Raw genomic sequence first — 48,911 nt, 5'->3', positions numbered from 1 at the left:
GCAAGTGCCGTGCCGGGGCGCTGGAACAAGGGTAGACCGGAATGCAAGCGCCCCGCCCCAGAGCGGGGCGTTTGCATTCCGGTCTACCCTTGTTCCAGCGCCCCGGCACGGCACTTGCAGTACAGCCCGCATGATTTTCTGACTTTCAGGTCAGAAAAATATTGACCGAAAAGTCAACGGACTCTAAATTCGCGGCCATACGAGCCCTCGTAAACAACAATAAAGTGCCTGGAGGTCTTCCTTGATCCAGTTTCTACTCAACCGGGAGCTGCGCACCGAACATGCGCTCGACCCCAACGTCACGGTGCTGAACTACTTGCGTGAGCACCTGGGCAAGACAGGAACCAAGGAGGGCTGCGCCTCCGGTGATTGCGGCGCCTGCACCGTGGTGGTGGGCGAGGTGGTCGACGACCGCATCCGCTACCGCACCCTCAATGCCTGCCTGACGTTCGTCTCCTCGCTGCACGGCAAGCAGCTCATCACCGTCGAAGACCTCAAGCACAAGGGCCAGCTGCACAGCGTCCAGCAGGCCATGGTGGACTGCCATGGCTCCCAGTGCGGCTTCTGCACACCCGGCTTCGTCATGTCGCTGTTCGCCCTGCAGAAGAGCCGGGCCGCCTCCGGCAGCACCGGCTACGACAAGGCACAGACCCTGGAAGCCCTGGCCGGCAACCTGTGCCGCTGCACCGGCTACCGCCCGATCCTCGATGCCGCCGAGCAGGCCTGCTGCCAGGCGCAGCCCGACCAGTTCGACGCCGCCGAAGCCGAGACCCTCGCCCAGCTCAAGGCGATTGCCCCGCGCGACACCGCCGAGCTGAACAGCGGCGACAAGCGCTGCCTTGTGCCGCTGACCATCGGCGACCTGGCCGAGCTCTACGTCTCCAACCCGCAGGCCCGCCTGCTGGCCGGCGGCACCGACCTGGCCCTGGAAGTCACCCAGTTCCACCGCGAGCTGCCGGTGATGATCTACGTCGGCCACATCGACGCCATGAAGCGCATCGAGACGGATGCCGACTTCATCGAGATCGGCGCCGCCACCCCGCTGTCCGACTGCTACGAGACCCTGTCCCGCGAGTACCCGGATTTCGGCGAACTGCTGCACCGCTTCGCCTCCCTGCAGATCCGCAACCAGGGCACCCTCGGCGGCAATATCGGCAACGCCTCGCCCATCGGCGACGCGCCGCCGCTGCTGATCGCCCTCGGCGCCGAGATCGTCCTGCGCAAGGGCAACCAGACCCGGACCCTGCCGCTGGACGAATACTTCCTGGACTACAAGGTCACCGCCCGCCAGGAGTCCGAATTCATCGAGAAGGTGCGCGTGCCCCGCGCCCGCAAGAACCAGGTGTTCCGCGCCTACAAGGTCTCCAAGCGCCTGGACGACGACATCTCTGCCGTCTGCGCCGCCTTCAACCTGGTGATCGAGGACGGCGTGGTGCGCCGCGCCCGCGTCGCCTTCGGCGGCATGGCCGGCATCCCCAAGCGCGCCAGCGCCTGCGAACAGGCCCTGGTCGGCTCCGCCTGGTACCCGGGCACCGTCGAGCGCGCCTGTGAAGCCCTGGCCCAGGACTTCAGCCCCCTCACCGACTTCCGCGCCAGCAAGGAATACCGCCTGCTGGCGGCCCAGAACCTGCTGCGCAAGTGCTTCCTCGAACAGCAATCCCCAGCCGTCGAAACCCGGGTGACCGCCTATGTCTAAGCACCATTTCAAGACCCAGGAAGAACTGGCGGCGCTGTTCCGTGCCGACATCACCACCGGCGTCGGCAAGAGCGTCAAGCACGAGAGCGCGCCCAAGCACGTCACCGGCGAAGCGGTGTACGTCGACGACCGCCTGGAGTTCCCCAACCAGCTGCACGTCTATGCCCGCATGAGCGACCGCGCCCACGCACGCATCGTCCACATCGACACCCGCCCCTGCTACGCAATCCCCGGCGTGGCCATCGCCATCACCGCCGAGGACGTGCCCGGGCAACTGGACATCGGCCCGGTGGTGGCCGGTGACCCGCTGCTGGCGGACGGCAAGGTGGAATACGTCGGCCAGGTGGTGCTCGCCGTGGCTGCCGACAGCCTGGAAACCGCACGCAAGGCCGCCATGGCCGCCCTCATCGAGTACGAGGACCTGGAGCCCGTGCTCGACGTGGTCGATGCCTACCGGAAGAAGCACTACGTGCTCGACCCGCACCAGCACAAGCGCGGCGACTCCGCCACCGCCCTGGCCGCTTCGAAGCACCGCCTGCAGGGCCACCTGCACATCGGCGGGCAGGAGCACTTCTACCTGGAGACCCAGATCTCCTCGGTGATGCCCAGCGAAGACGGCGGCATGATCGTCTACACCTCCACCCAGAACCCCACCGAAGTGCAGAAGCTGGTGGCCGAGGTGCTGGGCGTGCCGATGAACAAGATCGTCATCGACATGCGCCGCATGGGCGGCGGCTTCGGCGGCAAGGAAACCCAGGCCGCCGGTCCGGCCTGCCTCTGCGCGGTGATCGCCCACCTCACCGGCCGCCCCACCAAGATGCGCCTGCCGCGCATGGAGGACATGAGCATCACCGGCAAGCGCCACCCCTTCTACGTCGAGTACGACATCGGCTTCGACGACCAGGGCCTGCTCACCGGCATCGAACTGCAGCTGGCGGGTAACTGCGGCTACTCGCCGGACCTCTCCGGCTCCATCGTCGACCGCGCGATGTTCCACTCGGACAACGCCTACTTCCTCGAACACGCCACCATCAACGGCCTGCGCTGCAAGACCAACACCGCCTCCAACACCGCCTACCGCGGCTTCGGCGGCCCCCAGGGGATGGTCGCCATCGAAGAGATCATGGACGTCATCGCCCACCACCTGGGCAAGGACCCGCTGGCGGTGCGCAAGCTCAACTACTACGGCAAGGACGAGCGCAACGTCACCCACTACTACCAGACCGTCGAGCACAACCTGCTCGCCGAGATGACCGCCGAGCTGGAAGCCAGCGCCGAGTACGCCCAGCGCCGCGACGCCATCCGCGCCTTCAACGCCCAGAGCCCGGTGCTGAAGAAAGGCCTGGCGATGACGCCGGTGAAGTTCGGCATCAGCTTCACCGCCACCTTCCTCAACCAGGCCGGCGCGCTGATCCACGTCTACACCGACGGCAGCATCCACCTGAACCACGGCGGCACCGAGATGGGCCAGGGCCTCAACACCAAGGTCGCCCAGGTGGTGGCCGAAGTGTTCCAGGTGGACATCTCGCGCATCCAGATCACCGCCACCAACACCGACAAGGTGCCCAACACCTCGCCGACGGCCGCCTCCAGCGGCACCGACCTGAACGGCAAGGCCGCGCAGAACGCCGCCGAGACCATCAAGGGTCGCCTGGTGGACTTCCTCGTCGGGCACTTCAAGGTCACCCCCGAGGACGTGGAGTTCAAGAACAGCCAGGTGCGCGTGCGCGACCAGTACCTCGCCTTCGAAGAGGTCATCCAGCTGGCCTACTTCAACCAGGTCTCGCTCTCCAGCACCGGCTTCTACCGCACGCCGAAGATCTACTACGACCGCGACAAGGCCGCCGGCCGCCCCTTCTACTACTTCGCCTACGGCATGGCCTGCTGCGAAGTGCTGGTGGACACCCTCACCGGCGAGTACAAGATGCTGCGCACCGACATCCTCCACGACGTCGGCGCCTCGCTGAACCCGGCCATCGACATCGGCCAGGTGGAAGGCGCCTTCGTCCAGGGCATGGGCTGGCTGACCACCGAAGAGCTGGTGTGGAACGCCAAGGGCAAGCTGATGACCAGCGGCCCGGCCAGCTACAAGATCCCGGCCATCGCCGACATGCCCATCGACCTGCGGGTGAAGCTGGTGGAGAACCGCAAGAACCCCGAGCAGACGGTGTTCCACTCCAAAGCCGTGGGCGAGCCGCCCTTCATGCTCGGCATCGCCGCCTGGTGCGCCATCAAGGACGCCGTGGCCAGCATCGCCGACTACAGGGCCCACCCGCAGATCGACGCACCGGCCACCCCCGAGCGCGTGCTCTGGGGCGTCGAGCAGATGAAGGCGCTGCAACGCAAGGCCGAGGCCCCCAGCAACGCCCACGTGGAGCCTGCCTGAGGGCAGTCGGGAGGCGACCGATGAACCCACGTCCGACCCTGCACGACACCCCGGCCCGGCCGGCAGCCGCCACCGACACGCCTCGCCCCGGCGAGCGTGACGACTGGCGCCTGTCCCGCTCGCGCCGCCCGCTGCGCAACTGGAGGCTGAGCCGATGAGCTGGATCAACGCCCTTGCCGAGCTGCAGCAGCGCGGCGAACCCAGCGTGCTGGTGACCATCATCGAAGAGCGGGGCTCCACGCCCCGCAACGCCGGCTCGAAGATGGTGGTCACCGCCGAGCGCATCTACGAAACCATCGGCGGCGGCCACCTGGAGTTCAAGGCCATGGCCATCGCCCGGGAAATGCTCGCGAGCGGCAGCCGCGACACCCGCCTGGAGCGCTTCAGCCTGGGCGCCAGCCTCGGCCAGTGCTGCGGCGGCGCCACCGTGCTGCTGTTCGAGCCGATGGACCAGCCCCAGGCGCAGATCGCCCTGTTCGGCGCCGGCCATGTCGGCCGCGCCCTGGCCCCACTGCTCGCCAGCCTGCCGTGCAAGGTGCACTGGATCGACTCGCGGGAAAGCGAATTCCCCGAGCAGGTGCCCACCGGGGTGGAGAAGGTGGTGAACGACGAGGTGGTCGACGAAGTCGACGCCCTGCCCTCCGGCAGCTACTTCATCGTCATGACCCACAACCACCAGCTGGACCTGGAGCTGACTGCCGCGATCCTCAAGCGCAACGACTTCGCCTACTTCGGCCTCATCGGCTCGCGCACCAAGCGGGTCAAGTTCGAGCACCGCCTGCGCGAGCGCGGCTTCGCCAGCGAAACCGTGCAGCGCATGCGCTGTCCCATGGGGCTGGCCGAGGTCAAGGGCAAGCTGCCGGTGGAGATTGCCATCTCCATCGCCGGTGAGATCATCGCCACCTACAACGCCACCTTCGGACAGAAGGACAATGGCCAGGACGTGAAGAAGGGAGAAACGGTCGCCCGGCTGGTGCCCAGCTCCCGCCGCGAACAGGCCTGACCAGACCACACAACGGAAAGCGGGCGGCCACCCCGGCGCCCGCTTTTCCACGCCCGCGCGAAACGCGGGCCCTCAAGTACCGCATTGACCGACGAGACTGCCATGACCCGCTTGACCGCCTACCGCTCCGCCCTCCTCCACAGCATCGCCGACCCCGCCGAGGTGGGCGTCGAGGCCTCCTATGAATACTTCGAGGACGGCATCCTGCTGGTGGAGGATGGCCGCATCGCCCGCATCGGCCACGCCCGCGACCTGCTGTCAGAGCTCGACGGCGTGGAGATCCGCGAATACCCCAACGCGCTGATCACTCCCGGCTTCATCGATACCCACATCCACTACCCGCAGACCGGCATGATCGCCTCCTACGGCGAGCAGCTGCTGGACTGGCTGAACACCTACACCTTCCCCACCGAGCGCGCCTTCGCCGACCTGGCCCACGCCCGCGAAGTGGCCGACCTGTTCCTCGGCGAGCTGCTGCGCAACGGCACCACCACCGCCCTGGTGTTCGGTACCGTGCACGCCACCTCCGTTGACGCCTTCTTCGAAGCCGCCCAGGCGCTGGACCTGCGCATGATCGCCGGCAAGGTGCTGATGGACCGCAACGCCCCGGACTACCTCACCGACACTGCCGAATCCGGCTATGCCGACAGCAAGGCGCTGATCGAGCGCTGGCACGGCAAGGGCCGCCTGCACTACGCAGTGACCCCGCGCTTCGCCCCCACCAGCACCCCCGAGCAACTGGAGCTGGCCGGCAAGCTCTACGGCGAATACCCCGGCCTGTACATGCACACCCACCTCTCCGAGAACAAGGCGGAGATCGAATGGGTCAAGTCGCTGTTCCCCGAGCGCAAGGGCTACCTGGACGTCTACGACCACTACCGGCTGATCGGCGAGCGCTCGGTGTTCGCCCACGGCGTGCACCTGTGCGACGAGGAGTGCCAGCGCCTGGCCGAGACCGGCTCTGCCGTGGCCTTCTGCCCCACCTCCAACCTGTTCCTCGGCAGCGGCCTGTTCGACCTGCAGAAGCTGGAGCAGCATGGCGTGCGCGTGGGCCTGGGCACGGACGTCGGCGCCGGCACCAGCTTCTCCCAGCTGCAGTCGCTGAACGAGGCCTACAAGGTCATGCAGCTGCAGGGCAAGAAGCTCGACCCGTTCAAGTCCCTCTACCTCGCCACCCTGGGCGGCGCCCGCGCGCTGTACCTGGACGACCACATCGGCAACTTCCAGGCCGGCAAGGACGCCGACTTCGTCGTCCTCGACTACCAGGCCACCCCGCTCATGGCCTACCGCATGCAGCAGGCCCGCAGCCTGGCGGAGAAGCTGTTCGCGCTGACCATCCTCGGCGACGACCGCACCGTGAAGGAAACCTTCGCCGCCGGCCGCTCGGTGCACCAGCGCGCCTGAGGTTTCGCACACGCAGAAACGCAACGGGGGGCCAAATGGCCCCCCGTTGCGTTGCAGCAGTGCGGATCAGTCTTCGCGGTAGCGACGCAGCTTCAGCGACTTGCCCGCCACGCGGGTGTCCTTCAGCTTGCCCAGCAGGCGATCCAGGCCCTCTTCGGGCAGCTCGATCAGGCTGAAGGTCTCGCGGATCTGGATACGACCGATGGCTTCGCGCGCCAGGCCACCCTCGTTGAGGATGGCGCCCAGCAGGTTCTTCGCGGCGATGCCGTCGCGGGTCCCCAGGGCGGTGCGGCAACGCACGCGGCCTTCGCCGACCGGCAGCGGCGCACGACGCTCGCGGTATTCACCGCGCTCGCCACGCTCACCGTCACGCTCACGGCGCTCGCGGGGCTGGGGAGCACCCGGCACCAGCGGCTGCTCGCGCTCCACGTCCGCCAGGTTCAGCGACTGGCCGTTGGTGGCCTTGCGCAGCAGCGCAGCGGCCAGGGCACGCGGGCTGCAGCCGATGTCGGCGATCAGGCGGTCGAGCAGTTCACCATGGCTGGCCTCGGCGTCGGCCACCAGGGGGGCCAGGCTGTTGGTCAGCTTCCGGATCCGTGCATCCAGTACCTGGGGCGCGGTGGGCAGGCGGACTTCGGCAACCTTCTGGTTGGTCACGCGCTCGATCACCTGCAGCATGCGGCGCTCGCGCGGGGTGACCAGCAGCAGGGCACGGCCCTCACGACCGGCACGGCCGGTACGGCCGATACGGTGCACGTAGGACTCGGGGTCGTACGGCATGTCCACGTTCACCACGTGGGTGATGCGCGGTACGTCGATGCCGCGGGCAGCGACGTCGGTGGCGACGACGATGTCCAGGCGACCGTCCTTGAGGGACTCGATCACGCGCTCACGCTGGTTCTGGGCGATGTCGCCGTTCAGCGCAGCGGCCTTGTAGCCCTTGGCTTCCAAGGCGGAGGCGAGGTCCAGGGTGGCCTGCTTGGTGCGCACGAAGGCGATCAGCGCATCGAACTCCTCGACTTCCAGCAGGCGCAGCACGGCACCGACCTTCTGGTCGGCGTGGACCATCAGGTGGGCCTGCTCGATGCGGGCCACGGTCTGGGTCTTGGCAGCGATCTTGACGTGCTGCGGCTCTTTCAGGTGACGCTCGGCGATCGAACGGATCGACGGCGGCAGGGTGGCGGAGAACAGCACGCTCTGACGGCTTTCCGGCAGGGCCTCGAAGATCACTTCGAGGTCTTCCATGAAGCCGAGCTTGAGCATCTCGTCCGCTTCGTCCAGCACCATCTGCTGCACGGTGGCGAGCATCTTCTCGTCACGGCGCAGGTGGTCGCACAGGCGGCCGGGGGTGGCCACGATCACCTGGGCGCCCTGGCGCAGGGCCTTGAGCTGCGGGCCCATGGGCGCGCCGCCGTAGACGGCCACGACGTTCAGGCCGGGCATCTGCTTGGCGTAGGTTTCGAAAGCGGTGGCGACTTGCAGTGCGAGCTCGCGGGTCGGTGCCAGGATCAGCGCCTGCGGCTCACGTTTGGCCGGATCGATACGGGAAAGGATCGGCAGCGCGAAGGCTGCAGTCTTGCCGGTACCGGTCTGGGCCTGGCCGATCATGTCGTGCCCGGCGAGGATCACCGGAATCGACTGGGCCTGGATGGGGGAAGGCTCTTCGTAGCCCACTGCAGCGATGGCAGCGAGAACATTGGGGTGAAGGCCGAGCGCGGCGAATCCGCCGATATCCTGGGTCATGGGTATGCCTCATGTGCATCCGCAAAGACCCAAACCCAAAGCTGCATATGCCGAAAGACCTTGTGGGTCACCCTGGCAGCCTGGGAGAGAATTTGCGAGTTGCTTATTGGTTGGAGTGTTACGTCTAGGGTAGTCCGCGATGCGGACGGTGCAGCTGAAGGCGAATGCCCCGAAAGATGCAGTTCCTGAACGGGGCCCGGTTTAGGGCCGGCGCGCATCATACAGTAAAAGCTGACAAGCGCGCAGCGTTTTTCTCACGCAAAGCGCCAGACGGCTCTGGTCGCATGGACAACGCCACACGCAGCGGCTATATCCTCCGAGCCCCCGCCCCTTCCCTCCGAGGACCGCCTCCATGTCCCACGCCCAAACCGGCCGCGTGACCCGCGAACAGCGCGGCCACATCCTGCTGCTCGGCCTCGACCGCCCCGCCAAGCGCAACGCCTTCGACCAGGCGATGCTCGACGACCTGGTGCTGGCCTTGGGGGACTACGAGCGGGACGACGAAGCGCGCTGCGCGCTGGTGTTCGCACACGGCGAGCACTTCACCGCCGGCCTCGACCTGGCCAACGTGGCCGAGACCTTCCGCAACGGCTGGCAACTGCCCGAGGGCGCCGTCGACCCCTGGGGCACCTTCGGCGGCCCGCGCCTGAGCAAGCCGCTGCTGGTGGCCGTGCAGGGCTACTGCTTCACCATCGGCATCGAACTGATGCTCGCCGCCGACATCAACCTCTGCGCCAGCAACACCCGCTTCGCCCAGATGGAAGTCCAGCGCGGCATCTTCCCCTTCGCCGGTGCCACCCTGCGCCTGCCCCAGGTGGCGGGCTGGGGCAACGCCATGCGCTGGCTGCTCACCGGCGACGAATTCGACGCCCACGAAGCCCTGCGCCTGGGCCTGGTGCAGGAGGTGCTGGCCAGCGAAGAGCTGATGCCCCGCGCCCTCTGGCTGGCCGAGCGGATCGCCGCCCAGGCACCACTGGGCATCCGCGCCACCCTCGCCTCCGCACGGCAGGTGGTGAACGAGGGCGAACTCGCCGCCGCCCGTGCCCTGCCGGCAGTCGCCCAGCGCCTGCTGGCCTCGGAGGACGCCCAGGAAGGCCTGCAGGCCATGCTGGAGCGCCGCCCCGGTGCCTTCAAGGGACGCTGAGGCCATCGCACCGCTGCTGATCCTGCTGCCGGGCCTGGACGGCAGCGGCCTGCTGTTCGAACCGTTGAGCAAAGCCCTTGCCGGGCGCCTGGACTGCCAGGTGCTCGGCTACCCGACGGTGGCGCCCCAGGACTACGACAGCCTCGTCGAATGGGCAGAACACCAACTGCCGAAAGACCGGCCCTTCATCCTGCTCGGGGAGTCCTTCTCCGGCCCCGTCGCTTTGAAGCTGGCCCTGCGCCGCCCACCCGGCCTGAGGGCTCTGGTGCTGGCCTGCAGCTTCGCCCATCGCCCTCGCCCGGGCATCGTGCTTCTTGAACCGCTGATCCGCCGGATGCCCCTCGACGCCGTGCCGGGCTGGCTGCTGCGCTTCGCCCTGCTGGGCACCGACGCGCCCGCGTCAACCCTGGCGGCCCTGCGCCACAGCCTGTCCCTGGCACCGCCGGCCTGTCTCGCCTCGCGCCTGCGCGCCGTCGCCACGGTGGACCTGCGTGCGCGCCTGGGCGAGCTGCAGGTTCCGCTGCTGTACCTGCAGGCCCGGCAGGACCGGTTGGTGCCGGCACGGGCCGCACGGGCAGTGGCCCAGCGCACCCGAGCCTTCAGCCTGGTCCGCCTGGACGGCCCCCATGCGCTGCTGCAGGCCCACCCCCAGGCCTCGGCGGAAGCCATCGTGGCGTTCTCCCGGCTGCACCTGGGTGTGAACTGATCGCTGGGAAGAGATGACCGCCGTCACCCTGCACCCTCCCGGAGCTTTTCTATACTCGCTGCACCACCTTGGACTGGACTGCCACGTGCCCGCCAAAGCGATCTGGATCATCGCCCTGCTCTGCCTCGCATTCGGCCTCCAGGCACAACCACGCCAGGTGGACCTGTACCTGCCCGATGCACCACCGCTGACCCTGGTCCAGGACGCCAAGGGCCACGGCATCGTCGGCGACGCCGCTCTCCTCGCGCTCAAGCGCGCCGGCTACCGGGTGCGCATCCGCGTCGAGCCCTGGGCCCGGGCGCAGAAAACCGTCATGGACGGCCACGACCTGCTGATCATTCCCCTCTCCCGTACCCCCGAGCGCGAAGCCCATTACACCTGGGTGGCCCCGGTCATGGCGCTGGACCGGGTGTTCTTCAGCCTCGACGAGCCGGTGAAGAGCTTCGAGGAAGCGCGCCAGCGCTACCGGCAGATCGGTGTGGGGCTGGGCACCGCCCAGAGCGACATCCTCCACCGCGAAGGCTTCGCAGACGAACAGATCCGCCACCTGGTGCTGGGCGACAAGCCCGCCCAGCTGTTGCTGATGGGGCGCATCGACGCCTGGTTCACCGGCGTGACCGAAGGGCTCTACATCTGGCCCCAGGTCACCGACCGCAAGCTGCACATGAGCCCACCCCTGGCCACCACCGACCTCTACATCGCCTGCTCGCGCCAGTGCGACCCGCAGCTGACCGACGCCGTCGCCCACGCCATGCAGGCCCTGCGCGACGAAGGCCGGGTGCAGCGCATCCAGAAGCACTACCTGCCAGGGGTGCAGTGAACGGGAGCGTCCTGCCCGCGCGCAGGTGTCAGAAGTGCTTGCCCGGATCTTCCGGCGGCGTTTCCTCGGGCAGCTCCTCCAGCTTCAGCTCCAGGCCCCAGCTGGCTGCGTCCTGGGTACGGGTCGCGGCCGGTGGCGGGGTGGGTGCGGCGGCGGGAGCGGGCGTCGGTGCGGGAGCCGGGCCGTCGCGGTAGAGCTTCAGCTTGAGGCGCAGGTTGTTGGCGGAGTCGGCGTTCTTGATCGCCTCGTCCTCGCTGATGGCACCTTCCACCACCAGGTCGAACAGCGCCTGGTCGAAGGTCTGCATGCCCAGGGCCTTGGACTTCTCCATGATCTCCTTGATGGAGCTGAAGTCACCGCGCTTGATCAGGTCGCTGATGGTGGAAGTGCCCAGCAGCACCTCCACCGCCGCGCGACGCTTGCCGTCGGAAGTGCGCACCAGGCGCTGGGAGACGAAGGCCTTGAGGTTGTTGCCCAGGTCGTTGAGCAGCTGCGGCCGGCGTTCCTCGGGGAAGAAGTTGATGATGCGGTCCAGCGCCTGGTTGGCGTTGTTCGCGTGCAGGGTGGAAATGGCCAGGTGACCGGTGTCAGCGAAAGCCAGGGCGTGCTCCATGGTCTCGCGGTCGCGGATCTCACCGATGAGGATCACGTCCGGCGCCTGGCGCAGGGTGTTCTTCAGGGCGGCGTGGAAGCTGCGGGTGTCCACCCCCACCTCGCGCTGGTTGATGATGGATTTCTTGTGCCGGTGCACGTACTCCACCGGGTCCTCGATGGTGATGATGTGCCCGCCGCTGTTGCGGTTGCGGTAGTCGATCAGCGCCGCCAGGGAGGTGGACTTGCCGGAGCCGGTGCCGCCGACGAAGAGCACCAGGCCGCGCTTCTCCATCACCACCTTGAGCAGCACCTCGGGCAGCTTGAGGTCCTCGAAGCGGGGGATGTCCAGCTTGATGTTGCGCGCAACGATGGAGACCTCGTTGCGCTGCTTGAAGATGTTGATGCGGAAGCGCCCCACGTTGGGCACCGAGATCGCCAGGTTCATCTCCAGCTCACGGTCGAATTCGACGCGCTGCTCCGGGTCCATGATCGACTCGGCGATACGCGCCACGTCCCCCGGCTTGAGCGGGTCGGCGCTCAGCGGCTTGAGCACGCCGTTGAACTTGGCGCAGGGCGGCGCGCCGGTGGACAGGTAGAGATCCGAGCCATCCTGGGAGGCAAGGACCTTCAGCATCGAAGGGAGATCCATGGGGCGTGTATCCGTGGGGCGGGACAAGGTAACGGTAGGCGAATTTCGCCAGTGGGCACGGCATGTGCCGTGAAGGCGACGAACTGTATGGCCCGGCCCGTGGCTGGCACAATGAACGGCTCCACAAACCAAGAGGAAATCCCATGGCCAAGGCCCTTGCCCGCCACATCCTGGTCAAGACCGAGGCGGAAGCCGAACAGATCAAGCAGCGCCTGGCCAAGGGCGAGGACTTCGCCGTGCTGGCGAAGAAGCACTCCATCTGCCCGTCCGGCAAGCGCGGCGGCGACCTGGGCGAAGTGCGCCCCGGACAGATGGTGCGGGTGATCGACCAGGTGATCTTCAAAAAGCCGGTGCGCACCATCCACGGCCCGGTGAAGAGCCAGTTCGGCTATCACCTGGTGCAGGTGTTCTTCAGGGACTGAAACAGTCCTACGCGCACCGTCGAGGCATTCCCCCTCCTCCATCGGCCAGCCCCTCCGGAAGCACCGATGGCCTTCCGCTACCGTGGGCGGCTTTCGAATCTGATAGAGGAAGCCGACCATGTGGTTTGCCAGGAAGAAGCCGGCCGCGCCGCCCGTATCGCTGGGAGAGCTCGAGTTGCGGGCCATCCGCAACGCCATGGCGATGATCGAGTTCAGCCCGGACGGCACCATCCTCGATGCCAACGCCGCGTTCCTCGGCGTCGTGGACTACCAGCTGGACAACGTACTGGGGCGCAACCACAGCCTGTTCTGCACCCCGGAACTGGTGCGCAGCCCGGCCTACGAGGAGTTCTGGCGCCGCCTGCGGGCCGGCGAGCACTTCAGCGACCGCTTCATGCGCCTGACCCGCAGCGGTCGCCAGGTATGGCTGGAGGCCACCTACATGCCGGTGCTGGATGAAGCCGGCCAGACCATCCGCATCCTCAAGGTCGCCACCGACATCACCCGCCAACTGGAAGCCGAGCACGTCCACGAGAGCTACGTGAACGCCATCAACCACGCCATGGCGGCCATCGAATTCGACCTCGAAGGCAGGGTGGTGGGCGCCAACGCCAACTTCCTCGGCCTGATGGGCTACAGCCTCGACGAGGTGCAGGGCAAGCACCACAGCCTGTTCTGCTGCCCCGACGAAGCCAGCGGCAGCGACTACCAGCACTTCTGGGACCGCCTGCGCCACGGCGAGTACATCTCCGACCGTTTCCGCCGGCTCACCCGCTCCGGCAGCACCATCTGGCTGCGCGCCACCTACAGCCCGCTGTACGACTCCACCGGACGTCCCTACGGCGTGGTCAAATTCGCCACCGACATCACCCCCCAGATGCTGCGGCGCGACACCGAAGCCGCCGCCGCGCAGCTGGCCCAGGACATCGCCCGGGAAACCGACATCACCGCCGACCGGGGCACCCGCACCGTCGCCGAGACGGTCCAGGTGGTCACCGAGATCGCCGACGACCTGGCCGCCGTGGCCGGGCAGATCGAAGGCCTCAACCAGCAGTCGGAGCAGATCACCAACATCGTCCAGGTGATCCGCTCCATTGCCGACCAGACCAACCTGCTGGCGCTCAACGCCGCCATCGAGGCCGCTCGCGCCGGCGACCAGGGGCGCGGCTTCGCGGTGGTGGCCGACGAGGTCCGCCAACTGGCCTTCCGCACCAGCCAGGCCACGGTGGAGATCAAGGCCGTGGTGCAGCAGAACCAGAGCCTGGCGCACGATGCCGTGACCGGCATGGCCACCACCCAGAGCCGCGCACAGCGCGGCGTCGAACTGGCCAACCAGGCCGGCACGGTGATCAACGAGATCCGCTCCGAGGCCCAGCGGGTGGTGGATGCCGTGGCGCAGATCGCCCTTTCCTACACCGACTGACAGCCACCTGCGGAGCCCCTCCGGACGGCGCCCGTCACCCCGGGGGGACTCCGATTGTTCGTACAGCAGCCGTACAGCCAATCTCATCTACGCTTGGCTTCGAGCCTGGACGGCTCCAACGGCACCACAGGGAGCGTATCGACCCCCATGCAGACCTCACCGACCATGCGCTGGCAGCGACTCGCGATCCCCGTCCTTCTTCTCCTGTTGCTCCTGCGTCTCATCGCCGCCTGGGCACTCCCCCTCACCGACAAGACCGAAGCCCGCTACGGCGAGATCGCCCGCAAGATGTGGGAGACCGGCGACTGGGTCACCCTGTGGCACGACTACGGCGTGCCCTTCTGGGCCAAACCGCCGCTGTCCACCTGGCTCTCCGCCGGCAGCATGGACCTGCTCGGCGCCACGGAGCTGGCGGCACGGCTGCCCTCGCTGCTGCTGGCCGTGGCCACCCTGCTGCTGGCGTGCAGCCTGATCCGCCAGCGCAGCGGCCGTGACGCCGCCCTCGCGTGCGCGCTGATCCTCGGCAGCGGGCTGCTGTTCCTCGGCACTGCCGGCACGGTGATGACCGATTCCGCCCTGCTGTTCTGCGTCACCTTCAGCCTGGTGGCCGTCTGGCGTGCCGTGGTCCTCGGCAGCCGGGCCTGGGGCTACCTGCTGTTCATCGGGCTGGGGCTCGGCCTGCTGGCCAAGGGCCCGATCGCCGGCGTGCTGGTGGGCATGCCGGTGTTCTTCTGGGTGCTGCTGGGCAACCGCTGGCGTGCCCTCTGGCAGCGCCTGCCCTGGCTCACCGGCATCCCCCTGATGCTGGCCATCGCACTTCCCTGGTACCTGCTGGCGGAACACCGCACCCCGGGCTTCCTGAACTACTTCATCGTCGGCGAGCACCTCAGCCGCTTCCTCGATGCCGGCTGGAAGGGCGACAAGTACGGCTTCGCCCATGCCACCCCGCGCGGCATGATCTGGCCCTACACCTTCGCTGCCCTGCTGCCCTGGTCGCTGGTCATGCTGGCCTGGCTGGCGCGCCACGGTCGCCAGTTGCCCCGCCTGGTGCGCGACGAGGACGGCTGGGTGCTCTACCTGGCGTTCTGGACGCTGATGACGCCGCTGTTCTTCACCCTCTCCGGCAACATCATCTTCCCCTACCCCATGCCCATGCTGCCGGGCTGCGCCCTGCTGTTCGCCGAGCTCTGGCTGCGGGCCCGGCGCAACCCCGACAGCGGCAGCGCCCTGCCCCTGATCGCCGCCATCGGCGCCCTGCTGCTGGCCGGTGTGCTGGCAGTCACTCATTTCCAGGGGGACCGCTACCTGCGTACCCAGAAGGACGTGATCGCTGCCTGGCGTACCCAGCATCCGTCGCCGGCCAGCGCGCTGGTGTACTGGAGCGACAGCCGCGCCTTCTCCGCCGAGTTCTATTCCCACGGCCGCGCCCGCACCACCGCGGACCCGGAGCAGCTGCGCGACTGGCTGAGCGGCCGCCCCGGCAGCTTCATCGTCTGCCAGGACAAGGACCTGCGCCTGCTGCCGGCGGACATCCGCGCCCGCTTCGAACCCGTGGCGCAGGTGCGCAACGTCGGCAACACCTTCCTGCTGCTGGGCGAAGCCGCCCCCATCCTGGACGCCGAGGACCATCGCCATGACTGATTACCAGGTCCCGCCCTACCTGCTGTCCCTGCGTGCCCAGGAGCGGCCGGCCGATCCGCTGGTCAGCTGCATCCTGCCGGCCTACAACGAGGCGGCCAACATCGTGCCGATGCTGCAGACCCTGCACGCCCTGCTCGACGCCGCCGGCTACCGCCACGAACTGGTGGTGGTGGACGACGGCAGCCGCGACGACACCGTGCAGCAGGTACTCGGCCAGCTGGATGCCCTGCCCGTGACGCTGATCCAGCTGTCGCGCAACTTCGGCAAGGAGATCGCCCTGAGTGCCGGCATCGACCAGGCCCGGGGCGACGTGGCGGTGCTGATCGACTGCGACTTCCAGCACCCGCCGGAGCGCGTCCCGGACTTCCTCAAGCAATGGCGCCAGGGCTACGACATGGTCTACAGCGTGCGCGAACACCGCCGTGGCGAGCCCTGGATCAAGCGCCTGTGCACCCACGCCTTCTACCGCCTGACCAACAGCGGCTGCCGGCACAAGATGCCTCCGGACACCCAGGACTTCCGCGTGCTCGACCGCTGCGTGCTGGAGGCCCTGCGCCAGATGCCCGAGCGCAACCGCTTCATGAAGGGCCTGTACCACTGGGTCGGCTTCACCCAGCGGCCGATGATCACCCGCGTGGACGAACGCCGCGCCGGCCACAGCAGCTTCAACTACCGGCGCCTGCTGGACCTGGGCATCACCGGGCTCACCGCCTTCTCCAACCTGCCCCTGCGCATCTGGACCCTGGTGGGCTGCACGATCTCCCTGCTCGCCATCGGCTACGCCTTCTGGGAGCTGATCCACACCCTGCTGTTCGGTAACCCGCTGCGGGGCTGGCCGACCCTGGCCGTGGCGGTGTGCTTCCTCGGCGGGGTCCAGCTGCTGTCCATCGGCATCCTCGGCGAATACGTCGGGCGCATCTTCGACGAGGTCAAGCAGCGCCCCAACTACCTGATCAGCCGCATCAGCAGCCGCGACCGGGAACCCCGCCCTTGAGCCGCGAGCTGTTCTGGTTCGGCGTGGTCGGCATCAGTGCCCTGCTGGTGCACTTCGCCAGCGTGGCTTGGGTGCTGGTGCCCCTGGGGCTGGCGCCGCTGCTGGCCAACGTGCTGGGCTTCCTGCTGGCCTTCCAGGTCAGCTACTGGGGCCACCGGGTGCAGACCTTCCGCGCCACTGGCGTGCCCCATCGCCAGGCCCTGCCACGCTTCTTCGCCGTCGCCTGCCTGAGCTTCGCGGTCAACGAAGGGCTCTACGCCCTGCTGCTGCAGCACACGGCCCTCGGCTACCGCCCGGCCCTGCTGCTGGTCCTGGTCCTGGTGGCCGGGATGACCTTCGTGCTCGGCAAGCTCTGGGCCTTCCGCCTGCCGGGGAGTGCCGGATGAACAGCCACGCCCGCCCACCCCGCCGGCTGACCCTGTGCGCCGACGACTTCGCCCAGACCGACGCCACCAGCGGCGCCATCCTCGCGCTGCTGGGCGCTGGGCGCCTGTCGGCCACCAGCGTGATGAGCCAGTCGCCGCTGTGGCCCGAGCACGCCCGAGCACTCAAGGCCTTCGACGGTCAGGCGGACATCGGCCTGCACTTCAACCTGACCCATCCGTTCGAGCACGGAACCCGTCCACTGCCCTACTGGCTGCTGCTGAGCCAGCTCCGCGCCTTGCCCCGTGCACGGCTGCAGGACCTGGCGCTGGCGCAGATCGACCGCTTCACCGAGCACTTCGGCCGCCTGCCGGACTTCATCGACGGGCACCAGCACGTGCACGCCTTCCCGGTGATCCGCGAGGCGCTGCTGACGGCCATCGAACAGCGCTGGGAAACCATCGCACCGCCCTACCTGCGCGCGCCGGACCGGCTCGCCCACCCCGGCGACAGCGGGCTCAAGGCGCGGGTGCTGGCCAACGCCTGCCGGGGTTTCCAGCAGCGGGCCAAGGCCCAGGGGCTGCGCACGCCGCCCTGGTTCGCCGGCCTCTATGCCCTGACGCCGGAGGCCGACTTCCCAGGGCTCATGCAGGCCTGGCTGGACGCCTGCCCCGACCGTGGCCTGCTGATGTGCCACCCCGGCCACGGCCCGCGCGCCGCTGATGACCCGATTGCAGACGCCCGGGAACGGGAATACGCCTTCCTCGCCAGCGACGCCTTCATGGAGGCCTGCGCTCAGCGGGACATCCTCCTCACGCGCTTCGGCTGATCCAGCCGCTCAGCGCTGGATGCGCATCCCCCCGCCGACGGCCTCGACCCGTACCCCGTGACTCTGCGCCAGCATGGCCAGCGCCAGGGGCAGGTCGTCGACGGGGAAGGTGCCGGACACCCGCAGGCTCGCCACGGCGGGTGACCAGGCCAGGGGCCGGTCGCTGTAGCGCATAAGCTCCTGCGCCCATTGCGCCAGCGGCATGTCTTCCGCCACCAGCAGCCCCTTGCGCCAGGCCAGGGCGGACTCGCGCGCGGCCTCGACAGCACCGAACCGCTCACGGCTGAAACGCACCTGCTGCCCGGCCTGCAGGACCGCTTCGTGCGGCACGGCACCCGGGTGGTCGAGGGTCACCCTCACCGCCCCCTGGTAGACGGCGAGCAGGGTCGCGTCCGGGAAGGTGCGAACGCTGAAGCGCGTGCCCAACGCCTGCATCAGCCCCTGCCCGGTGCGTACCCGCAGCGGCCGGGGCGGCACCTGCCGATCCACCGTCGTGGTCACGTACAGCTCGCCGCGCTGCAGGTGCAGCAGGCGCTGGTCGGCGCTGAAGCGCACCTGCAGGGCCGTGTCGCTGTTCAGCGCCACCTGGGTGCCGTCCTCCAGCCACAGCTCGCGGCGCTCACCCCGGGCCGTGAGGTAGTCGACGCCCGCCCGGCTGCGCTGCCACAGCCACCACCCCAGCGGCGCCGAGCAGGTGGCCAGCAGCAGGCTGCGCAGCACCGTGCGGCGGCTGCTGCCAAGCGGGCGATCCAGGGCCTGCCGGGCCAGGCCCGGCGGCAGCGTGCCCAGGCAATCCAGCAGCCGCTGGGCACGCTGCCAGGCGCGCGCGTGCTCGGGACCGGCGTGCTGCCAGCGCACCAGCTCGGCCTGTTCGGCGGGTGTCAGCGGCCGTTCCTGCATCAGCAGCAGCCAGGACGCGGCCTGTTCCAGCACGGTGGCAGCGATGGGGTCGCCAGGGGGGCGCAGGTCAGGCATCGGGCATCCGACTCAGGCAGACCAGGTAGCCCTGGTGGATGTACTTCTTCACGGTGGGCAGGGCGATGTTCAGGGCCTCGGCGATGGCCTTCTGCTTCATGCCGTCCAGGGTCGCCATGAGGAACGCCTGGCGCACGGGTGGGCGCAGGGTATCGAGCAGCGCGTCCACCTCATGCAGCGTCTCGAGGATGACGCTCTGCTGCTCCGGCGAAGGGTGCTCCGGCTCCGGCAGCTGCGACAGCGCCTCCAGCCAGGCCTGCTCCAGGGAATGGCGCCGCCGCCAGCTGACCAGCACGCACTGGGCGATGCGGGTCAGGTAGGCGCGGGGCTGCTGGATGGCCCCGCCCTGCCGGGCATCGCGGCTCACCAGCACCCGCAGGAACACGTCCTGGGCCAGGTCATCGGCGACACCCCGGCCCCAGGAGCGCAACCGGTAGCTCAGCCAGTTGCGCAGCCAGCCGTGGTGCTCGGTGTACAGCGTGGTCACGGGGCAGCGCTCGGCGGGCAGGATCGGGGATTCGGGGGAAGTCATCGCGGGGGATCGGCACGGCAGGTCGCAAATGAAAACAATTATCACTAAAATCCGAGCCGCCACAAGCACGGATGAAAACAAGAACGATCCGCATATACCTTTTCCAATCTCGTGCGACAGAGGGAGTGACAGCCCGCAGCGAGTGGCGGGCCACACACCCTACGAGCGAGAGAACCATGCCTGCAGTCCACCGGCACCCCGCCGCTTCGCCCATGCCCATCCGCCTCTCTCCGATCAGCCTGGCCGTCGGCTGCGCGTTGATCGGCTGCCTGCTGGCCGGTATCACCGCCCCGTCCGTGCAGGCCACCGAGACGACCGCGCCCCACGACCAGCCGGACAGCGCCCACGACTACGACATCCCGCGCGGGCCGCTGGGTGCCGCGCTGGGCCTGTTTGCCAGCCAGTCCGGGCTGCTGCTGTCCTACGATGCCGACCTGACGCGGGGCCGCACCGCCCCCGCACTCAAGGGGCGTTACAGCGTGGCGGACGCCGCGCGGCGCCTGCTGGCCGGCACGGAGCTGGACCTGCTGCCCGGAGCCGCCGGCACCTATGTCCTGCTGCCCCGGAGCACGCCGCCCGAGGCCGGGCTCGAACTGAACCCGACGATGGTCGGCGCCACCGCCCTGCTCGACGACCCGCAGGAGGCCTATCGCGCGCCACGTTCCTCCGTGCACCTGACGCGGGAGGACCTGGACCGCTTCGGCACCGTCTCGGTGGGCGACATGCTCAAGGGCGTGGCCGGCGTACAGGTGGGCGACAGCCGCAACGGCGGCGCGCTGGACGTCAACATCCGCGGCATCCAGGGGCAGAGCCGCATCGCAGTGCGGGTGGACGGCTCGGAGCAGGCGCTGGATGTCTACCGCGGCTACGGCGGTACCCAGCAGCGCAGCTACATCGACCCGGACCTGCTCAGCAGCGTGACCGTGAACAAGGGCCCCAGCCTGCGCTCCGGGGCCATCGGCGGCGCAGTGGAGATGACCACCCTCGGCGTCGACGACATCCTCGTCGACGGCCAGGACGTGGGCCTGCGCGTGACCGGCAACCTCTGGAACAACGGCGTAGAGCCCGCCAGCCGGGACGCCCACTCGCGGACCGAGGACCTCAGCGCCGTCCCCCGCACACAGCGCGGCAACCTGTTCAACTCGGCGGCCGAATCCGGCAGCGCGGCCTTCGCCTTCCACCACGAGCGGGTGGACCTGGTGGCCGCCTACGCCCACCGCAACCAGGGCAACTACTTCGCCGGCAAGCACGGCCAGGACCGCTACCGCCTGTTCGACCGTTGGGGGGACGAGCAGCCCAGCGTGGCCAGCACCTACAACGCCGGTGAAGAGGTGCTCAACTCCTCGGCAGAGACCGAGTCCTACCTGCTCAAGACCACCTGGCGGCTGGACGACGAACAGACTCTGGACCTGGGCTACCGCCGCTTCGACGGGCACATGGGCGAGATCATGCCCTCGGACATCTTCCGTTTCGGCACCGCCGGCATCTACCAGTACCCCACCAGCGACGTGGCGATCGACACCTATACCGCGCGCTACCACTACCTGCCCGCCGACAACCCGCTGCTGGACCTCAATGCCGGCCTGTGGCTGACCGATTCGCAGACCAGCTCCCTCAGCGCCGCCTGGATGGCGCCCACCTCCCAGCTGTACCGCACCGACCGCGCCTGGGCCCGGCAGGACGACCGGCGCATCGGCGGCGACCTGAGCAACGTGTCGCGCTTCAGCACCGACCACGGCGACTTCACCCTGGAGCTGGGTGGCGCCTTCCAGGTGGAGGATCTGAAACCGCAGAAAAGCGTGACCACCACCCAGCACGACATCAACGCCAACCGCATGCTGCGGGACGCCTCGCGCCAGGAGTTCAGCTTCAACGGCAAGCTGGAGTACCAGCCCATCGAAGAAGTCACCCTGTGGGGCGGCGGCCGCTACAGCCACTACCGCACCCGCGACAACACCGTGCTCGCCGAGGCCCGCCGGGCAGACCGCGCGATGCGCTGGATCACGGTGGAAAGCCCCACGGGCTGGGGCAGCATGATGTGGTTCCCCGACCAGAACGGGCAGTACACCGCCGCCACCGACCCGCGCCTGAACAACGGCATCGTCTTCGGCAACAGCAACGAGCCGTTCAACGGCGTGCCCTTCGACAGCTTCGGCGCCACCCAGGTGACGGTTTCCCCGGAGGAGGTCAGCAACGTCGTCACCGGCTACGCCTACACCCCGCAGCGCGACAGCCACGGCGGCGGCTTCGCCCCGGCCTTCGGCGTCAACGTCGAGTTCCTGCCGGACACCTTCGCCTACCTCACCTACACCGAAGGCCTGCGCCAGCCCTCGCTGTTCGAGACCAGCCAGGGCACCCAGCAGGTCACTCCGGGCAAGCACCTCAAGCCCGAGCGCTCGCGCAGCTGGGAGCTGGGCCTGAGCGCCCTGCGCAGCGACCTGCTGGCATCAGGCGACACCGCGTCCGCCAAGCTGGCGTTCTTCGACAACGAGATCCGCCACTACATCACCCGCTACTACGACCCGAGCCCGGGCCTCTGGGGACAGATGACCTTCAGCAACACCGACCGCTACAGCACCCGTGGCCTGGAACTGCAGTCGCACTACGACGCCGGGCGCGTGTTCGCCGACCTCTCGGCCACCTACTACCTGAAGACCGAAACCTGCGACGCGGCCTTCGCCGCCAAGCTGCGCGCCGTCGCCAGCCCCTACCAGCGCACCCAGGACACGCCGGACTGCACCCCGGGCAGCTACATGGGCTCGTACACCAACACCCAGAACCCGCCCAAGTTCTCCACCAACCTGCTGGCCGGCCTGCGCTTCTTCGACGAGACACTGACCCTGGGCGGGCGCATGACCCACACCTCCGGCCCCACCGCGCAGCTGGACAAGCCCTGGCAGACCGGCGCCACCACGCCGCAGATCGACTACCGCGCGGTGACGCTGTACGACCTGTTCCTCACCTACAAGGTGCTGGAGCACGCCGAGCTGAACCTGTCGGTGCAGAACCTCACCGACCGCTACTACCTGGACCCGCTGGCGCAGAGCTTCATGCCGGCCCCGGGGCGCACCTGGCGGCTCGGCGTGCAGGCGCGGTTCTGACACGCGGTCCGATGCTAGGCCGGCCCGGCCAGCTCCACGCGGTTGCGGCCAGCGTCCTTGGCCCGGTACAGCGCCTGGTCGGCCGCCTCCACCAGTGCCAGCTCGCCCCCCAGCAACACCGGACCCTGCAGGGTCGCCACGCCGATGCTGGCGCTGACCCGGCCCAGCGGGCTGGCACTGTGGGGAATCGCCAGCTCCGCCAGGCGCTGCAGGATGGCCTCGCCCACGGCCTGTGCGCCGGCCAGGTCGGTGCCGGGCAGGATCACCGCCATTTCCTCCCCGCCGTAGCGGGCTGCCTGGTCGCTCGGGCGCCGCACGCACCCCTGCAGGGCCTCGCCCACCGCCTTCAGGCACTCGTCCCCGGCGATGTGCCCGTAGGCGTCGTTGAAGCGCTTGAAGTGATCGATGTCCAGCAACAGCAACGACAGCGGCGTCCGTTCCCGGTAGGCACGCCGGGCCTCGGTGGTGAGGGTCATGTCGAAGCCGCGCCGGTTGGCCAGCCCGGTGAGCGGGTCGCGGGAGGCCAGGGCCTCCAGCCGGGCATTGCTCAGCAGCAGGTCCTCGCGGGTCGCCATGAGCAGCCGCTCGGTGCGGATGCGCCGGCGGATGTCGCGGATCAGCAGGTGCCCGACGATGCCGATGCCCCCCAGCATCGCCGTGGCCACGCCCACGGTGAACTGTGTTTCGGTGCGCCAGGCCTGCAGGGTCTCGCCCTTGCCGACGGCCACGGTGGTGACCAGGGGCAGATGTTCGTTCTTGCGGAAGGCATACAGACGGTCCACCCCGTCCAGGCTCGACGTGAGCGCCGCCGTGCCCACCGAGTGCCCCACCAGGTACTGGGTGTAGATGGGCGACCCGGAGAAATCGTGGGTCATGTCCTGCTCGCGGAACGGGTAGCGCACCAGCATCTGCCCGTTGGTGAAGGTGAGCGCGATGGCCCCCTCGGTGCCCACGTCGATCTTGCCGAACAGCCGGAGGAAGTTCTCCACCCCCAGCGTGACCGCCACCACGCCGGCGAAATGGCCGGGGGCGTCCTCGAAGCGCCGGCTGACGGTGATCACCCAGGCCCCGGTGGCGCGGCTGCGGATCGGCGGGCCGATGTGCACCTCGCGGGTCGGGTTGTCGCGGTGGAAGAGGAAGAAGGCCCGGTCACCACTGTTGGCATTGGCCGGGACCTCGCCATTGGAGGACATCAGCCAGTTGCCCGCCGCGTCGTAGATGACGATGCCGTTGAGCTGGCTCATCAGCAGCTGCTGCTGGTCCGCCAGGGCATGCAGGCGCTTCATCTGCTCCGGCCCGGTGCCCTCCGCCTCCAAGCGCTCCATGAAACCCAGCAGCAGCGTCGAACTCTGCCGGACGATGCCTTCGGCGTAGGTGTCCAGCGCCTGGGTCAGGTTTAGGCTGTGCACGTAGGCTTCATGCAGGGTGCGCTCGCGCGAGGCCCAGACCTTCCAGCCGACCAGGGCGATGAGCGAGACCACGATGATGGCCAGGAGCAGAGCGGTAAGACGGATATCACGTTTCACAAATGCACCACGCAGACTTCCATTTCAGGCGATGCGACGCTGCAAACCCTCGGCGAGTCGCATCGCACCCCTGACAACCTGGAAAAACAGACGACCGGCCACCCGCCCGCCCCGTATCAAACACCCGAACCGATGACAGCATCGGGGGGCCTGGAGGCGCCCTACTGCGACTGGCGCTGCCGGTACCAGGCCTGGGCCATGTCATCGAGGTGGGTGAGGAACACCGTCGCCAGGGGCGACAGGCGCTTGCCCCGAGGGTAGAGCGTCCACCAGTTCGATTGCAGCGGGAATCCCTGCACATCCAGCACGGCCAGTTGCTCGTGCTCGACGATGGGTGCCAGGGCATGGCGGGAAATGACCGACAGCCCCATTTCGGACGCCACCGTCTGCTTGATCGCCTCGTTGCTGCCCAGCTCCACCCAGACCTGGGGCACGAAGCCGACCTGCTGGAAATGCGCATCGCAGGCCAGCCGCGTACCGGAGCCACGCTCGCGGAGGATGAAGCGCTGCTCCGCCAGGTCCGCCAGGGTCAGCCCCTGCCGGCCGGCCAGGGGGTGCGACTGGCTGGCGATCACCACCAGCGGGTTGGGCAGGAAGGCGTGGGTCTCCAGCTCCAGGTCGGCCGGCGGCATGGAGAGGATGTAGAGGTCGTCGCGGTTGTCCCGCAGGCGCGCCAGCACTGCATCACGGTTGAGCAGCTCCAGGGCGATGTCGATCTGCGGGTGGCTGGCGCAGAAGCGTCCGAGCAGGCTGGGTACGAAGTACTGCGCGGTGCTCGCCACCGCCAAGCGCAGGCGCCCCCGGGTCAACCCGCGCATGCCGTCGATGCGCTGCTCGAACGAGCCCCACTCCTCCACCATCGCCTGAGCCGTCTCGGCCAGCGCCTCGCCGGCCTCGGTGAGGTACAGGCGCCGGCCGATCTGCTCGTACAGCGGCATGCCCACCGCCTCGGACAGCTCCTTGAGCTGCATCGACACGGTGGGCTGCGTCACGTGGCAGGCCCGTGCGGCAGCGGTGATGCTGCGGTGCTCGGCCAGGGCGAGGAACAGGCGCAATTGCCGGAACGTCGCATTCATAACCTTTCCTCTAATCTTTGCATCGTAATTATTGATTTTTGATTATGCATCTTGCGCACTAGCCTATGGCCATCCCTGCTCTCCTGGAAACCGACGATGGCCAACTTCCTCGACCCCGCGATCCTCTTCTTCCTCTTCGGCATCTTCGCCGGCCTGCTGAAGTCCAACCTGGAGATCCCAGCACCGATCTCCCGCTTCCTCTCGCTCTACCTGCTGATGGCCCTGGGCCTGAAAGGCGGCTTCGCCCTCGCCGCCTCCGGCTTCACCCCGGAAGTGGCGCGCTCCCTGGGCCTGGCCGTGGTGCTCGCGCTGCTGGTGCCGGCGCTGGCCTACCAGTTGCTGCGCCGCCTGCTCAACGGCTTCGACGCCGCGGCCCTGGCCGCCACCTACGGCTCGGTCAGCGCGGTGACCTTCATCACCGCCATCCAGTATCTGGAGAACCAGGGCCTGCCCTATGGCGGGCACATGGCTGCAGCCATGGCGCTGATGGAGTCGCCGGCGATCATCATCGCCGTGGTGCTGGCCAACACCCTGCGCCACCGTTCGCCCGCCCCGGCGGCGCTGGCCACGCCTTCGGGCACCCTGGCGGTGGGCGGTGCCCCGAGCGGCGGCGTCGGCCTGGGCAAGGTGCTGCACGAGTCCCTCACCGACGGGGCCCAGTTGCTGCTGCTCGGCGCCATGCTGGTGGGCCTGGTGACCGGCGCCAAGGGCCAGGCCGCCCTGGCGCCGTTCTCGGTGGACCTGTTCAAGGGCATGCTCGCCTTCTTCCTGCTGGACATGGGCCTGCTGGCCGCACGCAACCTGGGCGACCTCAAGGGCCGTTCGCCCTGGCTGCTGCTCTACGCGCTGGCCGCCCCGCCGGTGCATGCCTGCCTGGCCCTGGGCCTGTGCATGCTGGTCGGGGTCGAGGCCGGCAACGCCGCGCTGCTGATGGTGCTGGCGGCCAGCGCCTCCTACATCGCCGTGCCGGCGGCCCTGCGTTTCGCCATCCCCGAGGCGAGCCCCTCGCTGTACTTCGGCATGTCCCTGGGGATCACCTTCCCCTTCAATATCCTGCTGGGCATCCCGCTGTACGTCGGCCTGGCCCATCGGGTGCTGGGCTGAAGCCGGCCCGCCTGCGGAAACGAAAAACCCCGCCTGAGCGGGGTTTTTCCTGTCCGGTCGTGATCAGACGATCACGCCCTGGCTGCGCAGGTAGTCATCGTAGGTTCCGCTGAAGTCGGTCACGCCGTTCTCCGACAGCTCGATGATGCGGGTGGCCAGGGAGCCGACGAACTCACGGTCATGGCTGACGAAGATCAGCGTGCCCGGGTAGTTCTCCAGCGCCAGGTTGAGCGCCTCGATGGATTCCATGTCCAGGTGGTTGGTGGGTTCGTCCATCACCAGCACGTTGGGCTTCTTCAGGATCAGCTTGCCGAACAGCATGCGACCCTGCTCGCCCCCGGAGATGACCTTGACCGACTTCTTGATGTCGTCGTTGGAGAACAGCATGCGGCCGAGGGTGCCGCGCACCAGCTGCTCGCCGCCCTGGGTCCACTGGGCCATCCAGTCGAACAGGGTCATGTCGTCCTCGAAGTCCTCGGCGTGGTCCTGGGCGAAGTAGCCCACGTCGGCGCTCTCGGTCCATTTCACCTCGCCGGCCATGGGCGCCATCTCGCCCACCAGGGTGCGCAGCAGGGTGGTCTTGCCGATGCCGTTGGGGCCGATGATGGCGACGCGCTCGCCGGCCTCGATCTGCATGGACAGGTTCTTGAACAGCGGCGTGCCGTCGAAGCCCTGGCTGACCCGCTCAAGGGTCACCGCCTGGCGGTGCAGCTTCTTGTACTGCTCGAAGCGGATGAAGGGGCTGACGCGGCTGGACGGCTTGACCTCTTCCAGCTGGATCTTGTCGATCTGGCGGGCACGGCTGGTGGCCTGCTTGGCCTTGGAGGCGTTGGCCGAGAAGCGGCTGACGAACTGCTGCAGTTCGGCGATCTGCGCCTTCTTCTTGGCGTTGTCCGAGAGCAGGCGCTCGCGGGCCTGCTCGGCGGCGGTCATGTACTCGTCGTAGTTGCCCGGGAACAGGCGCAGCTCGCCGTAGTCCAGGTCGGCCATGTGGGTGCAGACGCTGTTCAGGAAGTGACGGTCGTGGGAAATGATGATCATGGTGCTGTTGCGCGCGGTGAGCACGCCTTCCAGCCAGCGGATGGTGTTGATGTCCAGGTGGTTGGTCGGTTCGTCCAGCAGCAGCACGTCCGGATCGGAGAACAGCGCCTGGGCCAGCAGCACGCGCAGCTTCCAGCCCGGGGCCACGGCGCTCATCGGGCCGAAGTGCTGGTCCAGGGGAATGCCCAGGCCCAGCAGCAGTTCACCGGCGCGGGATTCGGCGGTGTAGCCGTCCATCTCGGCGAACAGCACTTCCAACTCGGCCACGGCCATGCCGTCGTCCTCGCTCATCTCCGGCAGGCTGTAGATGCGGTCGCGCTCGGCCTTCACCTTCCACAGCTCGGCGTGGCCCATGATCACCGTGTCGATGACGGTGAAGTCCTCGTAGGCGAACTGGTCCTGGCGCAGCTTGCCCAGGCGGGTGTTGGGTTCGAGCATCACCTGCCCGCCGGACGGCTCCAGCTCGCCGCCGAGGATCTTCATGAAGGTCGACTTGCCACAGCCGTTGGCGCCGATCAGGCCGTAGCGGTTGCCGTTGCCGAACTTGACGGAAACGTTTTCGAACAGCGGCTTGGGGCCGAACTGCATGGTGATGTTGGCGGTGGAGATCACGGGCGGAATCCTGGGCTGGGCGTGCTGGCACGCAAAAAAGGGCGCGATTGTAGCCGTTTAGGGCCCCCAGCGGGGAGCCGCCTGGCGAGCAGGACGGGTGAGGCCGCGACATTGCCCCTTCAGAAGGCCGAGCACCGCCATGAAAAAGCCCCGCCGAAGCGGGGCTCGTTCATCCTGCCTGCCGATCAGGCAGCCACGAACAGCTCGCCGATGCGCGACTGGGCGGCCTTGAAGGCGTTGGCGCGGGGTTCCTCGCCGTAGGCCAGGCCTTCGGCACGGACGATCTCGATGTCGGTGATGCCGAGGAAGTTCAGCACCTGCACCAGGTAGGCCTCGTGGGCCTGGCCGCTGGGCTGGCCGGCGTGGATGCCGCCGGCAGTGGAGACGATCACCACCTTCTTGCCACCGGCCAGGCCCTGGGGACCGGCTTCGGTGTACTTGAAGGTCTTGCCGGCGACGGCGATGCGGTCGATCCAGGCCTTGAGCTGGGTGGGCACGGTGAAGTTGTACATCGGCGCGCCGATGACGATGGCGTCGGCACCGAGGAATTCGTCCAGCGAGGCTTCGGACAGGGCGACCTCGGCCTTCTGCGCGGCGTCGCGCAGCTCGGCGGGGGTGGCACCGGCCATCAGGCTGGTGGCGGAGAGGTGGGCGTAGGCGTCCTGGGCAAGGTCACGGTAGGTGACCTGCACGGCCGACTCGGCGGCCTGCCAGGCTTCGACCACGGCGCGGCTGAGTTGGCGGGAGGCGGACGCGTCACCGAGGATGCTGGAGTCGAGGTGCAGAAGTTTCATGGGAAGGCCCCTGTGTCTGGCGATCGCCGGAGTGCGATCGGAATGGTGGCCATCCTACCCATGCAGCCAAACGACGATTAGTTGGTGCATTTGCGATGCAGCGTCCCACCCATGAGGCGAATCAGCGCAGCGATGTTTGCAGGTCCGCCAGGGTGCGGGTGAAGAAGCGCACGGCCTCGGCGTCCAGCTCGCGGTGCACCTCCACCCGGTCGACCCCGTCGGCATCCTCGCAGACCTGGGGCACCAGGGCGTCCATCTCCTCGGAACAGGGCGCCATGAACACGAAATGGCCGGCGCCCGGCACCAGGCGGAAGTCCGGCGGGTTGGGCAGCTTGCGCAGCAGCGCGCGGGCGTTCTGCTCCAGCGGCACCACGCGGTCCTCGTCCCCGCTGTAGAGCAGCACCGGCACCTGCACCGGCTCCAGCCCCTTGCGCCCGAACAGCACGCCAGGGGGCGCCATCAGCATCACGGCGCTGACACGCTCGTCGGCGAAGGGGTCGAGGTCGTCGCGGTCGGGCACCAGCTCGCCCTGGGTGCCGCAGGTGTCGTGGTCAGCCGGCTGCTGCTGGCAGTAGGCACGCAGGCGATCCGGGTCGGGTTGGGCGCCGGCCAGGATCAGCGCGGTCTCGCTGCCGGCGGAGTAGCCGATGACACCGACCCGCTCGGTGTCGAGGCCGCCCGCCAGCAGCGCATCGGACTCCGCCGCATCGATGGCGGCGGACAGCTGCAACGGGCGGCCATAGAGGTTGCTCAGGGTGCCGGTGCGGCTCTGGTCCTTGTAGTTGTCGCCGGTGTGCAGCACGGCGAGTACCACGAAGCCGCGCCGGGCCAGGGCGGTGGCGAGGTCATGGTGGGCCAGCGGCGACCCGCCGTTGCCGTGGGAGAGCAGCACCAGCGGGAAGCGCCCGGCGGCCATGGGCGCATCCTCACCGGCGGCGACGTGGTAGAAGCCCAGGTCGCTGCTCTGCGGCTCGCCCCGTGCCGGGTAGAAGGCCACGGCACTGAGGCTGGCGCTGTCGTCGAGGGGGTCGCTGAGCACCAGACGGTGCACGCCGACGGCCTGGGCGGCCAGGGCATCGAGGGGAGCCAGGGCGGCCAGCAGGGCCAGGCCGAGGATGGCTGAAAGACGAACCAACATGGTGCTCACCTTCCGTTCCGGGTTCAGGGATCGGGCGCTCCGCCCCGCGTTCGGGCCAGGCTCGCCTCCCTGAGCCGGCGCCACCGCCGATGGACCGGCAGTGAGCCTGAGGTGTTGCAGGTATCGCGCCAGTCTTGGCATGGCCTTCACCGATACGCGGAGCGTTCAAGATACACCGCTCCGACAACTGCGTAGGCAAAGGATTCATCAAGTCGACGAAATCCGCCCCCGAGTGCCATAGTGCGCCCTCTTCCTAGCGGTAGCGCAGCATGCAGGACCTCAACGACCTCTTCTATTTCGCCAAGGTGGTGGAGCACGGCGGCTTTGCGGCGGCCGGGCGCCTGCTGGGCATTCCCAAGTCCCGCCTGTCGCGTCGCATCGCCGAGCTGGAGACCCGACTCGGTGCGCGCCTGCTGCAGCGCACCACCCGCAAGCTGGCCCTGACCGACGTGGGCGAGCGCTTCCTGCGGCACTGCCAGGCGATGCTGCTGGAGGCGGAACAGGCCGAGGAAGCCGTGGCCAGCCTGACCAGCGAGCCGCGCGGGCGCATTCGCGTCACCTGCCCCACCGAGGTCGCCCGCACCCGGCTGCGCGGCGTGTTCAGCGACTTCCTCGAACGCTACCCGCTGGTGCAACTGGAAGTGGCGCTGGTGAACCACCGGGTCGACCTGCTGGCGGAGGGGGTGGACGTGGCCCTGCGGGTACGCGACCAAGAGGACGAGGAGCCCTCGCTTATCTGCCGCCGCCTGGCGCCCGCCCGCGCCTACCTGGTGGCGGCCCCGGCCCTGCTCCAGGCCGGCGCCCCTCAAACCCCGGACGACCTGGCCCGGTTGCCGGTACTCGGCGCGCTGGAGCGGGACCGCAAGCTGCACTACCTGCTGCGCGACGCCCAGGGCAACCGCCGCGACATCGTGCTGGAGCCCCGGCTGGCCATCGAGGATTTCGAGGTGCGCAAGCAGGCGGCCCTGCGTGGCCTGGGCATCACCATGCTGCCGGCGATGCATTGCAACCGGGAGCTGGAAGACGGCCGCCTGGTACGGGTCCTGCCGGACTGGGAGCTGCCGGGTGGCCACCTGCAGGTGGTCTACACCCACCGGCGCGGCCTGCTGCCAGCGGTGCGGGCGTGGATCGACCACCTCGTCGACGCCTGCCGCGGCGAGGCGCTGGAGCCCCTCTGAGCAATCGTTAGCTGGCTTTCCTTTGGCCCGCCGGCTGGAGGATGATGGGCGCCTCCCGCACCGAGCCGAACCAGGTCCATCCATGCGCAGCGTCGAGCAATCTGCCTCCATCACCCTGCAGATCGTCTCCATCGTCTTCTTCACCTTCATCAGCTTCCTCTGCATCGGCCTGCCGCTGGCGGTCCTGCCCGGCTACGTGCATAACGACCTGGGCTACGGCTCGGTGCTGGCCGGCGTGGTGATCAGCACCCAGTACGCCGCCACCCTGCTCTCACGCCCCTTCTCCGGCGCGGTGGCCGACCGCCGCGGTGCCAAGCACGCGGTGCTGCTGGGCCTGGCCGGCTGCGCGCTGAGCGGCCTGCTGACGCTGGCCTCCACCTCCCTGCAGGGCCTGCCGAGCCTGAGCCTGGGCCTGCTGCTGGCCGGCCGCGTGGCACTGGGGGTGTCCCAGGGGCTGGTGGGCACCGGCTCGATCAGTTGGGGCATCGGCCGGGTCGGTGCGGAAAACACCGCGCGGGTGATCTCCTGGAACGGCATCGCCTCCTATGGCGCGGTGGCCATCGGCGCGCCCCTGGGGGTGCTGCTGGTGGGCGGCCTGGGGCTGTGGAGCATGGGCGCGCTGATCGCCCTGCTGGGCACCGGAGCGCTGCTGGTGGCGCGGGGCAAGGCGCCGGCGCCCATCGTCGCCGGCGTGCGCCTGCCGTTTCGCAACGTGTTCCTGCGTATCGCCCCAAACGGCGTGGCGCTGGCCCTGGGCTCCATCGGCTTCGGCACCCTGGCCACCTTCGTCACGCTGTACTACGCCAGCCGTGGCTGGAGCGGCGCGGCCTGGTGCCTGACGGCCTTCGGCTGCGCCTTCATCGGCGCGCGCCTGCTGTTCGCCGGCACCATCAACCGGCTCGGCGGCTACCGGGTGGCCATCGCCTGCCTGGGCATCGAGAGCCTGGGCCTGCTCCTGCTGTGGCTGGCACCGCAGCCCTGGCTGACCCTGTGCGGCGCCGCGCTGACCGGCTTCGGCCTGTCGCTGGTGTACCCGGCCCTCGGCGTGGAGGCCATCTCGCGCATTCCCGCCTCCAGCCGCAGCTCGGCGCTGGGGGCCTACGCGGTGTTCTTCGACCTGGCCCTGGGCCTGGCCGGCCCGTTGATGGGCCTGGTAGCCAACGCCCAGGGCTTTGCCGCGATCTTCCTGGTAGCCGCCGGGCTGGCCCTGGCCGGCATGCTGCTGGGTCTCGTGCTGTTGCGCAGCGATGCGCGCCAGCGACCTCTATAGACCTGCAAGGAGCTGCCCATGACCGCTGACGAGATCGCCGCGTTCTGCCTGCAATTGCCCGGTGCCCGGGAAGACCTTAAGTGGGGCTCGAACCGGGTGTTCTCGGTGGCCGAGAACAAGATGTTCGCCATCGTCGACTTCCTCGGCGAGGACCTGGCCTTCAAGGTCGACCCCGACCTGTTCCTCGGCTACGTCGACCGCCCCGGCATCCGCCCGGCGCCCTACCTGGCCCGAGCCTTCTGGGTCAGCGTGGCGATGCCGCCGGCTCTCGGCGACGCCGAGCTGAAGGCCCTGCTGACCCGCTCCCACCAACTGGTGGTGGCGCGCCTGCCGAAGTACAAGCGGGTGGGGTTGCTGCTGGACTGAACCGCCTGGGGCGGCCCGATACCTCATTGCCGGCGCGGGGGCACTGCGGCAGATTCGGCGTCCATACCCATAACAAGGACGTTGCCATGCCTGCCCGCCCCCTCGCCCTCGCCGCTCTCCTCGCCTTTGGTGGCTACACCCTCTATGTGATGGCCATCAGCGAACAGTCGCTGCTGGCCTTCGGCGCTCAATTGATGAGCCGGCCGGACACCGCCCAGGTGGTGATTGACCTGTACCTGGCCTGTGCCCTGATCGCGGTCTGGATGTACCAGGACAACCGCCGCCAGGGCCGGAGCCTGGCCTACCTGCTGCCCTTCTACCTGCTGACGGCGGTTTTCGCCTCCATCGGCCCGCTGCTTTACCTGGCGCTGCGCCGCCCAGCCCCTCAGCGGTAGTGCCGGGCCAGGAAATTCAGCAGACGCTCATTCACCGCCTCGGGCTGCTCGCCCTGCAGCCAATGCCCGCAGGCCTCGATCCGATGGGCCTCCAGGGCTGGCACCACCTCCGGCATCTGCTTCAGCGTGTGGGCTTCCAGCAGGCCCACCGGGTCGTGGTCGCCGATGAGGAACAGCGCCGGCTGCAGCACCCGCTGCCCTTGCAAGGGCTCGGTCAGCGCCCAGTTGCGTTCGAAGTTGCGGTACCAGTTGAGTGCACCGCGAAAGCCGTGGCGCTCGAAGGCCTTGCAGTAGCCGGCGAAGGCTTCCGGCTCGCACCACACCGGCGGCTGGCCAGGGTCTTCGAGCCCATCGAAGAGCCGCGAGCCGGCGGGGCGCTCCTGGAGGAAATGCCCCAGCGGCACGGCAGCGGAACAGTGGTGCAGCATCATGCGCAGGGTGCGGGGGATGTCGGCATCCAGCTCCTGCTCGGCCAGGCCGACCTGCTGGAAGTAGAGGATGTAGTTGAAGCGATCGGCGAAGTGCCGGCGCATGGCCTCGGTGGCCGGCTGCCGGGGCCGGCCGCCAAAGGGCACGGCCATGCCCACCACCGCCTGGACGCGCTGGGGTTCCAGCAGTGCGAGGTGCCAAGCCACGGGGGCACCCCAGTCGTGCCCGACGACGCAGACGCGGACCTGGCCGAGGGCGTCCATGGCGGCGCGGATGTCGGCGCAGAGGGTCAGCAGGTCGTAGACGGCCGGGTCGGCAGGAGCGCTGCTGGCGCCATAGCCGCGCATGTCGGGCACCAGCACGCGGTAGCCGGCACGGGCCAGGGGTTCGATCTGGTGGCGCCAGGCCAGCCAGCACTCGGGGAAGCCGTGCAGCAGCCAGACCGGCGGGCCGTCCTCCGGCCCGGCCAGGTGCAGGGCGAGCTGGATGCCGTTGACGGCCAGCAGGCGGTGTTCGAGCGGGAGCATGGCGGGCCTCCGGGCAATGGCGGGGGCCCACTATGACAAAGGCGCGCCCGTGGCGCGCCTTCATCGATGCGGCGAATACCTCGGTCTCGTCAGGCCTGGGCGGTGCTCCAGTCCACCACGCCGAAGACCCAGGTGGCGAGGATCAACAGGCCGAAGCCGATGCGGTACCAGGCGAACACGGCATAGCTGTGGCTGGCGATGAACTTCAGCAGCGCTCGCACCGCGAGCATGGCGAAGATAAACGACACCACGAAGCCCAGGGCGAATACGGGCAGGTCGGCGGACTGGAACAGGTGGCGGTACTTGTAGCCCGAGTAGACGGCCGCGCCGACCATGGTGGGCATGGCGAGGAAGAAGGAGAACTCGGTGGCAGCCTTGCGCGAGAGGCCGAAGACCAGCCCGCCGATGATGGTGGCGCCGGAACGGGAGGTGCCAGGAATCAGCGCCAGGCACTGGGCACAGCCGACCTTGAGGGCGTGCTTCCAGGTCATCTCGTCCACCGTGTCAGCCTCGGTGCGGTGCTGCCGGCGCTCGGCCCAGAGCATGATCACGCCACCGATCACCAGGGCAGTGGCCACGGTGATGGGGTTGAACAGGTAGTGGTGGATCAGGTCGGCGAAGGCCACCCCCAGCACCACGGCGGGGAGGAAGGCCACCAGCAGGTTGAGGGTGAAGCGCTGGGCGCTGCGCTGGCGTGGCAGGCCAACCACGATGTCGAAGACCTTGCGCCGGTATTCCCAGACCACCGCGAGGATGGCACCGAGCTGGATGATGATGTTGAAGGCTTCGAAGCGCTCGCCGCCGAAGCCGATCAGATCCGCGACGATGATCTGGTGACCGGTGCTGGAGATCGGCAGGAACTCCGTCAGGCCCTCGACGATGCCCAGCAACAAGGCCTGGAAGGCGGTCCACAAATCCATCGAATCTCCCCAGGGCACACGCGGTCGTGGCCCGACTAAATTAAGTGCGTTGGTGTGTCTGCCGGCACGGCTGACGGGCGGCTCTATGACCGACCTTGGTCGACTGGGTTCCCGGGCGTCCTGCGGTGCATGCTCAGGTTTCGGGCGAAAGGGCCGAAATGCTATCAGACAACATCTGTAGCGCGCCTCTGTCGCCTTAGGGAAAAACAACAATATCGCGGGAGTATTTCATTCATGAATCTGCGCAGCCTGCCCATCAGCCAGCGACTCTGGCTGATCCTCGTCGTCGCCGTGTCGATGCTGCTGATCCTCGGGGTGCTGATGCTCCGCCAGATCCATGAGGACCTGCTCGCCGGCAAGGAGCTGAAGACGCAGCATGTGGTGCAGACGGCCATGGGCACCCTGCAGTACTTCCAGGGCCTGGAGGCGGCGGGCACGCTGACCCGCGAGGCGGCGCAGAAGCAGGCGATGGAGACCATCCGCGGCATGCGCTACGACAAGGCCGACTACTTCTGGATCAACGACCTGGGCCCGCGCATGGTCATGCACCCGACCAACCCGAAGCTGGAGGGCCAGGACCTCTCCGGCTACAAGGACCCGGACGGCAAGCCGCTGTTCAACCTGATGGTGGAGGTGGCCAAGACCAAGGGCGCGGGCTTCGTCCACTACCGCTGGCCCAAGCCGGGTGCCTCCGACCCGGTGCCGAAGGTGTCCTACGTGCAGCTGTTCCAGCCCTGGGGCTGGGTGCTCGGCTCGGGCATCTACATCGACGACATGGAGGGCGAGTTCCGCAACCAGGCGCTCGAAGCCTCGGCCATCGGCCTGGTCATCGCCCTGCTGATGGCCGCGCTGGTGATGCTCATCGCCCGCAGCATCACCCGCCCGCTGAAGGACGTGGTGGGTGCCATGGCCGACATCGCCAGCGGCGAGGGGGACCTCACCAGCCAGCTGGACACCCACGGCCGGGATGAAGTGACCGCGCTGGCCAGCCACTTCAACGCCTTCACCGGCAAGCTGCGCGGGGTGATCCGCCAGTCCCTGGAGGCCGCCGGTGCGCTGGACCAGTCGGCCAGCGCCCTGGGCGGGATCGCCCAGGACGGCCACGCCCACAGCGAGCAGCAGTCCCAGCGCATGGAACTGGTGGCCACCGCCATCAACCAGGTGACCTACGGCGTGCAGGACGTGGCCAAGAACGCCGAGCACGCCGCCGAGGAAGTGCGCACCGCCGAGGACCAGGCGCGCCTGGCCCAGACCAGCATCGATGCCAGCATCCAGCAGATCAGCGACCTGGCGAGCACCATCGGCCAGGCGGTGGAGGTGATCCGTTCCCTGGCAGCGGAAAGTTCGCAGATCGGCAGCGTGCTGGAGGTGATCCGCTCCATCGCCGAGCAGACCAACCTGCTGGCGCTCAACGCGGCCATCGAGGCCGCCCGTGCCGGGGAGCAGGGCCGTGGCTTCGCCGTGGTGGCCGACGAGGTGCGCCTGCTGGCCCAGCGGACGCAGAAATCCACGGCGGAGATCCAGACCATGATCGAGCGCCTGCAGGCCAACTCAGAGGCGGCGGTGAAGGTCATCGACGAGAGCAGCCGGGCCACCCAGGCCACGGTGGAACGCGCCAGCCAGGCCGGCGAGAGCCTGGGGCAGATCGGCCAGTCGCTGCGCAACCTCACGGGCCTCAATGCCTCCATCGCCAGCGCCACCCTGGAGCAGTCCCACGTGGTGGAGGACGTCAACCAGAACGTCACCCAGGCCGCCAGCCTGGCCCACGACACGGCCATGGCCGCCGAGCAGACCCGCAGCGCCAGCCACCAGCTGAACGAGCTGGCCGACCGCCTCGGCCACCTGCTGCGCCAGTTCCGCATCTGAGCCCTCCCCTGCCCCACCTGCCGCTGCTGGCGCGGCAGGTGGGAGCCGCTACAATCGCCCCTCCATCGAACGAGGGTCGCCCGTGTCACCGCTTGAACTCTTCGCCGCCGCGCTCGGCGTGCTGGCCGTCTGGCTCACCGCCCGGCAGAACATCTGGTGCTGGCCCATCGGCCTGGTGATGGTGCTGATCTACGTCTGGATCTTCTTCGAGGTGAAGCTCTATTCCGACATGCTGCTGCAGGGCATCTACGCCGTGCTGCAGGGCTACGGCTGGTGGCAATGGACCCGGGGCGGCGCCCGCCATGACGGCCGCGAGGTCAGCCGCCTGGCGCCGGCGCAGCTGGCGACGGGCCTGGGCCTGGGGGCCGCCGGCAGCCTGGCGCTGGGTTACGTGATGGCCACCCACACCGATGCCGCCGCCCCCTGGCTGGACGCGGCGCTGACCGGGTTCAGCCTGGTGGCCCAGGTGTGGATGGCGCAGAAGCGCCTGGAGTGCTGGGCGCTGTGGATCGTGGTGGATGTGATCTTCGTCGGGCTGTTCACCTACAAGGGGCTCTACCTCACCGCCGCGCTCTATGCGCTGTTCACCCTGCTGGCGGTGCACGGCTGGCGGCAGTGGCGCCAACCCCTGGCGGCCTCGGCATGAAGGTGCTGGTACTGGCCGGCCCCGAGTCCAGCGGCAAGAGCTGGCTGGCCGGCGAGATCGCCGCACGCTTCGGCGGCCGGGTGGTGGGCGAGTATGTGCGCGAGTTCATCGACGAGCAGCAGCGCGACACCTGCTACGCCGACATTCCCCTGATCGCCCGGGGGCAGTTGCAGCGCGAGGACGCAGCACGGGCCGAGCGCCCGGCGCTGCTGGTGCTGGACACCCACCTGCTGAGCAACATCCTCTGGAGCCGCACGCTGTTCGGCGACTGCCCGGCCTGGCTGGAGACGGCCCTGGACGAGCGCCGCTACGACCTGCACCTGCTGCTGAGCCCGGAAGGCGWGCCCTGGGTGGGCGATGGGCAGCGCTGCCAGCCGGCACTGGCCGAGCGCCTGGCATTCTTCCACGCCAGCGAGACTTGGCTGAAGGCCCGGGGGCAGCGCTACGTGGTGCTTGAGGGGGATTGGGCCGAGCGCCGCGAGGCGGCGCTGGCCACGGTATCAGCCTGGCTGGCCGAGTAGCAGGCCGCCCCAGGCCACCAGCAGGCTGGTGACCACGCCGATGGTCAGCGGGCGGCGCAGCGCCGGGTACCAGCCCGGTGCCAGGCCCAGTCGCACGGCACGCAGGTCGGCCAGGTAAAGGCCGATGAAGGCCGGAATGAACACGGCCACCGCCAGGCCAGCGGGCAGCCCGGCGGAGATGGCGACCCAGCCGAACAATGCGGGAATCACCGAGAAGCCCAGTTGCAGGCGCGCGCGGGTGTCCTCCTGGCCGGCGCGCATGGCCAGCCCCCAGTGAATGGCCCCCATGAACGCGAGGATGACGGCGGCGTAATCCAGCAACGCCGCCAGCACCAGGGGGCGCCAGCCGATCGGGGTCAGCCAGATGCCGAGTGCGCCCGTGACGAAGGGCACCAGCCCGGCAAAACCGAGCAGCCGGGCCAGTTGCGGCGGATGGGGAGCATCGAATGCATGCATGGGGCGAGTCCTTGTTGGGTTGCCTACAGACTAGACAGGCCTGATACCAACCGCACTGCGTGCCGTCAACGGCGAGGCGCGGGCAGGTCGATACGCACCCGCAGGCCGCCGAGGGGGCTGCTGTCCAGGGCGAGGCGGCCGCCCCAGGCGTCGACGATGTCACGCACGATGCCCAGGCCGAGCCCATGCCCGGCCACCTGTTCGTCGAGGCGGGTGCCGCGCTCTAGCACGGCCTGGCGCTGGTCCTCGGCGATGCCGGGGCCGTCGTCGTCGACGTACAGCCGGTAGCCGTCGCCCTCTCGGGCAATGCCCAGCAGGACCTGGGTCTCGGCCCACTTGCAGGCGTTGTCCAGCAGGTTGCCCAGCAGCTCAAGCAGGTCCTCCCGGTCCCAGGGCAGGCGCAGGCCGGGCTCGACGCTCCAGTCGAGGTCGAGTGCGCTGTCGTGGATCATGGCCAGGGTGTTGAACAGGGTCGGCAGCTCCGCGTCGCAATCGAAGTGCGCGCCGGGCAGCACCTCGCCGGCCAGCCGGGCGCGCCCCAGTTCGCGGGCGAGGCGTTGCTGGATCTGCTCCAGCTGCTCGGTGAGGGTGGCGCGCAGCTCAGGATGCTCGCGCAGCTCCTCCCGGTTCTGCAGGTTGACCAGCACGGCAAGCGGGGTCTTGAGGGCGTGGCCAAGGTTGCCCAGGGCATTGCGCGAGCGGCGCAGGGTGTCTTCGGTATGGGCCAGCAGGTGGTTGACCTGGCCCACCAGCGGCTCCAGCTCCTGGGGCACCCGGGTGTCCAGGTCGCTGCGCTGGCCCTGCTGCAACTGGGCGATCTGCTGCCGCACCCGCTCCAGGGGCTGCAGGGCGCGGCGGACGGTGTAGCGCTGCAGCCCGAGGATCAGCAGCAGCGCGGCCAGGCCGAGGGCGACGCCGGTCCATTGCACACGGCGGAAGTCTTCCAGCACGGGGGTGTAGTCCTGGGCGACGACGATGACCACCTGGCGGCCAAAGCGCCGGTAGTCGCCCCGGTAGGTGAGCAGGCGCTGCTCGCGGGGGCCGGGCAGCAGGTCGGCGGCCAGGCCGGCGCGCTCGGGCAGTTGCAGCTCGCTGTCCCAGAGCGAGCGGGAGCGCCAGGGGCGGTCGTCGATGCGGATCACGAAGTAGCGCCCGGAGAAGGGCTGCTGATGGGCGGGGTTGAGCTTCTGCTCGTCCAACTGGATGCCATTGGGACCGCGCACCAGGGCGGCGAGCAGGCCTTCCGCTTCGCTGCGCAAGTTGTTCTCCAGGTAACGCCGCAGGCCGTCGTCGAACAGCCACAGGCTGAGCTGGGCCAGGGGCAGCCCGACCACCAGCAGCAGGGCGACCAGGCCGAGGGAAAGCTGGCGCTGGATGGACCTCACCCGGTGACTCCGGTGAAGCGGTAGCCCTGGCCACGCCGGGTCTCGATGACGCTGCGGCCGAGCTTGCGGCGCAGGTGGTTGACGTGGACTTCGATGACGTTGGAGTCGCGCTCGGTCTCGCCGTCGTAGAGGTGCTCGGCCAGGTGGCTCTTGGAGAGCAACTGCCCGGGGTGGAGCATGAAGTAGCGCAGCAGGCGGAACTCGGCGGCGGTCAGGGTCACCTCTTCGCCGTCACGCAGCACGCACTGGCGGGCCTCGTCCAGCTGCAGGCCGGCGGCCTCCAGGTGCGGCTGGTTGGCCAGGCCCTTGGCGCGGCGCAGCAGGGACTGGATGCGCAGGGCCAGCTCCTCGGGGTGGAACGGCTTGGTCAGGTAGTCATCGGCACCGGCCTTGAGGCCTTCGATGCGCTCGGCCCAGGAGTCCCGTGCGGTGAGCACCAGCACGGGGGTGGCGAGGCCATTGGCGCGCCACTCCTGCAGCACTTCGAGGCCGGGTCGGCCCGGCAGGCCGAGGTCCAGCACGATCAGGTCGTAGGGTTCGCTGGCGCCCTGGTAGGCGGCGTCGCGGCCGTCGGCCAGCCAGTCCACGGCGTAGCCCTGGCGGGTCAGGCCGGCCAGGAGTTCATCGGCCAGGGGGACATGGTCCTCCACCAACAACAGGCGCATCAGTCGTCTTCCTCGTCCTTCAGGATGCGACCGTCGCGGGCATCCAGTTCCAGCTCGCGGACCACGCCATCGGTGGTCAGCAGTTCCACTTCGTACACGTAGATATCGTCCTCTTCCTCCAGCTCCGCTTCCAGCAGGCGCGCCCCGGGGTAGAGCCCCAGGGCGCGGTCGAGGAGTTGTTCGAGGGGCATGATCACCCCTCGTTCGCGGAGCTTGAGGGCTTCGTCCTGGTCCAGGTCGCGGGCCATGGCCTGCAGGGTGCAGGTGGCCAGGACCAGGGCGACGATGCCGCTGTAGCGAATGATCAGGCGCATCAGTCGTCCTGGTGGTTCTTCAGAACCTGGCCGTTGGTGGCGTCCAGCTCCAGGTCCCACTGCACGCCCTTGGCGTCACGCAGTTCCACCTGGTAGACGTAGCGGCCGTACTCTTCTTCCAGTTCGGTCTCGTGGATGGTGCCACCGGGGTGCTGAGCCAGGGCGGCGGCGTTGAGCTTCTCGAAGGACTGGATGGTGCCGGCGTCACGCAGCTTGAGCGCTTCGTCCGGCCCCAGGTCGCGGGCCAGGGCGAGGCTGGAGGTGGTGGCGAGAACGGCAGTGGCGAACAGGGCGGTAAGGGTTTTCATCGTGGCTTCTCCTTGTGGGGGTCGCTGTCTTGAGATGGGTCCACTGTAGCCAGTCGCCATTAATTCAAGCTGAATTCGCCGGGCTCCCCGCTGCTGGGGCGTCATCGTGCTACAGGCGGAGGCATCATTCACGCGCTGAAAGCACTTGGTCCGCAGGCGCGGGCCACTATAATCGCTGCCTCGCTTTTTTCGGAGGCCTCCATGAGCGCCATTCACATCAAGTCGCCCGCCCTCACCCTGCGCGCCGGCAAGCGGGCCCTGGCCCGTATCCGCGAGCGTGGCCTGCAACCGGCGGATGTGAAGATCCTCCCGGGCGCGGCAGGCGGGCCGAAGGCACTGGGCATCCAGGGCCTGGACCTGGCGCTGTTCGGCGAATGGCTGCCCCGTGCACCCCAGGAGCGCTCGCTGATCGGCGCCTCGATCGGTTCCTGGCGCTTCGCCAGTGCCTGCCTGCCGGACGCCGCGGAAGGCCTTCGTCGCCTCGGCGAGCTGTACACCTCGCAGCGCTTCCCCAAGGGCGTGAGCATGGCGGACGTGAGCCGCCGCTGCACGGCGATGCTGGACCAGTTGCTCGACGGCCAGGACCAGCAGGTGCTGAGCAACCCGCATTACCGCCTGAACGTGGTGGTGGTGAAGAGCCACGGCCTGCTCGCCCACGACCGCCGGGGAGCGCTGGGCCTGGGATTGTCTTCGGTGATCGGCGCCAACCTGCTGGGCCGCCCGCGCCTGGCGCGCCACTTCGAGCGGGTGATCCTGCATGACAGCCGCCTGGCACCGCCGCTGGCGCCGCTGAACGACTTCCCCTCGCGCTGCCTGCCCCTGGACGGCGCCAACCTGCGCCATGCGCTGCTGGCCTCCGGCTCCATCCCCATGGTGATGGAGGGGGTGCGCGACATCCCCGGCGTAGGCCCCGGCACCTACCGCGACGGCGGCCTGCTGGACTACCACCTGGACCTGCCCTACCAGGGCGACGGGGTGGTGCTCTACCCGCACTTCACCGACAAGGTCATCCCCGGCTGGTTCGACAAGGGCCTGCCCTGGCGCCGTGGCGATGCCGAGCGCCTGCAGGACGTTCTGCTGCTGGCACCGTCGAGGGACTACCTGGCCACCCTGCCCCACGGCAAGCTGCCGGACCGTAAGGACTTCACCCGCTACCTGGGCGACGACGACGGCCGCGAGCGCTATTGGCGCAAGGCCATGGCGGAAAGCCAGCGGCTGGGCGACGAGTTCCTCGAACTGGCCGACAGCGGCCGCCTCGCCGAGCACCTGCTGCCCCTCTGACCCCATCTGTTCCAAGGAAGGATTCATGAAACTCGCCGTCGCCATCCTGCATGGCATTGGCAGCCAGCCCGACCAGCGCGATGCCGAGGGCCAGTACAGCTATGCCCAGGGTCTTATCGGCGGGTTGCGCCGGGAGCTGGGTGTGGAGGCCGACGCCATCGCCTTCCAGAGCCTGTACTGGGCCAGCGTGCTGGACCGCCGCGAGCGGGCCTACCTCGACCGCCTGGAGCACGAACCGGTGACCTGGCGCTGGCTGCGCGAGGCGGTGACGCTGTTCCTCGGTGATGCCAGCGGCTACCGCAAGGTGAGCCAGGCCTACGACACCACCTATGAAGAAGTGCACCAGTGCCTGCGCAACGGCCTCACCGCCCTGCGGGCCAAGGTGGCACCGACCACGCCACTGGTGGTGCTGGCCCACTCGCTGGGCGGGCACATCTTCTCCAACTTCGTCTGGGACCAGCAGAAGCTGAACACCACGCCCAGTTGCCCGCGCGATCCCTTCCTCGCGCTGGAAACCCTGGCGGGCCTGGTGACCTTCGGCTGCAACATCCCGCTCTTCACCTTCGCCTACGACCCGGTGCGACCGATCCGCTTTCCCGGCCACTGCCTGCCGGCGGGCCTTGAGCACGCCGCGCGCTGGCTGAATGTGTATGCGCCGGCCGATCCGCTGGGCTATCCGCTGCGACCGCTGCAGAACTATGCCGAAGTCGTGACGGAGGACGTCGCCCTGCCGGTCGGCCCCTGGTACAAACGCCACACCCCTTTGAGCCACATGGAGTATTGGAACGATGCGCGCTTCCACCGTTACCTGGCGGGCCATCTGCGCCAGCTGCTTGCTGCTTGCGACCACCCCGAGCCAGGCCCAGCTGGACGCGCGGAGCCAGCAGGAGATCAACGCCCTGCTGGGGTTCGTGGAGAGCAGTGGCTGCCTGTTCATCCGCAACGGCAGTGAGTACCCCGCCGCCGAAGCACGGCAGCACCTGCAGAAGAAGCTGGACTACCTGGAAAACAAGGGCCTGGTGGACAACGCCGAGGACTTCATCGCCCGTGCAGCCACGGAAAGCAGCATGAGCGGCAAGCCCTACAAGGTGAACTGCGCCGGCCAGGAGCAGCTCTCCGCGGACTGGCTGAAGCAGGAACTGACCCGTCTGCGCGCCGCCCGTCCCTGAACCCTGCCTTCAGCCCGGCTGGCCATCCACCCGGGCCCGCCAGAACATCGGCCCGTAGTGCCCGAGGAACAGGGCGAAGGCCAGGATCCAGCAGGCCCCGGCCAGCAGCAGGCTGGCCAGTGGCCAAATCCCGATACCGAAGACCCGCAGCACCGCCCCCAGGTTGAGCAGGCCGAAGGCCCAGCCCATGGCAGCAGGCGCCACCAGCGCACGCCCGGTGTGCCCCAGGCTGACCCTCGCCAGCATCCCCAGGATCAACCCACCCATGGCCCCCACCGCCAAGGCGTGGAGGGCCGGACTGCTGCCCGCCAGCCAACCCAGGTGCCAGGCCGCCAGGCCGAACGGCGCCATCACCAGCCAGGCGAATGCCAGGTGCAGTGACCAGAGCAGTGGCACCCGCCAGATGCCCCGGTGATACCAGCGCACCAGGCGCAGCAGGTGCCCCGCCCCGAGCACGGCGAACGGCAACGCCAGGAACGGAACAGGCCGGTTGGCAGCGCCCATGAGCGTCGACAGCGCCACGCCCAGCGACAGCCCCAGGGTGCCCCACTCCAGCCAGGGCCAGGCCTTGACCTGGCTGGGCAGGCCAAGTCCGCGCTGGGTGAAGAACGGGATCACCCGCCCGCCGATCAAGCCCATCAGCGCGGCCACCAGCCAGAGTGCACCCTGCACACCCTGGCGCTGCCAGGCCTCGTTGCCCGCGAGCATGCCCAGCACCACGAGCCCATCGGCCACTGCCAACAGCAGAAGCATCAGCACCACCGGGTAGTTGTTGCGCTGTCGCACCCGCAACAGGCGACGGCCGATCACCCAGGCCAGCAAGGGCAGGAAGACCAGTTGCAGGGGCGCCGCCATCACCAGGGGCACACCGGCCAGCCAGGCCAGCCGCGCCAGCAGCCACACCACGAACAGGCCGACCAGGGGGCGGCCGGCAAGGCCCGGCTGGCCGGTCCAGTTCTGCACGGCGGTGAGCAGGAAGCCGGCAATGATTGCCACGGCGAAGCCGAAGGGCATCTCGTGACGGTGCCAGGCGAGCCAGCCTCCGGTGGGCTGCCAACCCTGAAGCAGCCCGCTCAGCACGCCCAGCCAGGCCGCTACCGCGAGCAACGCAAAGGCACTGCCAGCCAGGAAGAAGGGGCGGAACCCCAGGCGCCAGAGCGGTGCAATGGCCAGTTCGCGGCGACGGTCACGCAGTTGCATGGCAGGCCTCCCGATGCAGCCGCTGCAGGGCGGTAAGGCGGATGACATAGCCGACCTTGATCAGCGTGGGCCCCAGGATGACCAGTCCATGGGCCAGCACCTGGGCGGGCAGCGCGAGGTAACGATCCAGCCCATAGGCGCCAACGACGCCAACCAGCAGCAGCGCGAGGCCGGCAGCCAGCAGGCGGTGGGCCAGGCTCAGCAAGGGGCAACGGCAAGGGACAGGGCGCATGGCGAACTCCTCCAGGAAAGGCCCGGCACCGGGGTGCCGGGCGGCGGTTCAGGCATCCAGTTCGGCAGCCGGGCCGAAGAACTCGTAGTGGCACTGTGCAGCCGGCACGCCCAACGCGGCGAGGTGTTTCTTGACCATGGCCATGAAGGGCTTGGGACCGAGGAAGTACGCCTCGACATCACGGGAGGCGGGCAGCCACTGGGCGAGTTGGTCGCGGCTCAACAGGCCGGTGGCATCGGCCCGGTCACCGGCGTTCGGTTCGCTGAGGCAGGTGTGGAGTCGCAGGTTGGGCGTGCGCGCGGCCATCTCTGCCAGCCAGGGGCGGAAAGCCTGCACGGATGCATTGCGGGCGCAGTGGATGAAGTGGATCGGTCGACCGCTTGCGTGGGCGGCTTCGAGCATGGCCAGGGCGGGGGTGATACCGACGCCGGCGCTGATCAGCACCAGGGGCTTGCGGCCGGGGCGCAGGATGAAGTCGCCGGCGGGGGCGAACAATTCGAGGGCGTCGCCCTCCCCGACCCGGTCGTGCAGGTGGTTGGAAACCTTGCCGTTCGGCTCACGCTTGACGCTGATGCGGTAGTCGCGGCCATTGGGTGCGGCGGACAGGGAATAGTTGCGGCGCACCTCCTGCCCATCGATGTCCAGCCGTAGGCCGATGAACTGCCCGGGGATGAACGCCTGGACGGGGCCGCCATCGGCGGGAGCCAGGTAGAACGAGGTGATCTCTTCGCTCTCCACCACCTTCTGCCGGACCACGAAGCGACGACCGCCCCGCCACCCGCCTTCGGACTCGGCGTTGGCGGCGTACACCTCTTCCTCGGCAGCGATCAGCAGGCTGGAAAGCTGTTGGTAGGCGTCGGCCCAGGCAGCGATCACCTCGTCGGTAGCGATCTCCTCGCCCAGCACCTCGCGAATCGCCCGCAGCAGGCAGGCGCCGACGATGGGGTAGTGCTCAGGCAGGATCTGCAGGGCAACGTGCTTGGCGACGATGCGCCCGATCATCGGCCCCAGGGCGTCGAGGCGATCGAGGTGGCGGGCATACATGAGGATGCCGTTGGCCAGGGCACGAGCCTGGTCGCCACTGGCCTGGTGGGCCTGGTTGAAGAGCGGGCGAACCTCGGGATACTCGGTCAGCATGATGCGGTAGAAGTGGGTGGTCAGCGCTTCGCCGCCGGTTTCCAGCAGCGGGATGGTGGAAGTGACGATTGCACGGGCTTGGCTGGACAGCATGGGGGGTTCCATTATGGTGTGTTGGTTCACCTTGGCTATTCCAGTTTTCGTGCCAGAAAATTTTCCCTTTATATTCAGTGAGTTGTATTTATTAAGGTTAATTTGACTACACTTGGCGCCATGTCTTAACGACACACATGGAGTCATTATGACTGCACCCTCCTTGCTGCAGACCTTGCTTCCCCTGGTCAGCGACCTCTCCCGCGACCTGCCCGAACGCGAGCGCTATCGTCGCTTGCTGGAAGCCCTCCGCGGGTTGCTGCCGTGCGATGCAACGGCACTTCTTCGCCTGGAGGATGAACACCTGGTGCCGCTGGCAGTGGATGGGCTGAGCCTCGATACCCTGGGCAGGCGCTTCCGCGTGGCCGATCACCCCCGTCTCGCGGCCTTGCTGGAACAGCGATCCCCTACGCACTTTCCTGCGGACTGCGACCTGCCCGACCCCTACGACGGGTTGGTGGAGGGCCATCACGCGCACCTGGAGGTGCATGACTGCCTGGGGTGCCCGCTCTACCTCGATGAGCGCCCGTGGGGTTTGCTGACGCTGGACGCCCTGGATCCATCGCGCTTTTCGCAGCAGGACCTGCAGACACTGGAGCAATTCGCCAGCCTGGCTTCCGCCACGGTGAAGGCTGCGGAGCGCATGCATGACCTGGAGCGTCGCGCACAGGACGAACGGCAACGGGCGGATGCCTACCGCCAGGCCGCCGGCGAGCCAGCGCCTCGTGAGCTGATCGGCCAGAGCGCTGCGCACAAGGCGCTGCTGGCGGAGATCGCAACGGTGGCGGACAGCGAGCTGACGGTGCTGGTGACCGGGGAAACGGGGGTTGGCAAGGAGCTGGTGGCCCAGGCGATCCATGCCCGCTCGCCCCGGCACGGAATGCCGATGGTCAGCCTGAACTGCGCGGCGCTCCCGGACACGCTGGTGGAGAGCGAGCTGTTCGGTCACGTACGTGGGGCGTTCTCGGGCGCGGTGAATGATCGTCGAGGCAAGTTCGAGCTGGCCGACGAGGGAACGCTGTTCCTCGATGAAGTGGGCGAGCTACCCATGGCCGTCCAGGCGAAGCTCCTGCGGGTGCTGCAGAGCGGGCAACTGCAGCGTGTCGGTTCGGATCGGGAGCACCGGGTGGATGTGCGGGTCATCGCAGCCACCAACCGGGACCTGGCCGAGGAGGTCAGGCAAGGCCGTTTTCGCGCCGATCTGTACCACCGGCTGAGCGTGTATCCGCTGCTGGTCCCGCCATTGCGGGAGCGTGGGCGGGATGTGCTGCTGCTGGCGGGCTTCTTCCTCGAACGCAACCGGGCCCAGCTCGGGCTACGCAGCCTGCGCCTGGCAGCAGACGCACAGGCCGCCCTCCTCCGCTATGACTGGCCAGGGAACGTGCGGGAGCTGGAGCACCTGATCGGTAGGGCGGGACTCAAGGCGCTGGCCGCTGTACGCCCCCAGCGACCACGCATCCTGACGATCGACGCCTCTGACTTGGCGCTGCCCATGCTCCAGGAGGGCGTGACTGCGACATCCGGTGCAATCGAAGCAGGTGCTGGCAAGGTCCGTGACCTGAGGGAAGCGGTCGATGATTACCAGCGACGCCTGATCGAGGCCGGGCTGCAGCATCATCAGGGCAACTGGGCAGCTGCGGCACGCGACCTGGGACTGGATCGAGCCAACCTTCTACGCCTGGCGAAGCGCCTGGGCCTTCGCTGAAGCCAGGCTAGCGCCGGACGGCACGAAAACCCGCACCGCACCTGATACACTCGCGCCCCCGAAATCCCTTTCAGCCAGGGCGCAGCAGTTGGAAATCTTCAAGGAATTCATCTTCGAGGCAGCCCATCGCCTCCCCCACGTACCGGCCGGGCACAAGTGCGGTCGTCTTCATGGCCATTCGTTCCGAGTCGCCCTGTATATCGAAGGGGACGTTGACCCCCATACCGGCTGGATTCGGGACTTCTCGGAGATCAAGGCACTGTTCAGGCCCATCTACGAGCAACTGGACCACAACTACCTGAACGACATCCCCGGCCTGGAGAACCCCACCAGCGAGGTGCTGGCCAAGTGGATCTGGCAGCAGGTCAAGCCGCTGATCCCGGAACTGAGCCGAGTACGCATACACGAGACGTGCACAAGCGGTTGCGAATACCGGGGGGATTAACTCTCCACCACAGCGAAAGCCGCCAATGGCGGCTTTTTTGTGTCTGCGAAATGGCAAGACCAGGAGGAGAGCGGTCGATGGGTCGATGGATGGGAGCGGAAGACCGACACGCAGCTTTGACGGGTAGCCTTTCACAGGGACGAACAAGACTCAGCGGAAAGCTCGCAGACTCGAATGATCTGGGGTCGCTCTTGCGCGATTTTCATCCGCGCAAAGTCAAACCCCCGATCACCTTTCGATGATCGGGGGTTTGGTATAGGTGCTTGACGATGACCTACTCTCACATGGGGAAACCCCACACTACCATCGGCGATGCATCGTTTCACTACTGAGTTCGGGATGGGATCAGGTGGTTCCAACGCTCTATGGTCGTCAAGCAATTCTTTAGGGTGATCGTCGAGACGCTCACCCGAATTCGGGTATGTGACAGTATTTTGCGCTTCAATCGAACTTTCGGTTTGTCGACTTCACCAACAACACCAGATTGTTTGGGTGTTATATGGTCAAGCCTCACGGGCAATTAGTATTGGTTAGCTCAACGCCTCACAGCGCTTACACACCCAACCTATCAACGTCGTAGTCTTCGACGGCCCTTTAGGGGATTCAAGATCCCAGTGAGATCTCATCTTGAGGCGAGTTTCCCGCTTAGATGCTTTCAGCGGTTATCTCTTCCGAACATAGCTACCC

The 48,911-nt window shown here is 68.2% G+C and carries 47 protein-coding genes, 2 rRNA genes and 2 pseudogenes; 30 read left to right on the top strand and 21 right to left on the bottom strand.

Going from position 1 to position 48,911, the window contains the following annotated elements:
• The first annotated feature begins 241 nt into the window (after positions 1 to 241).
• The 5 genes from xdhA (at position 242) to guaD (ending at position 6,489) form a co-directional block, all read left to right on the top strand.
• Positions 242 to 1,696, top strand: coding sequence for a xanthine dehydrogenase small subunit (gene xdhA, locus SZ55_RS17605; RefSeq protein ID WP_044409069.1), 1,455 nt, complete (start codon positions 242 to 244; stop codon positions 1,694 to 1,696).
• On the top strand, positions 1,689 to 4,082 hold the full coding sequence (gene xdhB / locus SZ55_RS17600; RefSeq protein WP_044409066.1) for a xanthine dehydrogenase molybdopterin binding subunit: 2,394 nt from the start codon (positions 1,689 to 1,691) through the stop codon (positions 4,080 to 4,082). Before xdhA ends, xdhB begins: the two co-directional genes overlap by 8 nt.
• Positions 4,083 to 4,102: 20 nt before the next feature.
• Positions 4,103 to 4,240, top strand: coding sequence for a hypothetical protein (locus tag SZ55_RS28325; RefSeq protein WP_160158591.1), 138 nt, complete (start codon positions 4,103 to 4,105; stop codon positions 4,238 to 4,240).
• The gene (gene xdhC, locus SZ55_RS17595) at positions 4,237 to 5,085 is read left to right on the top strand and encodes a xanthine dehydrogenase accessory protein XdhC (RefSeq protein ID WP_044409063.1); all 849 of its coding nucleotides are present in this window, start codon (positions 4,237 to 4,239) and stop codon (positions 5,083 to 5,085) included. Before SZ55_RS28325 ends, xdhC begins: the two co-directional genes overlap by 4 nt.
• 102 nt (positions 5,086 to 5,187) lie before the next feature.
• On the top strand, positions 5,188 to 6,489 hold the full coding sequence (gene guaD, locus SZ55_RS17590; RefSeq protein WP_044409060.1) for a guanine deaminase: 1,302 nt from the start codon (positions 5,188 to 5,190) through the stop codon (positions 6,487 to 6,489).
• A gap of 66 nt (positions 6,490 to 6,555) precedes the next feature.
• On the opposite strand, the gene SZ55_RS17585 is transcribed toward guaD, so the two are convergent.
• On the bottom strand, positions 6,556 to 8,232 hold the full coding sequence (locus SZ55_RS17585) for a DEAD/DEAH box helicase (protein WP_044409057.1): 1,677 nt from the start codon (positions 8,230 to 8,232) through the stop codon (positions 6,556 to 6,558).
• Between the two features lie 352 nt (positions 8,233 to 8,584).
• Between SZ55_RS17585 and SZ55_RS17580 the strand changes: the two genes are divergently transcribed.
• From SZ55_RS17580 to SZ55_RS17570, 3 genes are all read left to right on the top strand, one after another.
• A complete protein-coding gene (locus tag SZ55_RS17580; protein ID WP_044409054.1) occupies positions 8,585 to 9,376 on the top strand; it encodes a crotonase/enoyl-CoA hydratase family protein in 792 nt (263 codons plus the stop codon).
• The gene (locus SZ55_RS17575; RefSeq protein WP_052807624.1) at positions 9,357 to 10,082 is read left to right on the top strand and encodes an alpha/beta fold hydrolase; all 726 of its coding nucleotides are present in this window, start codon (positions 9,357 to 9,359) and stop codon (positions 10,080 to 10,082) included. Before SZ55_RS17580 ends, SZ55_RS17575 begins: the two co-directional genes overlap by 20 nt.
• A gap of 85 nt (positions 10,083 to 10,167) precedes the next feature.
• On the top strand, positions 10,168 to 10,902 hold the full coding sequence (locus tag SZ55_RS17570; protein WP_236692451.1) for a substrate-binding periplasmic protein: 735 nt from the start codon (positions 10,168 to 10,170) through the stop codon (positions 10,900 to 10,902).
• A gap of 28 nt (positions 10,903 to 10,930) precedes the next feature.
• Here the strand turns inward: SZ55_RS17570 and SZ55_RS17565 are convergent, their stop codons facing one another.
• Positions 10,931 to 12,145: a PilT/PilU family type 4a pilus ATPase gene (locus tag SZ55_RS17565; protein WP_177329735.1), complete on the bottom strand. Its 1,215-nt coding sequence runs from the start codon at positions 12,143 to 12,145 to the stop codon at positions 10,931 to 10,933.
• A gap of 143 nt (positions 12,146 to 12,288) precedes the next feature.
• Here SZ55_RS17565 and SZ55_RS17560 point away from each other — a divergent pair, with 143 nt between their 5' ends.
• From SZ55_RS17560 to SZ55_RS17535, 7 genes and pseudogenes are all read left to right on the top strand, one after another.
• Positions 12,289 to 12,567, top strand: coding sequence for a peptidylprolyl isomerase (locus tag SZ55_RS17560; RefSeq protein ID WP_044409048.1), 279 nt, complete (start codon positions 12,289 to 12,291; stop codon positions 12,565 to 12,567).
• A 118-nt stretch (positions 12,568 to 12,685) separates the two neighbouring features.
• A pseudogene (locus tag SZ55_RS29150) lies at positions 12,686 to 13,429 on the top strand (PAS domain-containing protein); the annotation flags it as partial.
• 15 nt (positions 13,430 to 13,444) lie between these two features.
• Entirely contained in the window at positions 13,445 to 13,990 is a 546-nt protein-coding gene (locus SZ55_RS29145) for a methyl-accepting chemotaxis protein (RefSeq protein ID WP_232060843.1), read from the top strand.
• A gap of 147 nt (positions 13,991 to 14,137) precedes the next feature.
• The gene (locus SZ55_RS17550) at positions 14,138 to 15,631 is read left to right on the top strand and encodes an ArnT family glycosyltransferase (RefSeq protein WP_044409042.1); all 1,494 of its coding nucleotides are present in this window, start codon (positions 14,138 to 14,140) and stop codon (positions 15,629 to 15,631) included.
• Positions 15,624 to 16,625 carry a glycosyltransferase family 2 protein gene (locus tag SZ55_RS17545; RefSeq protein WP_044409039.1) on the top strand — a complete coding sequence of 334 codons (1,002 nt, stop codon included), beginning with the start codon at positions 15,624 to 15,626 and terminating at the stop codon, positions 16,623 to 16,625. Before SZ55_RS17550 ends, SZ55_RS17545 begins: the two co-directional genes overlap by 8 nt.
• The gene (locus tag SZ55_RS17540; RefSeq protein WP_044409036.1) at positions 16,622 to 17,011 is read left to right on the top strand and encodes a GtrA family protein; all 390 of its coding nucleotides are present in this window, start codon (positions 16,622 to 16,624) and stop codon (positions 17,009 to 17,011) included. Before SZ55_RS17545 ends, SZ55_RS17540 begins: the two co-directional genes overlap by 4 nt.
• A complete protein-coding gene (locus tag SZ55_RS17535) occupies positions 17,008 to 17,817 on the top strand; it encodes a ChbG/HpnK family deacetylase (RefSeq protein ID WP_044409033.1) in 810 nt (269 codons plus the stop codon). Before SZ55_RS17540 ends, SZ55_RS17535 begins: the two co-directional genes overlap by 4 nt.
• A gap of 9 nt (positions 17,818 to 17,826) precedes the next feature.
• On the opposite strand, the gene SZ55_RS17530 is transcribed toward SZ55_RS17535, so the two are convergent.
• A complete protein-coding gene (locus SZ55_RS17530) occupies positions 17,827 to 18,792 on the bottom strand; it encodes a FecR domain-containing protein (RefSeq protein WP_044409030.1) in 966 nt (321 codons plus the stop codon).
• Positions 18,785 to 19,324 (bottom strand): sigma-70 family RNA polymerase sigma factor, encoded by a 540-nt coding sequence (locus SZ55_RS17525; protein WP_044409026.1) that lies wholly within the window; start codon positions 19,322 to 19,324, stop codon positions 18,785 to 18,787. The genes SZ55_RS17530 and SZ55_RS17525 overlap by 8 nt, the downstream gene beginning before the upstream one ends.
• Before the next feature lie 176 nt (positions 19,325 to 19,500).
• On the opposite strand from SZ55_RS17525, the gene SZ55_RS17520 reads away from it, so the two are divergent.
• The gene (locus SZ55_RS17520; RefSeq protein ID WP_044409023.1) at positions 19,501 to 22,425 is read left to right on the top strand and encodes a TonB-dependent receptor; all 2,925 of its coding nucleotides are present in this window, start codon (positions 19,501 to 19,503) and stop codon (positions 22,423 to 22,425) included.
• A gap of 14 nt (positions 22,426 to 22,439) precedes the next feature.
• Here the strand turns inward: SZ55_RS17520 and SZ55_RS17515 are convergent, their stop codons facing one another.
• Positions 22,440 to 23,951: a GGDEF domain-containing protein gene (locus tag SZ55_RS17515; RefSeq protein WP_044409019.1), complete on the bottom strand. Its 1,512-nt coding sequence runs from the start codon at positions 23,949 to 23,951 to the stop codon at positions 22,440 to 22,442.
• Between the two features lie 161 nt (positions 23,952 to 24,112).
• On the bottom strand, positions 24,113 to 25,027 hold the full coding sequence (locus SZ55_RS17510) for a LysR family transcriptional regulator (RefSeq protein WP_044409016.1): 915 nt from the start codon (positions 25,025 to 25,027) through the stop codon (positions 24,113 to 24,115).
• A 96-nt stretch (positions 25,028 to 25,123) separates the two neighbouring features.
• Here SZ55_RS17510 and SZ55_RS17505 point away from each other — a divergent pair, with 96 nt between their 5' ends.
• Entirely contained in the window at positions 25,124 to 26,131 is a 1,008-nt protein-coding gene (locus tag SZ55_RS17505) for a sodium-dependent bicarbonate transport family permease (protein WP_044409012.1), read from the top strand.
• Between the two features lie 63 nt (positions 26,132 to 26,194).
• On the opposite strand, the gene SZ55_RS17500 is transcribed toward SZ55_RS17505, so the two are convergent.
• The 3 genes from SZ55_RS17500 to SZ55_RS17490 form a co-directional block, all read right to left on the bottom strand.
• A complete protein-coding gene (locus tag SZ55_RS17500; protein WP_044409009.1) occupies positions 26,195 to 27,784 on the bottom strand; it encodes an ABC-F family ATPase in 1,590 nt (529 codons plus the stop codon).
• A gap of 185 nt (positions 27,785 to 27,969) precedes the next feature.
• Positions 27,970 to 28,578 carry an FMN-dependent NADH-azoreductase gene (locus SZ55_RS17495; RefSeq protein WP_044409007.1) on the bottom strand — a complete coding sequence of 203 codons (609 nt, stop codon included), beginning with the start codon at positions 28,576 to 28,578 and terminating at the stop codon, positions 27,970 to 27,972.
• A gap of 121 nt (positions 28,579 to 28,699) precedes the next feature.
• A complete protein-coding gene (locus SZ55_RS17490; RefSeq protein ID WP_044409076.1) occupies positions 28,700 to 29,713 on the bottom strand; it encodes an alpha/beta hydrolase family protein in 1,014 nt (337 codons plus the stop codon).
• Positions 29,714 to 29,985: 272 nt separating this feature from the next.
• Between SZ55_RS17490 and SZ55_RS17485 the strand changes: the two genes are divergently transcribed.
• The 4 genes from SZ55_RS17485 to SZ55_RS17470 all read left to right on the top strand — a co-directional run bounded on the left by SZ55_RS17485 (position 29,986) and on the right by SZ55_RS17470 (position 32,925).
• Positions 29,986 to 30,894, top strand: a complete 909-nt coding sequence (locus SZ55_RS17485) for a LysR substrate-binding domain-containing protein (RefSeq protein WP_044409004.1) — start codon at positions 29,986 to 29,988, stop codon at positions 30,892 to 30,894.
• Positions 30,895 to 30,976: 82 nt separating this feature from the next.
• Positions 30,977 to 32,164 (top strand): MFS transporter, encoded by a 1,188-nt coding sequence (locus SZ55_RS17480; protein ID WP_044409001.1) that lies wholly within the window; start codon positions 30,977 to 30,979, stop codon positions 32,162 to 32,164.
• 18 nt (positions 32,165 to 32,182) lie between these two features.
• Complete coding sequence (locus SZ55_RS17475; protein ID WP_044408997.1) at positions 32,183 to 32,530, top strand: MmcQ/YjbR family DNA-binding protein; 348 nt, start codon at positions 32,183 to 32,185, stop codon at positions 32,528 to 32,530.
• Between the two features lie 86 nt (positions 32,531 to 32,616).
• On the top strand, positions 32,617 to 32,925 hold the full coding sequence (locus SZ55_RS17470; protein ID WP_044408994.1) for a DUF2834 domain-containing protein: 309 nt from the start codon (positions 32,617 to 32,619) through the stop codon (positions 32,923 to 32,925).
• On the opposite strand, the gene SZ55_RS17465 is transcribed toward SZ55_RS17470, so the two are convergent.
• A complete protein-coding gene (locus SZ55_RS17465; protein WP_044408991.1) occupies positions 32,916 to 33,881 on the bottom strand; it encodes an alpha/beta fold hydrolase in 966 nt (321 codons plus the stop codon). The genes SZ55_RS17470 and SZ55_RS17465 overlap by 10 nt on opposite strands.
• Positions 33,882 to 33,970: 89 nt before the next feature.
• Positions 33,971 to 34,801 carry an undecaprenyl-diphosphate phosphatase gene (locus SZ55_RS17460; RefSeq protein WP_044408988.1) on the bottom strand — a complete coding sequence of 277 codons (831 nt, stop codon included), beginning with the start codon at positions 34,799 to 34,801 and terminating at the stop codon, positions 33,971 to 33,973.
• 129 nt (positions 34,802 to 34,930) lie between these two features.
• On the opposite strand from SZ55_RS17460, the pseudogene SZ55_RS29140 reads away from it, so the two are divergent.
• The 4 genes and pseudogenes from SZ55_RS29140 to SZ55_RS17445 all read left to right on the top strand — a co-directional run.
• Positions 34,931 to 35,809, top strand: a pseudogene (locus tag SZ55_RS29140) (cache domain-containing protein); the annotation flags it as partial.
• A gap of 123 nt (positions 35,810 to 35,932) precedes the next feature.
• Positions 35,933 to 36,667 (top strand): methyl-accepting chemotaxis protein, encoded by a 735-nt coding sequence (locus SZ55_RS29135; RefSeq protein ID WP_442963702.1) that lies wholly within the window; start codon positions 35,933 to 35,935, stop codon positions 36,665 to 36,667.
• Between the two features lie 82 nt (positions 36,668 to 36,749).
• Positions 36,750 to 37,313: a nicotinamide riboside transporter PnuC gene (gene pnuC, locus SZ55_RS17450; protein ID WP_044408981.1), complete on the top strand. Its 564-nt coding sequence runs from the start codon at positions 36,750 to 36,752 to the stop codon at positions 37,311 to 37,313.
• Positions 37,310 to 37,834 (top strand): AAA family ATPase, encoded by a 525-nt coding sequence (locus SZ55_RS17445; protein ID WP_044408979.1) that lies wholly within the window; start codon positions 37,310 to 37,312, stop codon positions 37,832 to 37,834. The genes pnuC and SZ55_RS17445 overlap by 4 nt, the downstream gene beginning before the upstream one ends.
• On the opposite strand, the gene SZ55_RS17440 is transcribed toward SZ55_RS17445, so the two are convergent.
• From SZ55_RS17440 to SZ55_RS17420, 5 genes are all read right to left on the bottom strand, one after another.
• A complete protein-coding gene (locus SZ55_RS17440; RefSeq protein ID WP_044408976.1) occupies positions 37,814 to 38,290 on the bottom strand; it encodes a DUF3429 domain-containing protein in 477 nt (158 codons plus the stop codon). The two genes, SZ55_RS17445 and SZ55_RS17440, sit on opposite strands and share 21 nt — an antisense overlap.
• 65 nt (positions 38,291 to 38,355) lie before the next feature.
• The gene (locus SZ55_RS17435; RefSeq protein WP_044408969.1) at positions 38,356 to 39,675 is read right to left on the bottom strand and encodes a sensor histidine kinase; all 1,320 of its coding nucleotides are present in this window, start codon (positions 39,673 to 39,675) and stop codon (positions 38,356 to 38,358) included.
• On the bottom strand, positions 39,672 to 40,340 hold the full coding sequence (locus SZ55_RS17430; RefSeq protein WP_044408967.1) for a response regulator transcription factor: 669 nt from the start codon (positions 40,338 to 40,340) through the stop codon (positions 39,672 to 39,674). Before SZ55_RS17430 ends, SZ55_RS17435 begins: the two co-directional genes overlap by 4 nt.
• Entirely contained in the window at positions 40,340 to 40,654 is a 315-nt protein-coding gene (locus tag SZ55_RS17425) for a PepSY domain-containing protein (RefSeq protein ID WP_044408964.1), read from the bottom strand. Before SZ55_RS17425 ends, SZ55_RS17430 begins: the two co-directional genes overlap by 1 nt.
• Positions 40,654 to 40,962, bottom strand: a complete 309-nt coding sequence (locus tag SZ55_RS17420) for a PepSY domain-containing protein (RefSeq protein ID WP_044408963.1) — start codon at positions 40,960 to 40,962, stop codon at positions 40,654 to 40,656. The genes SZ55_RS17425 and SZ55_RS17420 overlap by 1 nt, the downstream gene beginning before the upstream one ends.
• Positions 40,963 to 41,163: 201 nt before the next feature.
• Here SZ55_RS17420 and SZ55_RS17415 point away from each other — a divergent pair, with 201 nt between their 5' ends.
• The 3 genes from SZ55_RS17415 to SZ55_RS17405 are packed head-to-tail and all read left to right on the top strand — an operon-like array spanning position 41,164 to position 43,412.
• Entirely contained in the window at positions 41,164 to 42,243 is a 1,080-nt protein-coding gene (locus SZ55_RS17415; RefSeq protein WP_044408960.1) for a hypothetical protein, read from the top strand.
• Positions 42,244 to 42,268: 25 nt separating this feature from the next.
• A complete protein-coding gene (locus SZ55_RS17410; protein WP_044408956.1) occupies positions 42,269 to 43,195 on the top strand; it encodes a hypothetical protein in 927 nt (308 codons plus the stop codon).
• A complete protein-coding gene (locus tag SZ55_RS17405) occupies positions 43,155 to 43,412 on the top strand; it encodes a DUF5329 family protein (protein ID WP_232060814.1) in 258 nt (85 codons plus the stop codon). Before SZ55_RS17410 ends, SZ55_RS17405 begins: the two co-directional genes overlap by 41 nt.
• A gap of 9 nt (positions 43,413 to 43,421) precedes the next feature.
• Here SZ55_RS17405 and SZ55_RS17400 read toward each other — a convergent pair whose 3' ends face one another.
• From SZ55_RS17400 to hmpA, 3 genes are read right to left on the bottom strand one after another with little or no spacing between them, the layout of a single operon-like run.
• Positions 43,422 to 44,612: an NnrS family protein gene (locus SZ55_RS17400; protein ID WP_044408953.1), complete on the bottom strand. Its 1,191-nt coding sequence runs from the start codon at positions 44,610 to 44,612 to the stop codon at positions 43,422 to 43,424.
• The gene (locus tag SZ55_RS17395) at positions 44,599 to 44,844 is read right to left on the bottom strand and encodes a hypothetical protein (RefSeq protein WP_044408950.1); all 246 of its coding nucleotides are present in this window, start codon (positions 44,842 to 44,844) and stop codon (positions 44,599 to 44,601) included. The genes SZ55_RS17400 and SZ55_RS17395 overlap by 14 nt, the downstream gene beginning before the upstream one ends.
• Before the next feature lie 48 nt (positions 44,845 to 44,892).
• Positions 44,893 to 46,074: an NO-inducible flavohemoprotein gene (hmpA, locus tag SZ55_RS17390; protein ID WP_044408946.1), complete on the bottom strand. Its 1,182-nt coding sequence runs from the start codon at positions 46,072 to 46,074 to the stop codon at positions 44,893 to 44,895.
• Between the two features lie 148 nt (positions 46,075 to 46,222).
• Here hmpA and norR point away from each other — a divergent pair, with 148 nt between their 5' ends.
• A complete protein-coding gene (gene norR, locus SZ55_RS17385) occupies positions 46,223 to 47,779 on the top strand; it encodes a nitric oxide reductase transcriptional regulator NorR (RefSeq protein ID WP_044408944.1) in 1,557 nt (518 codons plus the stop codon).
• Between the two features lie 88 nt (positions 47,780 to 47,867).
• Positions 47,868 to 48,224, top strand: a complete 357-nt coding sequence (gene queD / locus SZ55_RS17380) for a 6-carboxytetrahydropterin synthase QueD (RefSeq protein ID WP_044408942.1) — start codon at positions 47,868 to 47,870, stop codon at positions 48,222 to 48,224.
• A 261-nt stretch (positions 48,225 to 48,485) separates the two neighbouring features.
• Here the strand turns inward: queD and rrf are convergent.
• Together rrf and SZ55_RS17370 are read right to left on the bottom strand one after the other, a co-directional pair.
• A 5S ribosomal RNA gene (gene rrf, locus SZ55_RS17375) occupies positions 48,486 to 48,601 on the bottom strand.
• Positions 48,602 to 48,723: 122 nt separating this feature from the next.
• A 23S ribosomal RNA gene (locus SZ55_RS17370) occupies positions 48,724 to 48,911 on the bottom strand; the annotation flags it as partial.

This window comes from Pseudomonas sp. FeS53a (genome assembly GCF_000931385.1).
GTDB classification, from domain to species: Bacteria; Pseudomonadota; Gammaproteobacteria; order Pseudomonadales; family Pseudomonadaceae; genus Metapseudomonas; species Metapseudomonas otitidis.
The sequence above is the reverse complement of the archived record's forward strand: the minus strand, read 5'-3'. Positions and strand labels throughout refer to the sequence as shown.

Excerpts from the sequence above, each read along its gene's own strand:
- hmpA (WP_044408946.1), bottom strand. The coding sequence starts at position 46,074 with ATGCTGTCCAGCCAAGCCCGTGCAATCGTCACTTCCACCATCCCGCTG.
- SZ55_RS17460 (WP_044408988.1), bottom strand. The coding sequence starts at position 34,801 with ATGGATTTGTGGACCGCCTTCCAGGCCTTGTTGCTGGGCATCGTCGAG.
- SZ55_RS17565 (WP_177329735.1), bottom strand. The coding sequence starts at position 12,145 with ATGGATCTCCCTTCGATGCTGAAGGTCCTTGCCTCCCAGGATGGCTCG.
- SZ55_RS17580 (WP_044409054.1), top strand. The coding sequence starts at position 8,585 with ATGTCCCACGCCCAAACCGGCCGCGTGACCCGCGAACAGCGCGGCCAC.
- SZ55_RS17395 (WP_044408950.1), bottom strand. The coding sequence starts at position 44,844 with ATGCGCCCTGTCCCTTGCCGTTGCCCCTTGCTGAGCCTGGCCCACCGC.
- xdhC (WP_044409063.1), top strand. The coding sequence starts at position 4,237 with ATGAGCTGGATCAACGCCCTTGCCGAGCTGCAGCAGCGCGGCGAACCC.
- SZ55_RS17430 (WP_044408967.1), bottom strand. The coding sequence starts at position 40,340 with ATGCGCCTGTTGTTGGTGGAGGACCATGTCCCCCTGGCCGATGAACTC.
- SZ55_RS17545 (WP_044409039.1), top strand. The coding sequence starts at position 15,624 with ATGACTGATTACCAGGTCCCGCCCTACCTGCTGTCCCTGCGTGCCCAG.
- SZ55_RS17440 (WP_044408976.1), bottom strand. The coding sequence starts at position 38,290 with ATGCATGCATTCGATGCTCCCCATCCGCCGCAACTGGCCCGGCTGCTC.
- SZ55_RS17520 (WP_044409023.1), top strand. The coding sequence starts at position 19,501 with ATGCCTGCAGTCCACCGGCACCCCGCCGCTTCGCCCATGCCCATCCGC.
- guaD (WP_044409060.1), top strand. The coding sequence starts at position 5,188 with ATGACCCGCTTGACCGCCTACCGCTCCGCCCTCCTCCACAGCATCGCC.
- SZ55_RS17400 (WP_044408953.1), bottom strand. The coding sequence starts at position 44,612 with ATGCAACTGCGTGACCGTCGCCGCGAACTGGCCATTGCACCGCTCTGG.
- SZ55_RS17470 (WP_044408994.1), top strand. The coding sequence starts at position 32,617 with ATGCCTGCCCGCCCCCTCGCCCTCGCCGCTCTCCTCGCCTTTGGTGGC.
- xdhB (WP_044409066.1), top strand. The coding sequence starts at position 1,689 with ATGTCTAAGCACCATTTCAAGACCCAGGAAGAACTGGCGGCGCTGTTC.
- norR (WP_044408944.1), top strand. The coding sequence starts at position 46,223 with ATGACTGCACCCTCCTTGCTGCAGACCTTGCTTCCCCTGGTCAGCGAC.
- SZ55_RS17415 (WP_044408960.1), top strand. The coding sequence starts at position 41,164 with ATGAGCGCCATTCACATCAAGTCGCCCGCCCTCACCCTGCGCGCCGGC.
- SZ55_RS17560 (WP_044409048.1), top strand. The coding sequence starts at position 12,289 with ATGGCCAAGGCCCTTGCCCGCCACATCCTGGTCAAGACCGAGGCGGAA.
- SZ55_RS29135 (WP_442963702.1), top strand. The coding sequence starts at position 35,933 with ATGGAACTGGTGGCCACCGCCATCAACCAGGTGACCTACGGCGTGCAG.
- SZ55_RS17420 (WP_044408963.1), bottom strand. The coding sequence starts at position 40,962 with ATGAAAACCCTTACCGCCCTGTTCGCCACTGCCGTTCTCGCCACCACC.
- SZ55_RS28325 (WP_160158591.1), top strand. The coding sequence starts at position 4,103 with ATGAACCCACGTCCGACCCTGCACGACACCCCGGCCCGGCCGGCAGCC.
- SZ55_RS17585 (WP_044409057.1), bottom strand. The coding sequence starts at position 8,232 with ATGACCCAGGATATCGGCGGATTCGCCGCGCTCGGCCTTCACCCCAAT.
- SZ55_RS17495 (WP_044409007.1), bottom strand. The coding sequence starts at position 28,578 with ATGAAACTTCTGCACCTCGACTCCAGCATCCTCGGTGACGCGTCCGCC.
- SZ55_RS17510 (WP_044409016.1), bottom strand. The coding sequence starts at position 25,027 with ATGAATGCGACGTTCCGGCAATTGCGCCTGTTCCTCGCCCTGGCCGAG.
- SZ55_RS17550 (WP_044409042.1), top strand. The coding sequence starts at position 14,138 with ATGCAGACCTCACCGACCATGCGCTGGCAGCGACTCGCGATCCCCGTC.
- SZ55_RS17425 (WP_044408964.1), bottom strand. The coding sequence starts at position 40,654 with ATGCGCCTGATCATTCGCTACAGCGGCATCGTCGCCCTGGTCCTGGCC.
- SZ55_RS17475 (WP_044408997.1), top strand. The coding sequence starts at position 32,183 with ATGACCGCTGACGAGATCGCCGCGTTCTGCCTGCAATTGCCCGGTGCC.
- SZ55_RS17535 (WP_044409033.1), top strand. The coding sequence starts at position 17,008 with ATGAACAGCCACGCCCGCCCACCCCGCCGGCTGACCCTGTGCGCCGAC.
- SZ55_RS17525 (WP_044409026.1), bottom strand. The coding sequence starts at position 19,324 with ATGACTTCCCCCGAATCCCCGATCCTGCCCGCCGAGCGCTGCCCCGTG.
- SZ55_RS17505 (WP_044409012.1), top strand. The coding sequence starts at position 25,124 with ATGGCCAACTTCCTCGACCCCGCGATCCTCTTCTTCCTCTTCGGCATC.
- SZ55_RS17410 (WP_044408956.1), top strand. The coding sequence starts at position 42,269 with ATGAAACTCGCCGTCGCCATCCTGCATGGCATTGGCAGCCAGCCCGAC.
- SZ55_RS17480 (WP_044409001.1), top strand. The coding sequence starts at position 30,977 with ATGCGCAGCGTCGAGCAATCTGCCTCCATCACCCTGCAGATCGTCTCC.
- SZ55_RS29145 (WP_232060843.1), top strand. The coding sequence starts at position 13,445 with ATGCTGCGGCGCGACACCGAAGCCGCCGCCGCGCAGCTGGCCCAGGAC.
- SZ55_RS17530 (WP_044409030.1), bottom strand. The coding sequence starts at position 18,792 with ATGCCTGACCTGCGCCCCCCTGGCGACCCCATCGCTGCCACCGTGCTG.
- SZ55_RS17485 (WP_044409004.1), top strand. The coding sequence starts at position 29,986 with ATGCAGGACCTCAACGACCTCTTCTATTTCGCCAAGGTGGTGGAGCAC.
- SZ55_RS17465 (WP_044408991.1), bottom strand. The coding sequence starts at position 33,881 with ATGCTCCCGCTCGAACACCGCCTGCTGGCCGTCAACGGCATCCAGCTC.